The sequence below is a fragment of the Pseudomonas sp. H11T01 genome (assembly GCF_048515765.1).
In the GTDB taxonomy this organism is placed as follows: Bacteria; Pseudomonadota; Gammaproteobacteria; order Pseudomonadales; family Pseudomonadaceae; genus Aquipseudomonas.
In genome coordinates, this window is sequence record NZ_JBLYED010000011.1 from 173,015 (window position 1) to 229,196 (window position 56,182).

Sequence of the window (56,182 nt, forward strand, 5' to 3'; positions counted from 1 at the left end):
ATTGGCGGGTAGTGAATGGCTAATGAGCAGTAGCTTAAAGTCAGGAGAGCTTATTAGAGTTCTACCTGACTGGCGGCTCGATATCCAATCAGGGATATATTTTGTGAGGCCTTCAATTGAATTTCCGCCGACAAAGATTCGGCTGTTTAAAGAATGGATTGAGCAAGCATTCGAAAACAGGGTTCCTTGGCAATAAACCAACAAAGGGATTGAATACGTGATTCAATCCCTTTGATTTTTTAAGAGTTGCTTGGGAACGCCATGGATAGATTGTTAGCTTTTTGATCAGCTTCCGGCCAGCGTTGAGAAATCGTTTTCAAATCGGAATAAAAGCGTGCGGCGTCCGGGCCGAACATATGGGCATCACCGAACTTTGATCGACGCAATCCTCCGAAATTGTGATGACCAACCGGGACAGGCACCGCTACGTTAACGCCTAGCATCCCAGCCTTAACTTCGACCACGAACCGATGGGCTGACTCACCGTCTCGAGTGAAAATTACGGCACCATTACCGTATTCATGCGAGTTAGTAACTCGTATGGCATCGTCCAGAGAATCAACACGGACAATCCCCCGAACAGGCCCAAAGACCTCTACGTTATACATATCCATTTCTGTCGTCACGCCATCAAGCAGCGTCGCCCCAATGTAGAAACCGTCACCATCGAACTGTTGTTCACGCCCGTCAATGATTACGGACGCACCTTGATCAATGGCAGTTTCGATTGAGGAGATTACCTGCTGTTTGGAAGCTGAAGAGATGACTGCTCCAAAGTCGGCATTTTCGACGTTGTAGCCACCAACTTTCAAAGCCTTGATTTTTGGCACAATTAGCTCGATAAGCTTTTCAGCCGTTCCCTGCCCTACTGGCAGCAAGAGTGAAATGGCCATGCATCGCTGACTGGCTGCACCGTATCCTGCACTAACGAATGCATTGGCCGCCGCTTCAAGGTCTGCGTCCGGCATGACAACCATATGGTTTTTGCCGCCGGTGTAAGCCGCAACGCGCTTACTATGAGCGGATCCTTTCTGATAGATATACTCGCCAATTGCGGTTGAACCTACGAAGCTAATCGCGGGGACATCGGGATGTTCGAGAATGGCATCTACCACCTCCTTACCGCCATTGATCATATTCCAAAGTCCAGCTGGAAGGCCTGCTTCCTGCCAGAGCTGGCTAATCAAAAAGGTAGCGCCTGGCACCTTCTCTGACGGTTTTACAATCACCGCGTTACCGCAGGCTATGGCCATACTACCCATCATTAAGGGTACCATCACCGGAAAATTGAACGGCGCAATGCATCCGACGATACCGACAGGCTGCCGAATGGAATATACGTCAATCCCTCCGCCAACGTTGAGGGAGTACTCCCCCTTGGACACCTGGGCAGCATTAGTAGCAAATTCAAGCGCTTCGAGGGCACGACCAATTTCCCCTTTAGCATCGGCTAGTGTTTTTCCATTTTCAAGACCAGTGACTTCAGCGATGCGATCAATATTGGCAAGCATCAACTCTCGCATTTTAAAGATCACCTGGAGACGACGAGCCTGCGAAGCACTGGCCCATTCAGCAGCTGCAATTTTGGCATGTTTGACAGCGTCTGCCACGGTTGCAGCATCTGCGTAATCTAGGTCGTAGAGCTTATGTCCAGTAGATGGATTGATCACAGGCCCAGTTTGACGACCATTGCCTGCTTCAGGCTTACCGTTATAAAAGTGTGATACTTCCATAATTACCTCCAATTTACTAAGTACGTGGCCGACTGGCCTTGCTTATTTGGTTATGACCGAACAGGGAATGGTGTAAATAAAGTCTGAACGCAGGAAAAATCCTTGTATAAGGATTCAGGAGACTCGTGTGACCTTAGAAAGTAAAGATTTCTGCAAAGAGAACCTAATGGGGTAAAAGATTTTGTTACCTCAGCATTGCCCAGGGCCAGATTCAGATCTTTCAGCATCAGCTGTAGCTGAAATCCGCCGTCATAGTTGTTACTTGACGGTGCTTCTTCTTGTACGCCAGGCCATGGGTTCCATTTGTTGATAATGAAGCTGCCGCCAGAGCTGTTTTTAATAACATCCGACAACAGACTTGGATCTAGACCATTTCTGACACCCAGAGCAATCGCTTCAGCAGAGGCTGCCATGATTACCGCGGCGAGCATGTTGTTACAGAATTTCGCTACCTGGCCAGATCCAGCAGGGCCCATGTGAACAATCACGTTACCCATAGCTTTCAATATGGGGTAGGCCAAATCGAGTGATTCTGCATCTCCACCAACCATGAAGCTTAGTGTTCCACTAGCCGCACCCCATGGCCCGCCCGAAACAGGTGCATCGACAATGGGTAAGGACAAACCTGCTGCAACGGCGGCCACCTGCTTCGTCGTTTCAGCTGAGATCGTCGAGCAATCAATTATGAGCGGGCGATGCTTGAGCGAAGGGATGACTCCATCCGTGCCTATGTAGAAGTCGCGTACAGCAGCATCACTCGGTAGCATGCTGACGATCACATCCGATTCAGCCACAGCGCTATGCCGACAATCCGCGATTTTGGCGCCCCGTTCACGCATCGTCTGTAGTGCAGTGGGATTCAAGTCAAAAACAGTAACTTGATAACCGGCGGTGATTAGATTAGCCGCCATAGGGGCCCCCATCGCACCGAGTCCTATAAAACTGATCTGCATCATATTTAAACTCTGCCGTCGTTGGTTATTGTAATTGTCGTTCCTGCACGGGTTCACAGATCGTGCGAGGAATCCGTCCGCAAGCGCATCCTCAGAATAGGACGCGGGCCCCTTTTATTACCAATTTTTCCATTTGAGGCTAAAAATCGAGGAATGTCGCGCTCAGCAGATAGCGAGCACCTAGAAAATTAGTTTTCTAGCAATCAAACATTAGATTCAGATGAATACTCGCAATTCAAACGCAGAAATTCATTGATGCAGTTGATGCAGCACATTGATGCATACGTTTTGGCTGCTTAAACGGCAAAAATCAGCCAACAATGACTTCGTGCATCGTGCCGCGTATGCGCCTTGCTAGATATCTCGCCTGGCGTATCGGCTCTATGACGAACTAAAGATGCCTTCAAAAGAACTCCATACAAAAACAACAGGAGATCTACATGAATACTAACGTTGATGCTCTAAGGGCTGACGTAACCCCCAGGGCGACAACAACTACCCGGGCGGTGGTTGCGGCAGCCATGGGTACTGTTTTCGAATGGTATGAATTCACTCTGTACGGAGCACTGACGTCTGTTATTGCTTTGAATTTCTTCACCCAGCTTAGTCCTACGGTCGCTTTTGTATTCGCATTATTGACTTTTGCTGTTGGTTTCATAATGCGTCCTCTAGGCGCAATTATTTTCGGTCGTATCGGTGATAGAGTCGGTCGAAAGAAAACTTTTCTAATCACTGTAGTTTTGATGGGAGGCTCTACCGTTGCGGTAGGGTTCTTGCCCACATATGCCACGATTGGGGTTTGGGCGCCCGTGCTTCTCATCATCATGAGGATATTGCAGGGGCTGGCAATTGGGGGTGAATACGGTGGTGCAGCTACCTACGTCGCCGAGCATTCCGCTAAAGGCGTTCGAGGGCTAAACACCTCCTGGATTTCTGCTACAGGGGTCGGTGGACTGCTGGCTTCATTCGGTATGGTGATGCTATGCCGAGCGTGGGCTGGGGATGAATTCAATGACTGGGGCTGGAGAGTACCTTTCCTCTTCTCGGCAGTTCTACTAGCGATTTCATTAGCCATCCGCCTGAAGATGGATGAGTCTCCTGCTTTTGTGAAGATGAAGACGGAGGATCGACTTTCAGATAATCCCCTTCGGGAGGTCTTCACCGTATGGGCGAACATCAAGCAGGTTTTAATTGCTTTCTTTGGCGTGTGTGGAGGAATGGCGTGCTGCTATTACGTAGCCATGCTTTATCCTGCGTTCTTTATGACACAAGTCTTAAAAGTGGATCCACAGCAAGCTACATCAATGCTAACTCTAGCGATGGTTGTTGGCATTCCCGTATTCCTGGTTTCCGGGTGGATGTCTGACAAGATCGGTAGAAAGCCGGTACTGTTGGCTGGCTTTGTACTGACAGCAGTTTGTTTGTTTCCGATTTTCAAGTCCCTTGCACTTCACTCCAACCCTGATTTAGTGAACGCGCAAGAAAAATTTCCAATCGTGCTCGAAGTAAATAATGAACAATGCTCCTTCATGTTCAATCCAACCGGTACCCGCCGTTTCGTGACATTATGTGATGTGGCTCGGCAAGCTTTATCAGCAGCTGGCGTCAGCTATACTACTAATATGAACGTAGCGCCTGAAGACTCAGTGATCAAGGTAGGCAGCACCATAATCCGAGTTGCTGACGTTTGGAGTAATCCCGACGCCGATCCAGCTCTGAAGGTGAAAAAACTAGAAGCTGAGATTAAGCAAGCCATGATTAACGCTGGTTATCCAGCTAAAGCTGATCCTAACAAATTCTCTTATATTAAAGTATTTCTGCTCTTAACTGCGTTAGTTTGCTGTGGTGTTATTACATACGCACCGGTGAGCGTTATCCTTGTAGAAATGTTTCCGGCGCGCATTCGCTACACTGGGATGTCGTTTCCTTATCACTTGGCAAGTGGGTGGGTTGGCGGATTATTGCCAACTGTTGCTTTTGCACTTTCAGCACAGGCCGGAGATATTTACTTTGGGCTTTGGTACCCGCTTGCCTGGGCCGTTGTAGGATTGGTCATCTCTCTTGTTTTTCTCAAAGAAACAAAAGATGTCGACATTTCAAAATGACGCAAGGATGGCATGCTTGTGGTAAGGCATGCCAACTTTATATTTCGCAAATAACGGCTGAAGGTTTTGGCTAATATAATAGGAGAATTTTGATGGGCAACTATAACGCCCCCATTCGTGACGTACAATTCGTGTTGCACGAGGTATTCGATGCTCCGGCGGTTTGGTCAGCTTCCCCAGTTTTCGCAGATAAACTAGATCGCGAAGTCGCCGACGCCATACTCGTGGAAGCGGGCAAAATCGCATCACAGATACTGGCACCATTGAACCGCAGCGGAGATGAAGAAGGTGCAAAATGGGTAGCCGGTGATGTTTATACCCCCAAGGGCTTCAAGGAGGCCTATGCAACCTACATTGAAGGCGGTTGGGTGGGACTTTCAGGTAATACGGACTACGGCGGATTGGGCATGCCCAAAATGCTCTCCGTACACTTTGAAGAAATGCTATATGGTTCCAACTCAAGCTTCGCTCTTTATTCCGTGCTGTCCTCAGGCGCTTGCTTAGCAATAGACGCCCACGCAAGCGAAGACATTAAGAGGTTATTTCTGCCACCCATGTATGAGGGGCGCTGGGCTGGCACCATGTGTCTTACTGAGCCTCAAGCTGGCAGCGATCTAGCACAGATACGCACTCGAGCCGAGCCCCTTGAGGACGGAACCTATAGCATAACAGGGAGTAAGATATTTATTACCGGAGGAGATCACGACCTTACAGAAAATATCATCCACCTAGTGCTCGCACGAATCCCTGGCTCCCCAAGTGGATCTAGCGGATTATCGCTTTTCCTCGTACCAAAGCGCCTAGTGACTGAAAGAAGTGTTGTTGCAGGCGCCAACAGGGTGTCCTGCGGATCCATCGAACATAAGATGGGTATAAAAGCTTCTGCAACTTGCGTGATCAATTTTGATGGTGCGGAAGGCTACTTATTGGGTGACGTTAATAAAGGCCTTACCGCAATGTTTACCATGATGAATTATGAGCGGCTCTCCATCGGTATTCAGGGATTAGGCTGCGCCGACGCCTCTTATCAATCAGCAGTAGCGTATTCCCGTGAACGGCATCAGGGACGTACTCGCAAGGCTGATCCTGCCGGGCATACCGCCGCAGCACCCATTATCGAACATCCAGATGTTCGGCGAATGCTACTTACTATGAAGGCATTGACTGAAGGCGGCAGAGCCTTCGCGTGTTACCTGGGATCTCAACTGGATATCATGAAGCACGGAACAAGCGATGCGCAGCGCAAAGCTGAGTCATACGTTGCTCTTCTAACTCCGGTAGCTAAAGCTTTTTTCACTGATAATGGTCTCGAATGTACCATTCTAGGTCAACAAGTTTTCGGTGGACATGGCTACATCAGAGAATGGGGACAAGAGCAATTGGTGCGAGACGTCCGCATATCACAAATTTATGAAGGGACAAACGGCATTCAATCTCTAGATTTGCTTAGCAGGAAGGTAATCGCGGATAAAGCTGCCGCGCTTCGGTCTTTCTGCTCCGAACTCGACGATCAAGCTGAGCACCTAAACTACCGTGCGGAATTGCGCTCCGCTCTAACTAGATTCGAGGAGCTGAGCAATTGGTTACAGGATCGCGCACTAATTGAGCCTAACGTCGTAGGTTCATCATCAGTCGAATATCTACACTTCTTTGGCTACGTAATCTACGCATGGCTTTGGGCAAAAATGTCAACAGTCGCCACGTTGAATATTGAGTCGGATGAATCGTTTTACGCAGGAAAAATCGCTACAGCCGAATTTTACTTTCGGCGACTGATTTGCAGAATTAATGCCTTAGAGGCAAGCATATACGCAGGTTCGGATTCGTTGTTCGGTATTACTTCCGATCAGTTTTAAACTTGCATCCGCCGATTATGAGGGCAAAAAAATTGTCGATGATCGATAAAGTGAAAACTACTACTGCAAAGCAACCCACTTATAATGCCGACGACGTGCGAATCTCCTACCTTGACGGCAGAGCTGAAACCATCGGCTTGGACTCTGTCAACGCCGCACTGTCTGAAGTTGGTGTGCGTATTACACGTGTGGATATTCCCCCCGAGGCTCAACCGCTGCTGGCTAGATCACGGTATGAAGCGCTGGAGATCGAGGATCATAACGAGCTGATCTCGCTGTTCCCTTTGAATCGGGGGGAGCTTCTGGACGAGATTCGGCTAGCCGGCAGGCAACCAGAAATGCATCGTGGCGGATTTATGAACACAACGCTTCTGGGTGGCACGCCCTATCCGAAAGTTGTTGATGTAAAAAAAATCCCATCAGCTGAGCTTCCCGTCTTCCAAAGCAAAATGTCCAAGCTACATTCCAATAGCTCTGAAGACGGGGTGGGTATTGATGAGGTGACCACGATTCTATCTGGAGGTGAGTCTCTGTGGTTCTTCAGACTCTTGGATAACACTGTCGTTAAAGTAACAATTGGCCCTGTGGATCATCAGGATAAGGCATGGCGAATTAGCTATCCAGGATTAGGAATTCATGGAACCTATCTGGATTCGGGATGTGGAATCCTAATCGCCTATGCGCATGGTCCAAATTTTTTTCAGGTAAGATATTCTGATCCGAGCATTCAAGGTGCTGAGATGCTGGGAACAAACCCTTGGATTGATTATAGCGGCGAAACCCCCATACTAATCAAATAGCCTTTAGTTAATCTCCTTATAGCAGCGACATACGTTGCGCCTAATATCATGGATAGCTTCTACGAGGCTATATAAGCCGCCCAAGCCAAAATAGCCTCGCTCGTACGCAAACAAGGGGTAACTGCCATCCACGTCAGACATCATTAATTTTGATGATTGTTTTACCAAGCCCTTTCCCCGTTAACGCGTATTCAAGCGCTGGGATAAAGTCGTCAAATTCATATTGCCTACCAATGGGCGGGGAAAGACGGCCTTCTGCAACCCAGCTCAAGAGTTCCTGCAGATGTCCTTCAGCTTTTTCCACTTCGTAGAGAGTAAATTGGCGGACATCCACGCCGACGAGGGAGCCCCCCTTTAGCAGCGGTAAATTTGCACGAAGTGAAGGGATTGGCCCGCCGGTGAACCCTATCACCAGGTGTCTGCCTCCCCAGGTAAGTGATCGAAAAGCCGGCTCAAACAGGGGGCCGCAGACTGGGTCAAACACTACATTTGGCCCCTTTTGCCCACACAGATCTTTCACCAATTCACGAAATTCTACAGCGCCAGAATCGAGTACGTGATCTGCCCCCAGCTGCTGCGCAAATGCACGCTTTTCAGGCGAAGACGCTACTGCTATGACCTTCGCCCCAAGGCATTTCCCAACTTGGATTGCGGCTGAACCTACCCCACCTGCGGCTCCAATAACGAGAAGTATCTCACCCGGTTGCAAGTTTCCTCGATCGCGCAATGCGTGCAATGCCGTGACATAATTGACTTTGAATCCAGCAGCTTGAGCGTATTCCATCCCATCCGGAATTTTAACAACGGCGGTATCCACTACCACGGTTTGCTCCGCAAATCCGCCATGAATTTGGGTGATTACTCGATCACCAACTGCAAGGCCAACCACACCATCACCAACAGCTGCAATCTTGCCGCTGATTTCCTGGCCGGGGACGTGTGGCAATAGCGGCTTAACCTGGTAGCGCCCGAGTGACTCCAGTGCGTCTACATATCCTACTCCGCATGCAGCTATTTGGATTAAAACCTCACAATTGCCGGGGGTCGGATCAGTGACTTCCACCATCTTGCAGTTCGATAGGGAATCCAAACTGTTAGTCTCAACACGTTTCATGTGCGTCTCCTATAGCAGCAAACACGTCTGGGGGAGCGTTTGTTCATTTAAAAAAAACCTCTAAATTCGGTTATATTTCATAGCAGCTCGCACTCAATTCGCAAGGGCAGTAGCCATTTTCTACAGAATTGATCGACAGCCTGATCTGGGTGTTGCGACACAAAAGGCCATTCTTAGGCCTTTTGTGTGAACGTGTCAGCGAAGAGTCAAATTGACCTGCTTAAAACTCTCGAAATGAGTTCGATACGGTTATGCTGCGCTTTTAGAGAAGTGGGATGCTGTAGCTTACAAACACCCGGTTCTGATCTTGATCGCGCGCGGCTTCGCTATTGGATTTACCGTTACGCCAACCGAAGCCAACACCTTTGAGCGCTCCCGACTGAAGGACGTAGTCCAGAAAGATATCCCTTTCCCATTCCTTCTGATTGTCGCCGGACCTCGTCTTGATATTGTCGCCGGAGAGGTACATGACCGAGGCTTTCAGGCCCGGGACACCTAGGGCAGCAAAGTCATAGGCGTACTGACCGAATGAGGTACGCTCCCCTGCCCGGGTGAAGCTCTGGATCAGACGATCTGTATACAGGTACAAGCTGCTACCCCCGGCGCCTTTATCCACCAAGCTACCCTGATTGAGCTGGGTGAAGCTGCTATCGTCCGAAACGCTTTGGTAGCCCGCAGTTATCGCATGCCCGCCAAGGGTGTATATCAATGCAGCGCTCCAGAGACGGTTGTCGATCACTCCATCACCGTTTTTGGTGTAGCCACTGATTCTGTAACCGGATGTACCCGAGCTGTTTTCACCTGATGAGTCAGTTTTGAAGTAGCGCAGGTCGGTTTTCAGGGATTGGTTGTCAGTGAATGCGAGCGTGTGAATCAGTCCGAAAAATTGCTGGTTATAGTAATTCTCGAGATGGGCATAGTAGTACTGAGCCGTCAGATCCTTGGTGACTTTCCAGTCGCCCCCGACGAAGTCGAACTGGTTGCTTTCACGCGTTCCGCCCATAGCGGCCAGCCCCGTCTGATCAGTTGAACCGCGACCGGTTGCATGTTCAATTCGCCCGCCCGTCAGGGTCAGATCCTTGAACTCGCTTGAGGTGATTTGGCCGCCCTCGAAGGTTTGTGGAAGCACCCGTCCATCGTTGGCGACCAGAATCGGCAGTTTCGGAATCAAAGTGCCATAGCGCAGTTCGGTCTTCGACATTTTGACTTTTCCGGTCAGCCCCAGCCGGCTCCACTCGTCCACAGCGCGGTTGTCACTGTCCGAGGGAATCATAGAGCTGCCGACGTGACGTCCCTTGCCAGTGTCCAGGGTGATGCCCAGCAACCCCAGGGTATCAATACCAAAACCAACGGCACCATCGGTATAACCCGACTTGAAGTCCAACATGAAACCCTGCGCCCACTCTTCGGTTTTTGAAGGGGCAGCGGTACCATCCCGGTTGTCGTTATTGAAGTAGAAGTTCCTTATTCCCAAGGTAGCTTTGCTGTCACTTATAAAATCAGCAAACGCGTGGCCACTTATGGCAATACTGACAAACACCAGATTTGCAGATATTTTCTTCAGCCTCATTGTATAACGCTCCGATTTTTATTATTTGTTAGTAACAGAAGCAACAATAAAATCTTCCAACCAAAACCCACAAAGTCTGCCAATAATACTAAAACATTGACAATGTACGGTGGGAATGTCCTTATTTTAATCTAGAGATGCAAGCCAGCCTTAAGAATCCGATTCACTGGGTTCGTTTTATCCGAAAATTTCCCTTCACGCCATCTACAATCTTTGCAAATAACTCAGCTATTCCTAACGTGATGTAATCAAGCACTAGGAATTTGAAGCTAAACGGACAATTGCATCACGACTGCCTGCTTGCTCTCGAAGTAAAAATTTCTGAATTTTCCCAGTTGCGGTTTTTGGCAACTCCATAAAAACCACTCTGCGCGGACATTTAAACCGAGCAAGACGAGCTTGGCAGAACATCATTATTTCTGCCTCGGTCGGCGGCTCGATACCAAGTTTCAACTCGACGAACGCGCAGGGCACTTCCCCCCATTTGTCATCAGGCTGAGCGACAACAGCGGCATGTAAAACAGCTGGATGACAATGGATGGTTTCTTCGATCTCTACGGACGAGATATTTTCCCCTCCAGAGATAATGACGTCCTTGCAACGGTCGGTAATTTGTACATAACCGTTGGGGTGCACAACGGCTACATCACCAGTATGAAACCAGCCGCCTTCAAAGGCTTTTCGGGTTGCGCCTTCATTCTTCAGATAACCCATCATCACGGTGTTGCCCTTGAGCAATAGCTCTCCCGTTGTTTGGCCATCTTTCGGCACTGGCTGCATAGTTTCCGTGTCCGCGACCATTAAGCCTTCGAAGGCTGCTGCTCGAGCCCCTTGGCGTACACGGAAAGCGCCCTGCTCACTCGGTGTCAAATCGTCCCAGCCGTCTTGCCATACGCAGCTAATCGGGGTGCCGGAAACTTCAGTAATTCCATATACGTGATCAACGTCGAAGCCTTGTGAGACCACGGCGTTGAGTACGGTGGCCGGGGGTGGGGAACCAGCAGTCAGCACCCGAACCGGAGTTTTAAGCGCAGGACGATCTGCCGCGTTCGCAATCATGGCCATAACAATGGGCGCCGCACAGAAGTGATCGACACCATAGTTATCTATCGACTCATACACCGTCTCTGCGGACACTTTTCTCAGGCACACGTGCGTGCCGGCCGCTGCAGTGATAGCCCACGTAAAACACCATCCGTTAGCGTGGAACATAGGGAGTGTCCACAGGTAACGAGGAGCCCGAGAAAGCTGCCAGTTAGTCATCTGCAGCATACTCATGAGGTATGTGCCGCGATGACTCGCTACGACACCCTTCGGATCACCGGTTGTACCTGAGGTGTAGTTGAGCGCTATCGGCTGCCACTCGTCACTGGGCCATACACCCTCGAAATCAGGGTTACCACTGCCGATAAACGTTTCGTAATCGACCTCCCCAACGCTCGCGGAAAGTGGGGCCAGGTGATCATTGATGTCGATGACAATTGGACGATGCTCTAGGAGTTCAAGAGCGGCATTAGCCAGTGCGGCAAACTCTCGATCCACCAAGAGGAGCTTGCATTCCCCGTGACGAAGTATGAATGCCACGCCTTCAGCATCCAGGCGATAGTTAACGGTATTCAGAACCGCGCCGCAGAGGGGTATCCCAAAATGCGCTTCGAGCATGGCAGGGGTGTTGGGAGACAGAATTGAAACGGTGTCTCCGGCACCCATTCCCTTTTTGGAAAGAGCTGAGGCCAGTCGATAGCAACGTTCGCGGGTCTCACTCCAGGTTCTGCGAAGCTCACCATGTACAACAGCTACTCGATCCGGGTGTACAAGCGCTGCCCGATCTAGAAAACCAAGTGGAGTCAGGGGCAAATAGTTTGCCTTGCAGTGTTCAAGCCCATTCTCATAAGCACCAGGTTTCATGGTGTTGTCTCCTTATTATTGTGATGAAAAGTGGAAAACGCGCTAACCGGTTCCCGATCAGTGACCAAGGTGTTCTCGATACTGGACTCGTCGGCGTATCCAAGACTCATTCCGCAAACCAGCATTTGATCTGCCGGGATCATTAGGGCTTGCGAAATAACGTGGTGATATTTCAAAAAGGCTGCTTGTGGGCAGGTGTGCAAGTTCCTCCCCCGCGCCGCCACCATCACGGCCTGCAGGAACATTCCGTAGTCAAGGAGACTCCCTTCTTTTAGCACTCGATCTATGGTGAAGATCAAACCAACTGGCGCGTCAAAGAAACGGTAATTGCGGCCGTGTTGCGCATGCATTCGCTGCTTGTCGCCCTTCTCAATTCCCAGCAATCCGTAGAGTTCCCACCCTACCTTCCTTCTCCGATCCACGTAGGGTGAAGTCCATTCGCGTGGGTAATATTCGTATGCATCTTCAAGGTGGCTGCTGAGTGACGGATTGTTGTCGACCTCAGCGATGGCGCATGAAAGTTGAGTCTTTGCTTCTCCAGTAACAACATGAACGCGCCAAGGCTGCATGTTCACTCCAGTTGCGCAGAACCGAGCGATATCAAGGATCGATTCAATTTCTTCGCGTGGAACAGGAGTGGGCAAAAAAGCCCGAATGCTGCGTCGTGAAGCTATCGCCCAATCAACCGTTTGGCTAAGAAGTTCAGACGATATTGGCGGTTTGGATAAGCGATTCATTTTCATGCCTTAGAGTCCACGGATTCAGCTACAGGCGGATGCATCATGGTATTAGCTAGATAGGGCTGGGGCCTTTCTGACTTGAGTCGAGTCTGCGCGGGACTGATTGATCATGGTGACTGCGACAGCGCCAATAAGGCCAGCAAGGCTAATGGCCATGAAGTTTTTCTCAAGCGGAAGGTTTAATGACACCAACCAGCCAATGAGAACAGGTGCGACGATAGCGCCAATTCTTCCCACACCAGACGCGAAACCCACGCCGGTTGAACGAATCGATGACGGGTAGAAATCCCCAGCGTACGCATATGCCAACAGCTGGGTACCAAGGGTCGATGCACCAACAATGAACACTACCGGGAAAAGCAAAGTCGTTGAGCGCGTATAACCCAGAATGGTTAAAGCAATTGCTCCTACGATATAAAAGCAGACCAGTACATGTTTGATGTTTAGCTTGTCGCTTAACCATCCTCCACCAATTGCACCGACGATGGCCCCCACATTGAAAACAATCACAAAGTTCAACGCGGAGCCAAGACTGAACCCCGCCATCGCCATAAGCTTGGTCAACCAGGAGTTAAGGGCGTACACCATGAAGAGGCCGGTCATGAACGCAGCCCAGATCATGACGGTGCTAAAGCCTCGACCATCCTTGAACAAGTTACGAACTGGCGCTTCCTGCTTTTCCAATACTGTGGCATTTCCCGTCATCAAAGTGTTTTCGTCGATAATGAGAGTAGGGTCTATCTTGCGAGCAATAGCCCGCAGCTCATCCTGACGTCCGGTTTTAAGCAGGTAGGCTATGGACTCAGGCATGGTCTTCAGGATCATAGGAATCAGAACCACTGGCAGCAGCGCTACGTAAAACACCCACTGCCACCCATGACTCTCAATGAGTTGCTTGCCAGTTAGCGCAACCAAAATTCCGCCCACGGAGTATCCCGCGAAAACGAGGGTCACCAGGCGAGTACGGAGTTTGAGTGGAGAAAACTCTCCCATCTGAGCGGTGCAAATTGGCAGTACGCCGCCGATGCCAAGGCCCGCGATGAAGCGAGAAATGCTGAAGCTTATTGGGTCACTGGTGAGACCAGCCCCAGCAGTGAAAATACTGAACAAGGCCACACAAATTGCGATCATCTTGGGACGCCCGATACGGTCAGCTAACGTTCCAAGAAATATCGCTCCGAGCATCGTTCCGAAGAGCGCAGAACCAGCCATGATGCCGGCACTGGTTGGATCAATGTTCATGTCCTTCATGATCGCCGGAAGGGCTGCACCGACTACAGCGAGGTCATAGCCATCGATGATCAGAATGAGGACACACCAAAATAGAATGAGCCCATGGAAGCGGTTGAACTTCGATTCAACCGCGAGTGCATAAACGTTTACCGGCTGCATATCGCGTCTCCTTCGATCTTGTTTTTTTTGTGAAGTGCACTTGTATGTGCGTCGTCAGGCACCAGGTCCTTGACGCCATATCGAGATTGGGAACGCACCGATTGGAGGGCTCGGTGGTGTACTTGATATGCAACGCCAGGGTGACCTGCTTCGCATCGTAGGAGTTGACGTTGCTGCGGCCTATGCCCGACGACATCGTTCTGCTTGACCGTTTTGGACACCCATAGCCGGCCAGAAACGACCAGGATGATCTTGGGCGGAAGATGTTCATAGTATGCGTCCGGCCAACCACCCTTCCTGCCCCCGACGCCAAAGGCGATGGTGTCCCCCTACTGGCTCTTCGCGGGGTCGTTGGGTAGTGGAAAACGGGAGGCTGCCATCATGCGTCCCATCCAGTCGGCGCGACTGAATGGGCATGATCCGTATGTTTACTTGAAGGACGTCCTCACGCGGCTGCCGACGCAGCGGGCGCGTGTAATTGAGGAACTGCTGCCGCATAGGTGGCAAGCGGTTTAATTACGCAAAGCGTGATGCTCGGACGCATACCTTTTATCGGAGGAAGCCAGCGTTATTGCGACAGTACCTCCGTGACGGATTTTGAAATCGGAGTGGTGTTCCGGCCAATCAGGCGGCTTAACTCGTGGGAGTCGTCAAATAGTGCACCCTTTGCTGCTGCGGCATCCGAATCGGCGAGCAGCGAGGCAAGCCCTTCGGGAAGCCCCATACCGACTAAGGCTGCCTTGTATTGTTCCTCTGGAAGATCGGTGTAGGCAACCGTCTTACCAGATTGAAGGGAAACGTCAGCAGCCAACTCGGCCAGAGAGTAGCTGTCGTCGCCAGCAAGTTCGTACACCTTGCCTGCATGGCCCTCGGTAGTGAGGACAACCGCAGCGGCCTCGGCATAGTCGGAACGAGCAGCAGAGGAAATGCGACCTTCGCCTGCGCTACCCAAGATAGCGCCATGCTCTACAGCTGGCTTTACACCGGCTGTGTAGTTCTCGTTGTACCAACCATTGCGCAGCAGTACATAATTCAGCCCCGACTCAGATAGAGCTTGCTCAGTATCAAGATGCTCTGCTGCTAAACCCAATCTCGATTTTTCGCCATGAAGTACGCTGGTGTAAGCCAGCAGTTGAACCCCGGCAGCTTTGGCGCAGTCGATCACGGCACGATGCTGCGGCGCGCGCTGTCCGACCTCGCTGGATGAGATCAACAACAGCTGATCGACACCAACCAGCGCGCTTTTTAGTGTTTCGGGCAGACCATAATCGGCCTTCCTGATGTCGAGGCCTTTCGCCTTGAGGTCTTGCGCTTTAGAAGGATCCCTCACAAGCGCAATCACGTTTTCTGGATTGACGCGCTTGAGCAGCGCATCGATTACAAGTCGGCCAAGTTGGCCGTTAGCACCGGTGACGGCAATCATAAAAGTACCTTGAACAAGATGTGATGAGGATTCATCCTAGTCTCAAGGCTAACCAATAGTAAGTACGTACAAAAAGGTAAGTATGATAAACAAACATCAGCAGCGTCCTCATAACTTCGCGGCAAAACTGCGGCGTGGCGAGTTGATGGATGCCGATTGTCCGTCTCGGGAGGTGCTCAAACACATGACCAGTCGCTGGGGGGTACTGGTTTTGGTTGTACTCCTCAGCGGAACCCATCGGTTTAGTGAGCTACGTCGAAAAATAGGCGGGATCAGTGAAAAAATGCTTTCTCAGACCCTTCAGGGCTTGGAAGGCGATGGATTCGTTGACCGCATTTCTCACCCGGTTGTACCTCCTCATGTGGAGTACACCCTGACAAAAATGGGGGAACAGGCGGCATCAAAGGTAGAGGCAATGGTCGACTGGATCGAAGAAAACCTGCACGAGATAATGCGATTCAAGCGGGAGGGAGAGGTCTATAAGTGACAGCTCGGTGGCCTATTTCCAGGGCAGTACCAGGACATCTACGCCTGGGTTCAGTGTGCATTAGGTTCCCATCAAAATATGACCGACGCATACATTGAGCGTAACCCTTCGGCCAACTCACCAACCCAAAGTGAAACCTCTGACGTATCACAGGTGGCGTACGTGACACCAACACCGTAGCTGATAGGACAAGGTCAGAATAAATCTGGTAATTCCTGAACCCTCCTATATGGCAAAAGCTCCGCAATTCTGCTTGCTGGATCTCAACGCAGATATACGACGACATAGCGTGCGAACCGCTCCAGCTAGATGACCTGGCCGGACGCATACACCCATAGCTCGCTAGAAACGATCAGGATGATCTTGGGGGAGGATGTCCATCACCATTTTGGCGGGTGAAACGCGTTGCAGATTTCTGTACGTAACCTGCCGGGGAAGCAGTTCTCTTGTTCCGGAAGAAAGGCTTTTAAATTTCGCCCGGTTCGTCAGCATTGGAGCGGCGATAAGCGCCAGGGCTGACTCCCGTCCACTTTTTGAAGGCACGGTGAAATGCACTGCTTTCCTGAAAGCCTGTAAGAGCAGCTACTTCGGTTACGGTCATTTTCGGCTGGCACAGCAAATTGATTGCCATGTCACGGCGCAGATTGTCTTTCAAACGCTGATAGGTGACCCCTTCGGCTTGGAGCCTTCGCTGGAGCGTCGAATAGGACATGCGGAGCGTGTTTGCTACCTTATCCAGCTCTGGCCATTCCTCCGGATTCAGGCCTCTCAATTTCATCCGGATCTGGGCGCTAATGCTGTCCTCGTTACGATATTTCACCAGCAGACTGGCAGGCGACTCTTTCAAAAATACCGATAGGCTGGCTTTGTTTTGCGCGACCTTGAGGTTCAGAAAAGCGCGGTCAAAACGAATCATCGTTACTGGAGCACCAAACTGAATTTCTTCACAGAAGCGCATCCGATAGTCGCTGTCGTCCAGTGGTCGATTCGGCTTAAAGCAAAGTTCCTTTATCGGAATACGCCTGTTACCCAGCCAGCAAAGCAGTCCATGAACCAAAATCAGCCATGTTCCGTAGCTAAAAAGGCGACGCTCAACACCTTTGTCATGGATAACAATGACGGCGGAGTCGTCTTCAAGTTTCAGCTCACCGTGAATATCGTCCAATACGAGGCGTAAGAATTTTAGAATTCGGCGCAGCGCTTGCTCTAACGACTCGCAGTCAATTGAAGACTGGCACATCAATTGGAAGCTGCCTCGTCGCATTGGATGGCTATCGATTCCGAAAAATTCATCGTCGAGCAGATCTGAAAGTGCGACCCACAGGCGAGAGAATGCAGCAGCCGAAACCCTGGCTTGGGGAGAAGTCAGGAGTTCCGGGTCTATACGCGCTTGCTGCAGTGCGATGGATGTGTCCAATTGGCGTCGCGATGCGCCCTCGAGAGCTTCAAGCACCAAGCCAATTGAAGTCGTTCCCTTGTCCTGGATGAGCACACTTATTCCTCTGCGCAGATGATTTCTGACTTGATGCTGATCTTCAGGTCTCTTCGGTAATTCTACTTCGAACAACCTGACGAGCCTCAATTCTTTCTCTACGTTTCAGCTTCCCTGCATCGCCTGTCAAGCGCATGTGCCCCCCCTTCTAGATGCCTGGCCTCGATTGTCCAAAGCATTCAAATACGCTGAGGCATTTGAGCATTGGCAGGATCACTGACCACCGATCGGTTCAACAATCTTCGGCGTGGCTGCCACCTTTATTGAACCGATCCGGCCTTTGGGCCTTTTATCTGGTGGGCCGAGGTGCAAACGTGGTGCTGGTTGACGTGAACGAAACCGCTGGTGCAGCTCGCGCTGACGAGCTAGGAGAGCGTGCAATCTTCGTTCGAGCCGACATCACCAGTGAAAATGATTGCCGAACAGCAATCGCCTCTGCAGTTAGCACCTTCGGTGCGTTGCATGGGGTGATCAACTGCGCGGGTGTTGCACCAGCCGAGCGGGTTTTAGGTCGTAATGGCTCCATGGGCTTGAGAGTTTTCGTCGAACTGTTGAGATCAACTTGATCGGAAGCTTCAACATGATTCGCCTTGCCGCCGAGGCTATGGCAGGAGGAGAACCCAATATCGAAGGAGAGCGCGGCATAATCGTGAATACGGCCTCTGTCGCAGCGTTTGACGGTCAGACAGGCCAAGCCGCTTACGCCGCGTCCAAAGGTGGAGTCGCTGCCATGACACTGCCGTTGGCACGCGACCTGGCGCGTTCAGGCATCCGCGTTATGTGCATCGCACCCGGAATATTTGAGACCCCGATGGTGGCGGGTACCTGCCCATCGAGTTGGCCCACAGCTTGTTAGCCGCGGAGCACCGCCGCCAGTTGCTCAATCGCATCTGGCAGTACGCCGCCCTCTCCCACGCGCAGTTCAGCCAGCTCTATTTAAATCCGATCCATCGCTACGCCGAACAGGCCCAGCAACTCCCGGCCAGCGAGACGCACCACCATGCGTATCTCGGCGGCATGCTCGACCATGGACTGGAACTAGTCGCCTGTAGTTTGAAACTACGCCAATCCTATCTGCTGCCCTCCCGCACCGCGCCGGAAGACCAAGCCGCCCAGACTGACGCCTGGTCGGCCGGCATCGCCTATGGCGCGCTGCTGCATGATGTCGGCAAGATCGCCGTGGACCTGCTGGTCGAACGCCAGGATGGCCGTCTTTGGCATCCTTGCCAGGGCTTCCTGGATCAGCCCTACCGTTTTCGTTACGTCGGGATTACCACCTGCACGGCGCCGCTGCAGGCTTGCTCTACACCCAAATTCTCGACCGCCCGATCCTCGATTGGCTCAGTGGATTTCCGTCGCTGTGGGCCAGCTTGCTGTATATCCTGGCCGATCAGTACGAGCGTGCCGGCGTGCTCGGTGAGTTGGTGATTCAAGCCGGCCGCGTCTCCATCGCGCAGAACATAGGCGGCAATCCAAGCAAGGCGCTACAAGCACCGATTCATTCACTGCAACACCACTTGATCAACGGACTGCGTCACCTGGTTCAACACGAGCTGAAACTCAACCAGCCGGGTGCCGCGGGTTGGTTGACTCAAGACGCACTGTGGCTGGTCAGCAAAACGGTCACCGACAAACTGCGAGCCTATCTGCTGTCGCAATCGATTGAAGGCATTCCTTCCTCCAACATTGCGGTGTTCGATGAACTCCAATCGCATGGCCTGGTCGAGTCTAGCCCGGAAGGCAAAGCCATCAGGACCGCGCTCCGCTCGCTGAACGAACGGGCACAACGGATGACTGATGAGCGTAAGTTGAGCGTGCGGCATGATGGTCTCTCGATAGGACAGCAACGGGATGGAACGAATGCGGCTGTGGCTACAGCAACTGCCCGCCCGAGATGTCAAAAGTTGTCCCGTTAGCCCAGGCCATGTCATCGGACAGAATGGCGGCAACCGCACCGCCGATATCGTCCGGCAGACCGACACGGCCCAGCGCGATGCCCTGTGCCACATAGGCGTTCACATCCTTATTGTCGCGCACAGCACCACCACCAAAATCGGTTGCGATGGCGCCTGGGGCAATCGCATTCACCCGAATTTGGCGCGAACCCAGCTCTACGGCCAGGTAACGGGTCAGCACTTCGACTGCCGCTTTTACCGCCGCGTAAATGCTGTACCCCGACAGCGTAAAGCGTACGAAGCCGGACGAAACGTTCAGGATACGACCGCCGTCTTCCACGAGCGGCAACAGCTTCTGCGTCAGGAAAATCGGCCCGCGAAGGTGCGTGGCGACCAGTGAGGCAAACTGGTCTTCGGTCGCGTCAATAAAGTTCGCAAAGAGGCCATTGCCGGCATTGTTGACGAGGAAGTCGAAGCGCTCGCGGCCGAACTCGGTCTTCAGCGTTTCAGTCAATGCGCTTGAAAAAGCCTCATAGCTGGCGGTATCGGTAATGTCGAGCGGCAGCATCGCGGCCTTGCCGCCCTGCTCCTCGATTTCCTGCTTCAGCGATTCGGCTTCTGCCGCGCCGCTGCGATAAGTGCCGATGATGTGGACGCCGCGCTTGGCGAGGTGAAGAGCCATGTGGCGGCCAAGGCCGCGGCTGGCTCCAGTAATAAGAGCGATCTGATTGGTCATGGACTGTCTCTGCTAGGTTAGGCGCGCCTTTTGGCGCTTTCTTGACCTGCTCAAGATAGGCAATGACCGGTTTGTAACCCACGCCCAATAAGCTCAATTTATTGCCTGATTGTATCAATCATATTGCGTGGTGGCGGGACGTAGGCATAATCGGCTCATGAACAACGATCTTGCACCGCATCTTGATATAGCCCTGCGCCATGCGCCACCGGGTTTGACTACCACACAGATCCCGCGTGTGGACCTCTGTGTCGGACAAGGCTCTACAGACAAGGCGCCATGCCTGTATCGCTCGATGATCTGCTTCATCCTGCAAGGGTCGAAGTGCGTTGCGATTAACGACAATCTTCTGAGCTACGACAGTGAACAATATCTCATCAGCGCCCTGGATCTGCCTTTGATCGGACAGATTCTTGATGCTGAAGGGGGGCAGCCCTACGTTGCGGTATCGCTCGTGCTGGATCCGGCCATACTGGCGGAGTTGGCAGCGACCATGCCGCCGGTTCGCGAAAGCGAGCAAAAAGGGATTGGCATCACGATAAACCCGATGACCGCTCCGCTCCGCGACACGTTACTGCGCTTATTGTCATTGCTCGACACACCTGCCGATATTCCGATTCTCGGCCCCATGGTCGAACGGGAATTACTCTATCGTCTTCTACAGGGCCCCCAGGGGCGGCTGTTGCGTCAGATTGCCCAACCCGATGGCGCACTGGGCAGCATCCGGCGGGCCGTTGCCTGCATCAGGGACAATTACAACATTCGACTTCGCATCGAAGCCTTGTGCGATGCAAGCGGCATGAGTCGGGCGAGCCTGCATCGCCATTTTCTGTCGATGACAGGCCTCAGTCCCATCCAGTATCAGAAACAGCTTAGATTGCAGGAAGCTCGCCAGCTGTTGCTTGCCGGCGAGCATCGCGCGTCTGACGTGGCGTTCGTTGTCGGCTATGAAAGCGCATCACAGTTCACCCGCGAATACTCACGGCAATTCGGCGCATCGCCTGCACGCGACGTGCGTGAGATACGGCAGGCGATCGGCACTCCAACAAGGGCGTAAACCGCAGACTTGTCTACAGATTGTCTGAGAGTGTTGACGCCGACGCCGAATTGACCCACGTGCTGACGCAAGACTGACCCTCCTCCAAATAGGCACAAATCCAGCAAAGGTATGGTTCGCGGGGAATCAGACTGGGTCAGTGACATCTCGGCAACTGGGTCGATCCGGCGTCGGCGCCAGCACCCATTCATTTCAGGCGGTCGTCTCGCCGGTAGAAGAGGTCAAGGCAGGCGGGACAAAGTAGCAGAATGGAAAAACTCAAAAATGCTAATAAGCGCTTCAGTGAGAGTGAGCGATTCGCAAGGTCTCCAAAGTAGATCCTGCTTTCTATGAAAATTGGACGACGCATAGAGCGGCAGTAAGATCCCACACCGTCTGACTCGGGCATAACATTGATCAAAGATCAGTGAGGTAACAGTGCAACTGGCCCTCAAAACCGATGAACCCGCCCCTATCAATCGCGGCTGATGGATTGAACTCGTCCTAGAATCAGCTATCTTCATATTGGATCCAAAATAATAGACGGATATTTACATTGGGTAGTAGGTAAATGGAATGACCTCACCGAGTTAGAAATCCGAGTAAAGCAACAACTACCAGCAGGCTCATCAGGTGGGTGGTGCAGGGATGTGGCGCGGGAGGCCTATCCATCAGAAATGGAGGTCCATCCGCACATGCACGCCGACAATTTCAATCCGCTGGCTAAAACCTTCTATCGACCAATCGATGCCGTGTTGCGATGGTGCGATCTCATGCAATACGAGGCCGAAATAGTGCAAGCTGGCGACCACTGTCCGGAGAGGCTGGGGGCCTTATTCCCCCAATGGCCCTGCCTTCAGGCCAATCTTGAAAGACTTTACGATGCGATTCGGAACGGGGAATTGCCCTATGGCCACTTCGGTGTTTCAGTGCCGTTGGGAACGCCTTGGGACCCTGTTGCGTTAACGGTGCGCCACGCTGACTTGCGCCGCTGGATGCAACGGCACTATCCCGATCAGCGACCGGCGTTTCTGTTCGAGTCCGTCAATGACACCCATGAACACATCAGCCCAGCGGCTTACCTGTCCCTCCAGGCTGAGCGCGACGCCCTCGTGCAAGAACGCAATTCGCTGCAACGCCAGCTTCACGAAGTTGAGGCCGACCTCCAAGCACTGGGACTGGAACAGCAAAGCCTTAACGCCTTAGTGAAGTCACAGGGGCAACTCAGCGAGCGCAGCGAACACACCTACCTGCAAATCATTGGCGCCTTGATCCACACCGTCTTGGACGTGTCACCGGCCGGCAAGAAGCTGTCCGTGTTCGAAGATCAAGCCGCTATTGTCGATGCCGTGACCGCGCGTTTTGCAGACATATCTGGCCTCAAAAAGCGAACGTTGGACGGTAAATTCGCCGCGGCCAATCGCGTCCTCAAAAAAACCACGTGAGCCAAACAGCATTGCACTGCAATGCCCGCAATTGCAGTGCAATGACACCCTCGCCTTTCTGCTATTCAATTCAGGTCACGTCCCATCACGCGCCAACCGGCGCCAGGAGTGACCAGCATGTCCAGTTCATCTACCCCACTCGCTGACATCCCTCACCCACCGGCCGAACGCCACATCATGCGTCGCGATGAAGTAGAGCGCAAAACCGGGTTTAAACGGGCACACATCTACAACCTGATGAAGGAGGGTCGCTTTCCCCAAGCCAAACGCATTGGCCTGCGCGCCGTCGGCTGGGATTCGCTGGAGATCGAGCGCTGGATTACCGAACGCCTGGCACAGCAGGAGCACTGACCATGCGCGTGGTGTCGGTAATCTCCACCAAAGGGGGTGTGGGCAAGACCACGGTGACCGCCAATCTCGGTGGTCTCCTGGCCGATGCCGGCCTACGCGTGCTGTTACTGGATCTGGACAGCCAGCCCACGCTGTCCAGTTATTACCAGCTGGACCATGTCGCACCGGCGGGCGCCTATGAGCTGATCGCGCTCAACCTGACCGATGCCCCACAGATCATTTCCCGCACAAGCCTGGATAAACTCGACCTGATTCTCTCCAACGACCATCAGGGTCAACTCAACACGTTGTTGCTGCATGCTCCGGATGGACGCCTGCGTCTGCGCAACTTGCTGGAGGGGTTTCGCGATCATTACGACCTGCTGCTGATTGACACGCAGGGCGCGCGTAGCGTGCTGTTGGAAATGGCAGTCCTCGCCTCTGACTTAGCGCTTTCCCCGATCAACCCGGAAATGCTCGCGGCACGTGAACTGAGCCGCGGCACACTGAAACTCCTCGGCGACTTGGAGCCCTTCCGCCACCTCGGCATTGCCGTGCCGCCGTTGCGCCTGCTGCTGAACCAGGTGGACTCGGTCAGGCTGGACGCACGGATGATCGTACGCGGATTGCGGGAAAGCTTCCCTGCAACCCCCTCGATTTCAGTGTTGTACACCGTCATCCCCAATCGGGTGGCCTACGTGAATGCCGCCTCGCTGGGCCTGCCGGCTCACCGGGTGGAGGATCACCGTCCAAGCGGTCGACGTTCACCCTCAGCACTGGAAACCCTGCAAGCCCTGGCCTTCGAGTTATTCCCCGAATGGCAGGCCGCCATCTTGACGGTCGGCCCCAGTACGGAGAAACCGTTATGAGCATCGCCAATCTGACACCTCCCTACTCACTCGAAGCGGAGCAAGGGGTACTCGGCGGGCTGATGCTGGACAACAGCACCTGGGATTTATTGACCGATTTGCTGGTACCCGAGGATTTCTTCCGCTCCGAGCATCGGGCGATTTTCAAAGCCATCGTGGCCCTGGCGCAGCAAAACAAACCTTTCGACGTAGTGACCCTGGCCGAACAACTCACGGATCAGCCCGAACTGGGTGGGCTCGCCTACTTGGGCGAGCTGGCCAAGAACACGCCCTCAGTGGCCAATATCAAGACCTACGCCGAGATTGTTCGAGAACGGGCCCATCTGCGCCGACTGATCCAGCTCGGCTTTGCTTGCAGCCGCGAAGCCGCCGAACCGCAAGCGAGCAGCCAACAGGTTCAGGAACTGTTCGAGCAACGGCTGTTCGCGCTGGGTCAGGCGCAACAACGACAAGAATTCGTCGATCTGAATCACTGCCTACTGGAGGTGATCGAGGAGATCGACCAGCACTTTAACAGTGGTGAGATCACCACTGGCGTCCCCAGCGGACTGGTCGATCTGGACTTCAAGACCGCCGGCTTTCAGCCGGCCGACCTGGTGGTGGTCGCGGCACGACCGTCGATGGGTAAAACCAGTCTGGTGCTGAATTTTGTCGAAACTGCCCTCGCCGCTCGCCCCACCGCGTCGGTGCAGATCTACAGCCTTGAAATGCCGGCACGGGCACTGGTGTATCGGCTGCTGGCCATTCTGGGGCATCTCTCGCTGGCCAATCTCATGAAAGGCCAACTGAGCGACAACGATTGGCCACACCTGACAGCTGCCGCCGCCAAACTGCAGGGCTACGGAGAACGCTTGATCATCGACGACAGCCCGGCCCTGACCTGCATGGCGTTGCGCTCCCGTGCCCGGCGCGCGGCGCGCTGCTTCGGAGCACCCGCCTTGGTGATGGTCGATTACCTGCAACTGTTGCGAGCACCGGGCCGCGAGACCCGCAACCTGGAAATCGCCGAGATTTCTGCGGGTCTCAAGGCACTGGCCAAGGAGCTGAACTGTCCGGTCATTGCCCTCTCCCAACTCAACCGTTCCCTGGAGCAACGCAGCAACAAGCGCCCGGTACTGGCTGACCTGCGCGAATCGGGTGCCATCGAGCAGGATGCCGACCTGATCCTGTTTATCTACCGCGATGAGGTTTACCACCCTGAGAGCGCCGATCGCGGCACCGCCGAACTGATCATCGGCAAACACCGTAATGGTCCGACCGGTTTCCTGCGAGTCATGTTCATGGCCGAACAAACCCGCTTTACCTCCCTGCATGCCAACAGCGCTTGGCAAGGAGCCTCCTGATGTCTCAAGACCTTCCACAAACCTGCTTACCGACTCAGCATCCAATGCTCAATGTAGTGAACGAAGAATACTGCACCGTGGTGTTTCGTCTGCGACGCGGGCGCCCGGCAATGGGAGCATTTCTGCTCGAGCTGTCCCAGCACATTGAACGCGCGGGGACGGTCGAAATAGTCCGCTTCCAAGTCGGTGATGACTTGGGTCACCCACACGCATGAGGCTTGCAGTATGAAAACGCCGACTCAGGAGGACATCACCGGCAAGCTGCTGGCCGGCCACTTTGGGCACTGCCTTGAGGTGGATCACGTCGCTGACCCTATCGTCGATACGCCCATGCTGGTGACCCTGGAGCAGCTACGACCGTATGAGCACAACCCACGCTTCCTCCGTAATCCACTGTACGACGATCTCAAGGCCTCCATCCGCGAGCGTGGTTTGGATCAACCGCCCCAGATCACCCGTCGTCCCGGCGAGGCGTACTTCATCATCCGTAATGGCGGTAATACTCGCCTGGCGATCCTCGGCGAGCTGTGGCAAGAAAACCGTGATGAGCGTTTCTTTCGCATTCACTGCCTATTCAAACCTTGGACCAATGAAATCACCGCCCTGCTCGGCCACCTGGCCGAAAGTGATCTGCACGGTCAGCTCACCTTCATCGAGCGGGCGCTGGCGGTCGCCAAACTCAAGGCGATGTTTGAACAGGAGAGCGCCGCACTGCCACAACGCGAACTGGCCACCCGCCTGGCAGCAGGTGGTTATCCGATTTCACAGTCGCACCTCAGCCGGATGCTCGGCACCCTAGAGCACCTGCTGCCGGCCATTCCACAAGTGCTCTATGCCGGCTTGGGAAAACCCCAGGTCGAGCGCCTGATTGCTCTTCGTAGCCAGGCCGAACAGACCTGGAACCGCTACCCGTCGGCCGCCTATGCATTTAACGAGTTCTGGCTCGACACATTGGCCAACTTCGATGTCGAACCGGATGGCTTTGACGTGGAGCGCGTTCAGGATGAACTCCTTGAGCGGATGAGCCAATTACTTGGGCAGTCCTATCGCATGTTGGCGTTGGAGCTGACTGACAGCCAACGCCCCCAGTCGATACCTGGCATCGTGGTAAGCCCATTGCCCGAAATCAGCCAACCCTCGAACCCACTCGAAGCAGCCCCACACGCTCTCTCGGACTCTCAGCACCAAGACAACGACATCGCAGTGCAGTCCTCTGCGCAGATGGACGCCCCGATGGCGCCGTCGTCCAATCCCCTTTCACGGGTACAGCACATCCGCGAATTGATCGCACGCGAGACCATGAGCGAGCCATCGTCAGATATTGAGGATCACGCTGTCGCCCCAACGCTGCCCCTGGCTGACGGGTTTCACTCGGAGGATAGTCTCTGGCACATCGAACCCGCGCTCGACACCCCCGAGCAGCTGCGCTCCGCCATCGCCGACCTGGCACGGAACCTGGCGAGTTACGCCGGACAGGCCAACAGCGTAGTCGAGCAGCAGGACGGGCTCGGCTATGCCCTACGGATGGAGCCGCTCGAGCGGAGCTCACCCCGCTCCACTGGCGTTCAACTGCTACTGACCGCCCTGCTGCGGGCGCATGACGAGATTCATTGGGAGGATCGGCAACAACTGCCCGCGGCCCTGTTCGGCCAGCTGCTCATTGGTGCCTACGAGGTCCCGCTGAATGATCGTCCCGCCCTGAACGTGGGCTTGGAGCGTCTGCCTGACGCGCAGCTGAACCAGCTCTTTCGCCTTATCCGCCTGGCCCGACGGCTGATCGAGCAGACGCTTGAGCCTTCGCTCGCCCCTCCGGAGGCACTGTCATGAGCCTGTCCTTCAACCTGCTCAATCAGGCCATGCTGACCCAAGTGCTGCATGAACTGCGTCAGGGCAACTTGCAGCGCTGCAAGGCGTTAGGCTTGGGCGAAGACGACCTCACCCTGTTGCAATCCTTACCGCCCACCACCTTGTCGCGCCTGGCCCATGCCAGCGTGTCCTGGGTCGAAATCCGGATTGATTCACCGGTGCTACGGCGCCTGATTGAGCAAGCCGATCGCGACGAACAGAACGAGCGACTGATCAACCGGGCCCTCAAACTCGGCGCCAGCAGCACCATCATGTACCAGTGCTTCGGCTTGGCCCATTCGGAAACCGCCATGCGTCGCCGACTGCTGAAGATCGAAACCCGTAAGGGCCGTCCTCATCACCTGAGCGAAGCGCAAGAACATGCGCTCTGGCGGCGCTGGTGCCAGCTGCGTGAACAGGAAGGCAGCGAGGATCAACTCGACGCCATGATGATGCTGGCCGAAGAGCAACAGATCAGCCTGGTGGTGGTCTGGCAGCAAATCGCGCAGCACAGCTCTCAGCCGTGAGCGCTATGGCGACCTCCCGTTGGCAACGGGTGCTGCAACAGTGCGCCCGACAGTTAGAAGATCAGTGGCCTGCCCGTCCAGCGTCCCCCAAACCTTCCGTCTATGGCCTACAGGCCGGCTTTCTGTATAGCGGCCAATCCCTCGATAGCGTGCCACGTCGTTTGCTGCTGGACAGTCGCTTGACGCCGTTAGAACGCAACGCCTGGCAGGTGTTTCGCTTGTTGTTGGACGGTCGGGGCTTGGCCACACCCCGCTACCAAGATCTACAGCCTTATTTGTCGACCGTACCCTATGGCTCTGTGGCCTCTCGCGAGACCATCGCCCGCGTACTCACTGTGCTCAGGCTCACCCGCTGGCTCAGCCTGGTGGCGCGCGGACGTGACCCAACCACTGGGCGCCTGCAAGGTTCGCTGTATGTGCTACATGACGAGCCGCTGACCCCTGCCGAAGCCATGGAACTGGACCCTGATTATTTAGAGCTGGTCGGGCATTGCCTCGGTCACGCCGCCAAGAACGCCCGCATCGTTGCGCAGCACGTTCTGGAGGAGGCTCAGCGGGATACCGATATTGATCAGCGCCGACTGCCCACACGGCTGGATATCTTGGGTGAACGCTTGGTAGAGCAAGCATCGGTTACATCAGCCCCCGACGCTACCCTGCACGAATCCGAACTGGGCGAAATCGCCGCCGTTCGGATTCGTGCAACCCCCGGTTCGGAATCCGAACCCGGTCTAGAACCCAGCATTCACGGCAGCGTTCGGATTCCGAACGCTGCCTGTACTGTATTAAAAGAACGTATTAGTACTGTACTGCACGTGAGCTCTGGTATGGAAAAGCCGACCTTGCAGTGGCCCGCTGCGTTGCAGCTGAGCCCAGAGGAGCAACAGGCCGCGGTCATTGCGCTGAACAAACTGGAGCCCGGTGATCGCCAGGCGGTGTTGAACGAGGCGGGGGCCCGCTGCGCGGCCGGTGGCATCCGCAAACCCACCGCGTACCTGATGGGCCTGATCCAGCGTGCGCTACGCGGTGAATTCCATCCCTGGGCGGGTCAGGCAGAACCGTCAATTGCCGTCAGCTCAGGCCCAGCTGCAGCGCCACCACCACTACCACCACCACCACCACGATCCAGAAAGCCGGGAGAGCCGCTATCACCCCTGGTGCAAGCCTGCCTGGATGAGTTGCGCCAGCTCCCCACTAAACACCCTGGCGGTTAGTAGATTTGATGCCACTGGCATCAAGGCGGATTCCACCCTGAGCCCACAGATCATTGGGGAGCAGTTGTCCTCGCGACAATCATGTATCTCAATGGATTTGATGCCACTGGCATCAAGACGGATGCCGCTCTGAGACCTCAGATCGTTTGCGGGCAGCTGTCCTCGCGCCAATCATGGACCTCAGTGGATTTGATGCCACTGGCATCAAGGTGGATTCCGCCTTGAGCCCCCAGATCGATTGAGGGCAGTTGTCCCCGTGCCATTCATGGACCTCAATGGATTTGATGCCACTGGCATCACGCCAGGGAGCGATCAGCGACTCCTTCCAACCTCGGCAAACCGAACAGACCGCGTTCAGCTTTTGGGCTGCCCTTGCACATCATCCGCCGCAATGCTCTAGCCCAAGCACATGCGAGGACAACACCGTGGCCGATCACTACCAACTCAACCTGGGCTCATTGCGCAGCAGCATCACCCTGACCCTGCACACCCACCACGCCGCGCGCATTTGGCAAGGCCGGACAGCCCGCGAAGGCATTCACCCGATCATGGGCATGGCCGGCTATATCAGTGTCACCAACCTGATCAAACAAACCTCGGCCCACGACGATCCCTACGCCGACTGGGCCATGTTGCAACTTGAAGAAAAACTGCTGCAAGCCAAGGCCGGGATGCTGGAGCTGACTCAGCAACTGGATCGGGTCAAGCAGGACCTGCCGACCCAGATCGACATGGGTGACAACCTCAACATTCACCCAGTGACCTTGCCGTTGTACATCGGCAGCCAGTTGGGTTTCTTGGCGGTTTACCTGCTGACCGACTACGACACCTTGGTGCGTCGCACCTTACTGGCCCATCACACCGCGCTGATCGGGCGCGTCGACATGGAAGCCTGGATCGACGCCGGTGCCCATCTGCTGCGCAGCCTGTTCGGCCTGGCGCAACGCTTTCGGCATGCCGGGGTCACCCGTGATGACATGGCGGCGAACAACGCTCGTGCCTATGAGGCCATCGACAAGTTCGGCCTGCCTCCGCAGGACATTCTCGAAGGTCTTCGTCGCTCGCAGTTTGCACCGCCGATTATTCGCGGCGGTGCTGTGCCCATGGCGGACACCAAGGCACAAGTAGAGGGCGCGGAAGATCCGCCAGCGATCATGCCTGGGCCGGAGGGTGAAGCATGAACCCTATGAACCTGGCGCAGTCGATGCCCCTCGACGTGTTGACACCGGATGCCTATCGACAGCTCACACACGCTGCCTCCCTAAAAGGCCTTTTAAAACCTTTTAAGGGTAAGGGGGAGTTGGAACACCTGGCGCAGGTGGCGAGGGACATCGAGGTGCAGTTATGCCGGTTGATGGAGGCCGTCATGCAGCAGGCCGGACGACCACCTTACTCACTGCTGGACATGCGTCTGGTGCTGCAAAATACCGGCGCTGGTAGCACCTTTCTACGTTGGCGCACCCGCGACTTCGCCCGCATGGGCGTAGCGGTTTGGGAGCGGCACATGAGGAACCCAGCCCTGCCGCCCGCCGTGCGCGAGGGACTGCACCGATTCGAATGCGACCGCATTGCACTGAACCTGCAAATGAGCGTGGTGCATTCGCTCTTTCGCCAGGCCACCACCTGCGCGATCAAAATGACCAGTGCCGAGCAGGTGCTGCGCCAACTCACAACCGCAGTGGAGGTATCACGATGAGTACTTTTTTTGTCGGCGAAGGCAACATCGGCAGTGCGCCAGAATTCCAGGAATTTACCTCGGGCAATGACGAACCCCGCCGGTTGCTCCGGCTGAATGTGTATTTTGACAACCCCGTGCCACGCGATGGCAGCTATGAAGACCGTGGCGGGTACTGGGCACCGGTTGAGCTCTGGCACCGCGAGGCCGAACACTGGAGTACGCTGTACCAGAAAGGTATGCGCATCCTCGTGGAGGGTCGCACGGTCAAGGACGAGTGGGAGGACAGCGAGGACAACGCGCGGGTGACCTTCAAGATCGAAGCCCGCCGCGTCGGTATTCTGCCACACCGTGTGCACAGTGTGGCCATGCGGGAGCGCTCCAGTGAACAGGCTGCTCCTGGAAAACACGTCGAACAACGCCCTGAACCGACCAATGGCCAGAGTACTTTACCCGCCGCAAAGCCCAGGAAACGCAAGGCGTAATCGGCCAATAATCGATGGAGACCGGCATACCATTTGCGCCTCTGCGCGAATCCCCGCGACAGTGGTGGTTCATCTCTCGTGAGCCTGGAGGTCGCCGGTACGTGGCTTCCTTCATGGTTAATGTGGAGCTTCCGGTGTTCAGGTTTCTCGTTTCCCGCCCCAGCTGTTTCCCATGACGCTGCTCTGGATCCCCATCCGGAGCAGTGTTATGCGTCTATTCCTCTGCGAAAAACCCTCTCAAGGTCGAGACATTGCCAAAGTGCTGGGCGCTAGCCGGCGCAGTGAAGGCTGCCTGCTGGGCACCGACACCACCGTCACCTGGTGCATCGGCCACCTGCTCGAGGCTGCCCCACCCGAAGCCTATGGCGCGCAGTACAAGAACTGGTCGCTGGATCAGCTACCCATCATTCCCGCGCAATGGAAAGTAGTGGTCAAACCCAAGACTGCCGCACAGTTCAAAGTCATCAAGCGCCTGCTCAGCGAAGCCTCCAGCGTCGTCATCGCGACTGACGCCGACCGTGAAGGAGAGATGATTGCCCGCGAGTTATTGGAGCTCTGCCACTATCGAGGGCCCCTTCAGCGTCTCTGGTTGTCGGCGCTCAACGCGGCGTCGATTCGCAAGGCACTGTCCGCGCTGAAGTCTGGCGAGGAGACCTTTCCGCTCTACCACGCAGCCCTCGCCCGCAGCCGCGCCGACTGGCTGATCGGCATGAACCTGAGTCGGCTGTTCACCCTCCTCGGCCGGCGCACAGGCTACGACGGGGTGCTGTCGGTGGGGCGGGTGCAAACCCCCACCCTGCGCTTGGTGGTCGATCGGGATCGTGCGATTGCCAGTTTTGTCCCAGTGCCTTATTGGGACGTGGAGGTGCACCTGTCGGCGATGGCTCAGAGCTTCATCGCGTCGTGGCTACCGCCCAGCTCAGGGCGGGATGACGCGGGTCGTTGCCTAGAGCAGGCACTCGCTCGTCAGGCGGTCCGTGCGATCACTGACAGTAAGATCGCCACGGTGCTCTCGCTGCAGACCGAGCATTGCCGCGAAGCACCGCCCCTGCCCTTCGACCTGAGCACGCTGCAGGAAGTCTGCTCACGCAAGCTGGGGCTCGGTGTTCAGGAAGTCTTGAATATCGCCCAGGCCCTGTATGAAACCCATAAAGCCACCACCTATCCGCGCAGTGATTGCCGCTATTTGCCAGAGAGCATGTTCGATGAGGTGCCGGCGGTCCTCAATGCCCTGCTCACCACCGATCCCGGGTTACAGACCGCACTCGGAAGACACAATCGCTCGTTGCGCTCACGGGTATGGAACGATGCCAAGGTCACCGCGCACCACGCCATCATCCCCACCACCGAGCCGGCGAACCTGACGCGGATGTCCGAACCCGAACGCCAGGTCTACGAACTGATTCGTAGCCATTACCTGGCGCAATTTCTGCCGCATCATGAGCTTGAGCGCACCCAGGTCGAACTGGAGTGCGGCGGACAACGGTTAACCGCGGTGGGCAAACAGATTCTGCTCCACGGCTGGAAAGGCTTGCTCGACGACAGCGCCGAAGACGATGAGCCCCACCAGAAGTCCCAGGTACTACCGGCCTTACAACAGGGCACGCCGTGCACCATGAGCGACGTCGAACTCAAGACCCTGCGCACCACGGCGCCCAAACCACTGACCGAAGGCGAGCTGATCAAGGCCATGAAAAACGTGGCCAAGTTGGTCAACGATCCACGCCTGAAACAGAAACTGCGGGACACCACGGGCATCGGCACCGAAGCCACGCGCGCCAGCATCATCAAGGGTTTGATCGACCGTGGTTATTTGCTGAAAAATAAACGCGCCCTAATGGCCTCAGCGGCGGCCCATACCCTGATCGAGGCGGTACCGCCAGCGGTCGCCGATCCGGGGATGACCGCGATCTGGGAACAGGCCCTGGACGAAATCGAAGCGGGACGCCTACCCCTCGAGGCGTTCGTCGCCAAGCAGGCGAGCTGGATTGCGCAATTGATCGAAAACGGTAGGACCATCACCTTGGCGGTGCCTGTCGCAGCCGGTCCGGCGTGTCCGGTTTGCAATAACACGATGCATCAGCGTAAGGGAAAATCAGGACTGTTCTGGTCGTGTTGCCAGTACCCGGCTTGCAAGGGGACTTTACCCCTCAAAAAAGACAAGCATCGCCAATGATGCGCCGTCTAACAATAAGGATTGCTCTTGGGGAAAGGGTGGAGCGAATGACCGTACCGCTCGGCAGTACCTCGGTGTTGGCCTCAGACTTGACGCTGTCGCACCGTCTCTGCTGTAGTAACTCCGGTGCATCGCCAATGGCGACCCAAGACCGATTAGCTCCGGGCAGCTCGGTCGGACTCTCAGAGTTCGGGGCCTACTTCTCAGTGGAATAACTTTCCCACTTCGTGCTCGACCTGATCGTGGTGGCGGATGACCACTGTTGCCTCTGCCAGGCAATAGCGGTCATCCGCTTCGACGCTCGTATTCAGCCCCGGAGCCCACCGGGGAAACACTGGGCACCCTTTGTGCGCGGATGCGTGCCAGCAGGTTCCGACCCAGGCCACGACAAGGGTCGGTTGGCGAATCATGACGCAGTTTAACTAAGCTTTGCGAGGAGCTGTTCGTCTGCGCAAGACCGTCAAAGGTGGCTTTTCTGTTCAGCGCCTGGCGTCCCGTCAGGCCCCCTCTTCACTTTTTTCATTCCAGTGATTGCCACTGTATTCCAGGTATAAAAAATCGGCTTGCAGCGCCTTGACGCACGCCGTTGCCAGGTTTATAGAAAAGGTGTGGTTCGCTGTCGTTGACAGCCCAGCCCAGGTAGCCAGAACCTTCAAGGCTACGCCACGTTCGTGGTGGTTGACCCAAGTGCGATCAGCGTTCGGAAGCTCGCACGGTTATCGCTTCAGCGGTGATGAATGCCCACTCCCCCAGGTCCTCGGACTTTTCCGCGGACGCTCTTCTGCCGTACCGCTATTCACCCAGATTCAGCGTCCAGCTCGTCATCGGCTTGCCGGTGCTGAGTCGTTCATTGCTGACTTTTACCTTACCCACCCTGACGGGGGCTCACTTCCCCGCCCAGGGAATGTGTGTCGCCGTTTTTCCCTTGAAACAGGAGAACCATCATGGCCCACGCCAACCAACCCCAGGAAGCCACCACCTACTTCAACCTGCACACCGTCGGTATCGGCTACCTCAATCGTGTTCGTGAAATACAAGTCCGCCGCGGCCAGCCATTCATGGCCTGCGATATCGCAGCCCTGCACGGCGCCAGCGATGCGGTCGAGTACACCCGCTTCGACTGCAAAGTCGCTGGGGGCGAAGCTGAACGCTTGATTCGTCTCTATATGGACGCCGTCAACGCCGAGAAAAAGGTGTTGCTGTCGTTCCGTATCGGCGACCTGTGGATCGACCCGTTTCTCTACGAGAAAGGCGATAAACAAGGTCAACCGGGCGCCAGTCTGAAAGGTCGTTTGCTGTTCATCGACTGGATCAAGGTCGACGGCACATTCGAGTACAAAGCGCCCGCCAGGCAGGAAGCCACAGTCCCTGCGGAGCACGCGCCCACCAGTGAGTCCTCTCCAACGTCGGTGGATGCAGAAGCTGAGGAGAGCGAAATCCCAACAGAGGCTCAGCTCGAGCCTGAATCTCAACCCACTCCACGCACCGCTCGCCGTGACGCTACACACACCGTTCAGTCCGTCTGAACAGTCCACGATGTTCCTCACCCAGGCGCTCCGTCGAGCGCCTGTTCTTCACTCAGCACAGGAGAATCACCATGGAATCCTTCTGGCTTTGCGATGACTGCCTGTTCGCTGCCGCTTACGAGGACTACAGCGCGTTATCGCTCTACTACACAACGGATGAAGCCGAGAAACGCATCGCCGCTATCCAACGTGGACTAATGCACTTGATGCCCATCAGTGCCGACTTCGACGCCGAAGCCGGCTGGGGAATCAACACCTTTTCCTCGTTGCCCTGTGATGGTTGTGGTTCGCCCCAATCGGGTCAACGTCACCAATTCACTCGGTTGTAAACGACGCGACATCGGCTGACACCCGCGACTTCATACCCACCAGGGGAGACCACTCCCCTGGGATCCCTCCCCCTGATTACTCCATCGGAGGCACTATCATGGGCACACAACTCATGCTGATTGAAAACATGGATTTCGAGGCCGATCGTATCGCCCAAGAAAACCGGCTGATCGACGAAGCCCTGCATATTTTGGATCGTCGACTGTTCTCCCGCGGCCCCGACCTGGCCTCACCTGACGCCGTGGCGGATTATCTAAAACTGCATCTTGCACAACAAGAGCATGAAGTTTTCGGTGTAATTTTTCTCGATGCCAAACACCGGGTGCTGGCGTTCGAAATCCTGTTTTACGGCAGCATTGATGGCGCCAGCGTTTACCCGCGACAGGTCATCAAGAGATCCCTGGCGCATAACGCGGCGGCGGCCATTTTGGTTCATAACCACCCCTCAGGTTGTACGGAACCCAGCCAGGCAGATCGCCTGCTGACCGCGCGTCTAAAGGAAACCCTGGCCTTGGTCGAAGTGCGTGTACTGGACCACTTCATCGTGGGTGAAGGCCGTCCCCTCTCCCTCGCCGAATATGGCTGGCTTTAACCCTTACAGGCGCCTTCGGGCGCCTTGTTCATTTCATCCTGGAGAAACCTCATGAACCCCATACACCAAACCCGAACCCAAACCCAAACCCTGCTGGTAGGCTCAAACCCTTTTACTCGCGGCTACGACAATCTTTGCATTGAACGGCTGTTGCTGATCACATACGAAAACGACTGCCCTCCCTGCGTTCGCCCTTTACATCACTCGCAAGCCCATCTGCCAGACGATGAGCTGCAGCTGTTCCCCTGCCTGGTCAGTGACGATTTCGCCGTGATTAGCGAAGGCCAATCCTTCCCGGATGCATTGGAAGAACGCTGCCAGTCCGCCGGACTGGTGCGCCAAGTGCTCTACGCCGTGACCAGCGTAACGCTCAACGAACGACATCACATCGGTGATCTGTACTCCCTGAAAGCAGCCCAAGCAGTGATTCATCGTCTGAGCTTCGAAACAGGACACTACAGTCGAGCCTGGGAAATCAGTACCGCACATTTGCCCGAAGAGGCGATACGTTATCTGGAAAGGTGGATAGATAACTCCGCTCCCAAGTTGACCGGCCTCTTGTTCGAACTGTTCACCTTGCCGGATTGCAGCGGTATCGGTTGCAAGCTGATCGGCACGCCATGGACGGACGAAAACTTGTTGAACATTGAGGGCAAGCCTTATTCAGCCCTCAAACAAGAGCAACGCGATGCTGGCACACCGGAAGCCTTGGTCAAAGTGCTGCACCTCGCGGCGTTGGCCGATGTGCGATTACTGATCTTCGATCCCGACGCCGCTGTCCTCGCCGGACTCGCCGTTTTTGATGAGTAACGACATAAAGTGGCTGTATTAAAACGACCCGCTCTGAGTCGGCTTTCTCACTGAATCGTCCCGTTCCTCATGTCAGGTTCTGTACTGAATCTGACATGAGGATCCTTCCATGGGCCGTTTTTTCACGCCTGCCTGTCTGCTGGGTCTGCTGAGCGCCTGCACCGCACAAGCTCCCAACACATCACCGCCCCTGCCACTTCGGGCCCAGGCCACGATAGGCGTAGCCTCAGAACGTCAGCAGACAGAGCTTCGTTACGGCCGCTATACGCTGGTCAGCACCACGCCGACCACGGAGCAAAAAGATCTTCTCGCGCAAATCATCGAGGTAACCATCCCCTCCAACCTGAGCCCCTCAGTACAGGACGCCCTGCTCCACGTGCTACAGCGTTCGGGTTATTCGCTCTGCCCTGCCACTGCGTCGGTGCAGGTGCTCTTTACCCGGCCGCTGCCAGCAGCTCATTACCGGCTTGGCCCAATCACCCTGCGGAATGCGTTGCAGGTGCTGGCCGGTCCGGCCTGGCAACTCACGGTCGATGAAGTCAGTCGCTCGGTCTGCTTCATACAACAAAAAAACGATATCCCCACCCCGCCGCTGACACCTGTTCTGTCCAGCTCACCGGAGGTCCGTCCATGAAAGCCTCGACCTTTCAAACCCTCATCGTTGGAGGTCTTTGCCTGGCGATCGCCGGCCTGAGCGGTGGGTTATATAACCAATACCAGCGTCTGAACGAACTGCAAAGCACGAGCACCCAACGCCTACAAACCCTGGACACCCTGCAACGCGATTTAAGAACCCTACAGGACGCGCAGGAAAAGCTGCAGTACGCGGTAAAAGACTTGAAGCAAGCGGTTGATACCGGAGAGCAACAAGCTCATGCCCTCGATCCCCTGTTAGATCAGTGGGCGCAAGAGATCCAAGAACTGCGCGATGGGCTGGCAGCCCGAGCCACCGCGGCTGACATGACGGCACTGCGTGCACGCCTAGAACAGGTCGAACAGCAACACCAGGAGCTCAAGGCTCAGCCGTCAGTCCCGCCATTGACACCATCGGCGGCCAAACCGAAAAAGACCGCTCGCCCCCAGCCTGTCTCACTCTCGCCACCGTTCTCGGTGCTGGCTGTCGAGTCACGCGCGGGCGAGCGATTTCTGGCCACCGCACCGCATGGCAGTCACTCGCTCGCCGATATCCGGCTGCTGCATAGCGGCGAGCAGATCGGCGCCTGGCGCTTGAAAGCGCTGGAAGCGAGATCCGCCCTCTTCGCGGTGAATGATCAACCCGATCAGACCGTGCCACTGCCGTGAGAAGCGACCATGAACAGAGCGCCGCTACCCACCATCGTCTGCCTCATTTCGCTGCTTGCTATTGACCCTGCGCTGGCTGCACCCAACACGACCCAGTCACTGACTCAGACCACGCCGTCGATTCCTGTGGAACGCTCCCGCACCGCGCAAGCGGCAAACTGGGGACTGACCGAGCAGGAGTGGTCGCGCTTCGAGCACATCCAAGCTGGGCCACGCGGCTTCTGGAGCCCGCACCTCGATCCGTTGACCGCACTTGGGATCGAAGCTGAGACCGACCAGGCACGCCAGCACTATGCCGAATTACAAGTCACGCTGGAGGCCAAACGTGCCGAACGCGAGCTGGCCTACCAAAACGCTTACACCGCCGCCTGGGCCAGGCTGTTTCCCGGACTGCTGCCCATCCAAGGCATGGCTTCACCGTCTCCGACCAGCTCACCGGTCGCCCCCCGCCCAGCCTTGTTTGTGGAAGACCAATGCCCCGCGTGTACCGCCGAAGCGCAGCGCCTGCAAAGCGGTGACGTGGCATTCGATCTCTACTTAGTGGGCAGCCAAGGTGAGGATGAGCACGTGCGCACCTGGGCTCGGCAAGCCGGCATTGATCCGGCCCGGGTGCAACGCCGACAGATCACCCTGAACCATGACCGGGGTCACTGGTTCAGCTTGGGCGCACCGGGGCCATTGCCCATCACGTTCCAACAGGTGAATGGACAATGGCAACGCCTCGACTGAGTGGCCTGGCACTCATGCTGATGACGCTGGCGACTCAGGCCGCTGAACTGCCGCCACCCGCCTACCAACTGGCGGCACAGCGCGCCGACATCCCGTCGACGGTGCTGTTCGCCATTGCCTTGCAAGAGAGTGGACTCCGCGTCCGGGGTCGGCTGCTGCCCTGGCCCTGGACCCTGAATATCGCCGGGGCCCCCTACCGCTTCGCCACCCGCCCAGCGGCGTGCCAAGCCTTGCTCCAGGCACTCGCCCAGCATGACGCCAAACGGATTGATGTCGGACTCGGGCAAACCAATCTGGGCTATCAGGGACACCATTTTTCCAGCCCCTGCGAAGCCCTCGACCCCTACCGCAATCTCGCCGTGACCGCCGCCCTGCTGCGTGAGTATCACGCCGTCACCGGGGATTGGGTGTTGGCGGCCGGGCACTATCACCGCCCGGCGGGAGGTGCACCGGCTGCGCGCTACCGCGCGGGTTTTTCCCGGCAACTCGAACGACTGTTGATATCCCTCAACGAGGTCACACCACCATGAAGCGCATACCTCTCACCTGTTGTTGCATCCTACTTTGGACATCTTTCGCCCAGGCGGAATTGACCGTGGTCGGAGATTCGCCTGACAAGGTCACCCTGCCCTATTTTCACGTGACGGGGGCTCAGATGAGTGACCGAGCTCTGCCTGATCGGGCCATGCATGCCGATTTGTCCACGTTCACCGATGAGGCGTGGATACTGCCAGTCCGCAGTTCCCAATTGAGTCCTGGCCCGATCACGCCACGAACCCTGAACATGCCTGGCCTACAGCCCTTCTTTCTGGTGGGCGGCGATCCTCAGTCGCTGACCTGGTTACGTCAACGCTCAGCTGGACTTCGCGACATAGGCGCGGTCGGCCTGGCCGTCGAAGTCGCCGATACCCAAAGCTTGGCCCGGATTCGAGCCGCGGCACCGGGCCTCACCATCCTCCCGGTGAACGGAAACGAGATCGCCGTCCGCTTGCAGATCGAGCACTACCCCGTCTTGATCAGAGCCACGGCACTGGAACAGTGAGCCCAGACCATGACCGAGCATGCGATGGAGTCCAAGCTTCGGCCGGCGGTGGAGCTGTACACCGTAGCAATCTGCATTGCGGCGGCGGTGCTATGTCTGTATTCACCCTGGGCCGTGGCCCTATCCCCTGAAATCGGCCTGATCGCCGCGCTGGCCTATGCCTTGTTCGGCTTCATTCGGCTGCGCCAGGCGTGGGAGGTGCTGCGCTATCGGCGCAATATCCGGCGCTTGCCCCGCTACGAACTGACCAGCCGGCAGATTCCCATCAGCCGCCAGCGCTTGTTCATGGGCCGCGGGTTTCGCTGGACCCGCCTACACACCCAACGCTTGGTTGAGGCCCAGGACCCGGCCGTGGCCCGCTATGTCGATTCGCCAACCCGCTACCGCCTGGCGCGCAGGCTTGAACGGCAGCTGGAGCATGCGCCGTTTCCACTGTCGGCACTGGCACGGATCACCGCGTGGGACAGCGCCTTCAATCCGTTGCGCCCGTTGCCCCCCGTAGGCGGTTCGCCGCTGCTGCATGGGGTCGAGCCCGACGAAACGGAAGTTAGCTTGCCACTGGGCGAACGGGTCGGACATACCCTGGTGCTGGGCACCACCCGCGTGGGCAAGACCCGCCTGGCCGAGGTGTACATCACCCAGGACATCCACCGTGTCAAACCTGAGGTAGTGATTGTCTTCGACCCCAAGGGCGATGCCGACCTGCTCAAACGCATGTACGTCGAGGCCCGGCGGGCCGGCCGGGACAAGGAGTTCTATGTGTTTCATCTGGGTTGGCCGGAGATCTCGGCCCGCTACAACGCCGTGGGACGCTTCGGACGGATCTCGGAGGTGGCCTCGCGCATCGCCGGGCAACTCAGCGGTGAAGGCAACTCCGCCGCTTTTCGCGAGTTCGCCTGGCGCTTTGTCAATATCATCGCCCGGGCCCTGATCGAACTGGGCCGACGTCCAGACTACCTGCAGATCCAACGGCATGTGGTCAACATCGACGCGCTGTTTATCGAGTACGCCCAGCAGTTTTTCGCCAAGACTGACCCGCAGGCCTGGGAGGTCATCGTCCAGCTCGAAGGCAAGCTCAACGAGAAGAACATTCCGCGGCATATGGTCGGCCGCGAAAAACGCGTGGTGGCCATCGAGCAATACCTGGCGGCGAAACGGGTCTTTGACCCGGTGCTGGATGGATTGCGCTCGGCGGTGCGTTACGACCGCACCTACTTCGACAAAATCGTCGCCTCGCTGCTGCCGCTGTTGGAAAAGCTCACCACCGGCAAGACCGCTCAGCTGCTCGCCCCCAATTACACCGATTTGGACGACCCTCGACCGATCTTCGACTGGATGCAGATCATCCGCAAACGCGGCATCGTCTATGTCGGCTTGGATGCGCTGACTGACGCGGAAGTGGCCGCGGCGGTGGGCAACTCGATGTTCGCCGACCTGGTCTCGGTCGCCGGTCACATCTACAAGCATGGTATCGACCATGGCTTGCCCGCCGCCGGCAGCAGCGTCGACAAGCTCCCGATCAACCTGCACGCCGATGAGTTCAACGAGTTGATGGGCGATGAATTCATTCCGCTGATCAACAAGGGCGGCGGCGCGGGCATCCAGGTGACGGCATACACCCAAACCCTCAGCGATATAGAGGCGCGCATCGGCAACCGCGCTAAAGCCGGCCAGGTCATCGGTAACTTCAACACCCTGCAGATGCTCCGGGTGCGCGAAACCGCCACCGCGGAGCTGCTCACCCAACAGTTGCCCAAGATCAACGTGCTGACGAAAACCCTAGTTTCAGGGGCCACCGATACCTCCGACCCGGAGGCCAGCACGGACTTCACTTCGTCCTCCCAAGATCGGGTCAGCAGCACCAGCGTGCCGCTGATCGAGCCGGCTCACATCGTCAGCTTGCCCAAGGGGCAAATGTTCTCCTTCCAGGTGGGCGGGCAGCTCTGGAAAGTCCGCATGCCACTGCCCAAGCCTTCGCCAGACGATGCCATGCCCAAGGATCTGCAGGAGCTCACTCAGCGGATGCGCGCCAGCTACAACGAACAGGCGGGGCAATGGTGGAGTGCGAGCGGTGGTGGCCCGACGCTCGACTTTGATCCGGATCGCGTCACGGCATCCCGCACCTCCGCAGCGGTGGATTCGAGTGCTCCCGCTCAGGAGGCCCCGTGATGCCGTCGGCCCAGCAGCGCGCCTCGCGGAGTAAAGGGGGATGACCTCAGTTCAAACTCCTCCACCGCGACCGATCCAGCGCCCTGGGCTGATCGTTTCGGCAATTGTCCTGGTCCTGCGCCTCATCGGTTTGCTGATCGCCTCGTTGCTGTTCTCAATCCTGATCGAGTTCGCCGGTCTGCTGCTGTTCTGGGGTGATCAGGGCTGGCGACACAGTCAGGTGATGCTGACTAGCGAACTGGGCTGGCTCAGTGAGCACTTCAAATCCTCACTGATCCTCCAGCAGCCTGGGCAGACGGTTGTCCAGTGGCTGGACTTCCTCAACCAATGGTTGTTGGTCAAGACCGGTTTTGCAGACTTTGCCCAGCAGGCGCGGGTGTCGAGCCAGGGCAACGGTTTCTGGAGCGGGATCAATCAGCTGTATGTGAGCATTGAGGATTTTGTCCTCGCAGCGGTGTATGTCAGCTTCATCTTTGTGGTGCGCCTGACCATTCTGGGCCTGGCGACCCCCTTGTTTCTGCTGGCCATGTTCACCGGTTTCATCGACGGTCTGATGCGTCGCGACCTGCGTAAATTCGGGGCTGGGCGAGAAAGCAGCTTTGTCTATCACCGGGCCAAGCGAGCGGTCATCCCACTGCTGATCGTGCCCTGGATCCTTTACCTGTCGCTGCCCTTTTCGCTCAACCCATTGGCGGTATTTCTGCCTTGCGCCGTGATGCTCGGGGTGGCCATGGCAATCACAGCGGCGACGTTCAAAAAATATCTCTGAGTGCGACACGAATGCTTATCTGCGGAAGTGTTCAGGAGGCCAGCTCATGAGAGGCCCAAGCTTCCGGTCATAAGGAGCCGCCAGCCCCGCGTTAGTGGACAACCCTCACAGGTGGCAGGGGCCTTGCTCTCTGATAACACTCAACATCCATGACGGGATGACGTGGGGGAAATTTCAAGAGTTTGGCTTCGAGAGGAGTTTGATCATGCCATTGGTCGGTAGACGAGATGGGCACAATTTTGGCTATGGCCGACAACTGAGTTATGCCGGTCCGCAAGCATTGCGCGACTTTTTTGGCGGCGGGCATTACGCCACGGTCAAGGCGCACAGTGATCGCTGGCAGGCGTTTGTCCGCTGGTGTCGTTCGGAGGATGGGCCGGGATTTAATGATGCGCGACAGATAGATCGGCAGACCTTGCTGGACTACGCAGGGCATCTGCGCCAACAAGTTGAACAAGGCGCTATCGGCATCGCTACCGCGCAAAACCGGTTGTCTAGCGTGAACCGGACTATGGCGGCGCTTCGCGACGATCGGTCTGTGGAGGTGCCGAGTCCGAGTAAGGCATTGGGAATGCAGCGCACCAATGTTCGTCGCTCGGTGCCGCAAGGCCAAGACCACGAACACGTGAAGCGGATTGTCGACGTGCTCTGCGAACACCAAATGCCGCGCGCGGCGGCCATCGTTCTGTTGGCGCGAACCACCGGCATGCGCTTGCGCGAGGCCATTTTGGCCGACCTACCGCGCTTAAAACATGAGACCGAACAATACGGCAAGATCAACATCCAAGATGGCACCCAAGGTGGCCGCTCACGTGCGTGGGCGCATCGTTGGATTACGGTAAATGATCCCATTCGTGACGCGCTGAAATTTGCCGAACAGGTTTCGCCCAACGGTAGCCGCAATCTGCTTGCACCGAACGAAAGCTATGTCGATTTACAACGGCAAATCGTCCACCCCGCACGAGAGATCCTCCATTCGCACAACCTCAAAGGCTTCCACGAGCTTCGGGCCGCCTATGCGTGCGAACGCTATGAGCAGATCACTCATCATCTCGCGCCCATCAACGATGGCCGTTGCTACCAGCTCGACCGACGCCTAGATCAGGATGCTCGAGTGCAAATCAGCGACGAGTTGGGACTCGGCCGTATCGATCTGTTATCGACTTACATTGGTCGCCGAACATGAGCAAGCCATTCGATATGGAGCTGTTCCTAGCGGGCGTCCTGATCAGGCGAAGACCATCCAAACAGCAATTGCTGAACGCTGGCAACGGGATAATCCATGGACTTGGCAGCGGAAGCATCTCCTATGGTTCCCAGATCACAGGATGGTTAATCGAGCAGAATCGACGCGCTGCCGTGGGAAGACGTCCATACCATGTCTGAAAAAAACTTCCAGATTTGACTGTACGTAGTGCCGATCGTGCGCCAGGCACCCTCAATGTTCGCAGATACGCATCGCCGCGCTGGCTGATACCGAGCAGCCGCTGCTTACTTCCCCAGAAAAAGCGATCCACCGTCACTCGCTTTTCTTACTGAACAACCCCCACCATTAGCTCGATTCTGTGCCCATATCCACATGGGGGCAGGATCATGCCAACTACCGCCTTTCGCTGCTGGTTACTGCTCTCATTGGCCATCGTCCATGGCAGCAGCTACGCCGCCTCCGCCCAGGAACAAACTCAGCTCAGTTTGATGCTGCAGCAGCTCGACACAATCGAGCGCCTTACCACTCGAGCTGAAGTCGACAATGCTGCTGAGCCGAACGAACGCTATCGCTTCGACTACCCCCGCCTGGCTCAAGATCTCCAGCGAATCTGCCAAGGGATACAGGGCTACCTGTCCCCTTCCCGCGCCCAACCGCGCGATCCTGCGGAACTGGTCGGCGACTACCGCCTCGACACCCTGCCCGTGGAGCCCTCGCCATGAGCATGACGGCCGCTCAGACCGCCGCGTTCAAAACCGCCTCCGGCTTCTCAGCCCAGAGCAGTTCGACGCTCTGGCTCTCCCTGACGCTCGTCCTGGCGTTGCTCTGGTGCACCTGGGTGATGTGGACGGCGTATCGAGGATGGGCGGCTGGCAGTGTGCGCTTCGGCGCGTTTGGCGGCAGTGCCGCCCGGGTCGTGCTGGTGTTGCTGGTCTTGATGTTTTTCACCCTGTCCTAACCGAGGAGATCGCCGTCATGCTCAAGTGCTTTGCCCCCCTGAACAACCATCTGCGGGACCGTGCCAGCCAGCGCCTGATCGGCCTGTTGCTGGTACTCGGTCCAAGTCTGGCCTTGGCCGCATTACCGACCATGGAAGCCCCCTCCCGGGGTGAAGGTACCGGCTTGATCGAGACGATCAAAAACTACGCTTACGACGGCGGCATCCTACTCGGACTGCTGATCGCCCTGCTCGCGTTTTTGGGCGTGGCCTGGCATTCACTGACCGTGTATGCCGACGTGCAGAACCAGCGCAAGACCTGGAAGGACCTCGGCGCGGTGGTCGGCATCGGTGCCCTGCTGGTGGTGATCATCATCTGGTTCCTGACCAAGGCTGCCGCGATTCTGTGAGGTCGGTATGAACGACGCTATCGAATGTCTCGCCGACGGCACCTTGGTCTTTCTGCCGGAACGGCTCAACCGTGATCCGGCGGTATTGCGCGGTTTGACCAATGATGAGATGTGGCTCGCTTTAGGGACCGGCGCAGTCCTTGGCCTGATGCTGGGTATCCCCCTGGCGCTCGCCACGGCCTCGATTGCCGTGGCACCGACCGGCATGATCGCGGGCATGGCGCTGGTGCTCTTCGTCGGCGGCACGCTGCTGCGTCGGGCCAAACGGGCCCGCCCCGAGACCTGGTTGTACCGCAAGCTCGAGTGGGGCCTGGCCAGCCGCTGGCGCCTGGGACGCGGGAGCTTGATCCTTCACTCCGGCGCCTGGACGGTTCGCCGTTCACAGCGCCTGCGCCCGGCCCTGTTGCGGTGGCAGCCATGAGCCGCTTTCGGAACAAGGTCGATGCCCAACAGGCCCATATCGTCAGCCTGCGGCTGGCGCTAGGAGTTCTGGCCCTGATTTGTACCGGGCTCTGGTATGGCTGGCGCTCGGCACCGACCGAGCTGACCGTGCATGTCCCTCCCGACCTGCGCTCGGGCAGCACCCGCAAATGGTGGGATGTGCCCCCGGAGAATGTGTATGCCTTTGCCCTGTACATCTTCGGCCAACTCAATCGCTGGCCGTCGGATGGCGAGCAGGACTATCGCCACGCCATCTACAGCTTGCAGTCCTACCTGACCCCTTCCTGCAAGACTTTTCTCGATGGCGACTACGAGTACCGCAAGGCCGCCGGCGAACTGCGTCAGCGCGTACGCGGGGTCTACGAAGTGCTGGGCCGCGGCTACAGCGAGGATCCGACCTTACGGGTCAAGCAACTCGGCCGTGACAGCTGGCTGGTCAAGCTCGACCTCAATGCCGATGAGTATTACGCCGCCGAACCGGTGAAACGGGTGGTGGTGCGTTATCCCTTGCGCGTGGTGCGGTTTGACCTGGATCCCGAACGCAATAAGTGGGGACTGGCACTGGATTGTTATCAGGGCACTCCGCAAAAACTCTCCCTGCCTGGAGTTGAGCCATGAAGTGGATTTCTACCCTGGGACTCACCGTCGCACTGATGCTATGGGGCGCTGCAGCGCAGGCCGTCGAGCTGATGCACTGGGAACGCCTACCCCTCGCGGTCCCTCTGGTGATCAATCAGGAACGGGTGGTCTTTGTCGACGAGGACGTTCGCGTCGGCCTGCCCTCAACGCTGAGCGGCAAACTGCGCGTGCAATCCACCGGTGGCACGCTGTACCTGCGCGCGTCGGAGGCGATTGCCCCGACCCGATTACAACTGCAATCGGTGGCGACGGGCGAGATCATCCTGCTGGATATCGCGGCCACCCCGGGCGAGCAACCGCTGGAACCCGTGCGAATCCTCCAGAACGCTCAGCCACAGGCCACCGACGGCGAACCGAGCACCGCCCCCGTTGCAAAACGCACACCGATCCCCGTCGCCTTGACCCGCTATGCCGCACAGAGCCTGTACGCACCGCTGCGCACCGTCGAGTCCCTGCCCGGCGTGCGGCGGGTACCGCTCAAGCTGCGTACCGAGCTGCCAACCTTGCTGCCAAGCGAAAACGTGTCCAGCACGCCCCTCGCCGCCTGGCGACTCGGTGAGTACTGGGTGACCGCGGTGAAATTGCGCAACCGGGGTGCCGAGACGGTGCCACTCGATCCGCGCCGGCTGCAGGCCCAGCTATTTGCCGCGTCCTTCCAGCATGCCTTCCTCGGGCCGGTTGGCAGTGCGGAAGACACCACGGTCGCCTACCTCGTCACCCGCGGTGCCGGCCTCGAACAGGCCATTCTGGTGCCCCCACCCGCTGCGCGAGGTGCTGACAATGAAAGCTAATGCGCTGCTCAAGTGGCTGGTACCGGGGGCGCTGCTGGTCGTGGTGTTGATCATCCTGAAAACCTGGGTCGCGGGAGGGAGCACCTCCGCTCCGGAGAGTCCGCTTGATCAGCGCGACCTCCAACTGTCCGCCGAGCAGGCCAAGTCGCTGGGCATCGCGGGCGATACCCCACGCGACACCGTCGCCACCTTGGTCGGCCAGGTGAAGGCGATGCGCAGCGACATGCTCAGCCTGAAGCAAAACAATGACTCGCTGCAGACGGAAAACAAACGCCTGCGTGAACGGGAAAACAGCGTCGATTCGCGTATCCAGAGCGCCCTCGGCAGCGTGACCCAACAGGTCGACGAAGGCCGCCGACAAGCCAACGAAGCCCGACTCAAAGCGGAACAAGACAGCCATCAGGCTCATGGTCTGCTGACCCAACTGCAGGCGCAGTTGTCCGGCTTGACCAGCAAAGGCCAGGATCTACCGGTGGGGCTGGGGCTGCAGCCAGGCGATGGGGCGCAGTTCGACCGGCATCGTCCGGCCAGTGAGACAACCCAGTGGATTGAGCCCTCGGACACGCTGCCCGCCGACAGTCACAACAAAGCCAAAAGCTCCTCCGCGCTAAATTTGCCCAGCGCCTTCAACGCGCTGGACGGTCTGGGCGACAACGCCATTGATCGCAGCCAGAAACAGTTGCGCGCGGTCACTAAGGGTGAGCGCGACCTGGCCCGCTCCGTGGAGCGTAGCGAGGGCGCGAAGCCGATCTACACCATTCCTGAAAACGCGACCTTAATGGGTTCGGTGGCCATGACCGCATTGATCGGCCGGGTTCCGGTGGACGGCACGGTGAATGACCCCTACCCCTTCAAGGTGTTGGTCGGTCCCGAGAACCTCACCGCCAACGGCATCGACCTACCGGAGGTGGTCGGTGCCGTAATGAGTGGCACGGCGTCCGGTGACTGGACATTGTCCTGCGTGCGCGGGCAAGTCGAGTCGATCACCTTTGTCTTCACCGACGGCACCATCCGCACCGTGCCGCAGCCACAAGCGGTGGCCGGCCGCAATGCCTCCACCCCCCAGAGCACGAACACCGACAAAATCCGCGGAGGGCTCGGCTATCTGTCCGATCCGTATGGCATTCCGTGTATCGCCGGCGAGCGTCGCTCGAACGCCCAGCAGTACCTCGGCAGCCAGAGCCTGATCACCGCCGCCGGTGCTGGGGTCGCTGCCCTGCTCGGGAATGAGCGGAACGACAGCAGCGTGATCCATTCGGGCGGCAGTACGCTCGGGGTCACCAGCAGCACGGGGAATAGTGCACTGAGTTCGATCCTCAGTGGCGGGGTCAGTGATATCCGCGAATGGGTCAAAAAACTCTATGGCGAGGCCTTCGCTGTGGTTTACGTCCCTCCTGCCGCGCAGGTCGCCCTGCACCTCGACCATGAAATCACCCTCGACTATGAGCCCAACGGCCGGAGCGTTCGCCATGAACCATCGCATGCCACTCTGCCTGACCTGGATTAGCCTGCTCTGCGTGGCCCTGGTCGGCTGTTCCTCAGACAAGGAGACGCTCCTGCCCCATGGCGAGCACACCATGTTGGACATCTGGAATGGCGCCGGTTCACAAGGCACGCAGCAGCAACTGCTGGAGGCTCGGCAGCAATTACGCCGCCCGCTGACGCCCGTGGAGCCTTCTTCGACTGCGCGGGAGCCCTACACCCGTACGGCGGAGAACGAGATTCGTAGTCTGTTCCCGCGCCTGCCCAATCCCGATCTGCTGCTATACGTCTATCCGCACTTGAGTGGCACCGAGCAGGCCCCGGTGCCGGGGTACTCGACGGTATTTCCGTTCTACCAGCGCGTGCAGTACGCGCTGCCCGGTGAACGTCAGGAAGACCTGTAATGCGCAACGACAAAGCGGACAACCGCGCTCAGGGCTGGAAAGCCTGGCGTAATCCATTGCGCCCTCGCGCCACCGTGGCCGATGAAGCCGCGCTCTACGCGCACAACCCCAGCTTCACCGATCATTTGCCCTGGATCGAATACCTTGAGACCGAACAGTGCTTTTTGCTGGATGATAATCGCTCGGTGGGCGCGGTGTTCGAGCTATTGCCCCTCGGCACCGAAGGCCGTGAGCCCGATTGGCTGTTGGCGGCACGCGATGCCCTCGAGGACGCCCTGCAGGACAGTTTTGACGAACTGGATCAGGCGCCATGGGTGGCGCAGTTTTTTTGTCAGGACGACCATGACTTCACTCCCTACCTAAACCGGCTCACCGAATATATTCGGGACAGCGCACGCGGCACGGTGTTCACCGAGGCCTACCTGGAACTCAGCCGCCGCCATCTGCAGGCTATCGCCAAACCTGGGGGGCTGTTTGAGGACAAGGTGGTCACGCGCCTGCCCTGGCACGGCAATAACCGGCGGGTACGGCTGGTTATTCATCGCTGGCTCGAATCTGATGCTGAGGAGACGGGGCTCACGCCGGTGCAAGCCCTGCAACAGACCTGCGAGCGCATCAGCGCCGCGCTGCAGGCCTGCGGGGTACAAGCGGTGCGGGTCGACGGCCGGGGGCTGTATGCCTGGCTGTTGCCGTGGTTCAACCCGGCGCCCCGACTCACCGATGAAGCACCCGAGGCGTTCTACCAACGGGTGGCCTACCCGGAAGCGAGCGACGGCGCGTCGCTGGAGCTGCCCTTCGATCACGATTTCGCCGAGCGGTTGTTCTTCAATGAGCCGCGTTCGGATGTCCAGCGCGGGCTTTGGTATTTCGATGCTCAACCCCATCGGGTGATGGTGGTGGACAAACTGCGCCGCGCCCCGTTGATTGGTCAACTCACGGGCGAAACCCGCAAGGGCGATGCCGTGAATGCGCTGTTTGATCAGTTGCCGGAAGGCACGGTAATGAGCCTGACCCTGGTGGTCAAACCGCAGGATGTGCTGGAGGATCAGTTGAGCCGCCTGGCGCGCAAAGCCATCGGTGAAAACCTGGCCTCGACCCAAACCCGCCAAGATGTCGAAGAGGCCCGGACGATCATCGGCCGTAAACACAAGCTGTACCGCGGGACGTTGGCGTTCTACCTGTGCGGTCAGGATGAAGCGCAATTGCACCAACGCTCGGTCAGCCTGGCCAACGCGCTGTTGGGCGCGGGACTGCAGCCGGTGCGCGAAGGCGATGAGGTGGCGGCCTGCAACAGTTACCTGCGTTGGCTACCGATGGCCTACAACCCCGCGCGTGATAAACGCCACTGGTACACGCGCCTGATGTTTGCCCAACACCTGGCGAACCTGGCACCGGTTTGGGGCCGCAGCACGGGCACCGGCCATCCGGGCATCACCCTGTTCAATCGCGGCGGCTCGCCGCTGAGCTTCGACCCGCTGTCCCGCCTGGACCGGGCCATGAACGGCCACCTGCTGTTGTTCGGCCCCACTGGTGCCGGTAAGTCGGCCACCTTGGTCAGCCTGCTGATGCAGGTCATGGCCGTGTACCGCCCGCGCCTGTTTATCGTCGAGGCCGGCAACTCGTTTGGCTTGCAAGGCGACTACTTTGCGACGCAAGGCCTGTCGGTCAACAAGGTCCAATTGAAACCCGGTGCCGCGGTGAGTCTCGCGCCCTTTGCCGATGCCTGGCGTCTGGTCGAACAACCGGACCAGGTGGCGAGCCTGTCGGTCGATGAATTGGACGATGAGACCGCGAGCCATCGCGAAGACCAACGCGATATTTTGGGCGAATTGGAAATCACCGCCCGCCTGATGATCACCGGCGGCGAAGCCAAGGAAGACGCGCGCCTAAGTCGCGCCGATCGCAGCCTGATCCGCGAGTGCATTCTGGATGCCGCGCAAACCTGCGTCACTGCCGGTCGACAGGTCCTGACCCGCGATGTGCGCAATGCCTTGCTGGGCGTTGCCGCCGACCCGCATCTGCCGGAGAAACGTCGTGAACGCGCCCAGGAAATGGGCGAGTCCCTCGACCTGTTCTGCCAGGGTTTCGAGGGCGAATTGTTCGATCGCGCGGGGACGTCCTGGTCCGAGAGCGATGTGACCATAGTCGATCTCGCCACCTACGCCCGCGAAGGTTACGAAGCGCAACTGTCCATCAGCTACATCAGCTTGATGAACACCGTAAACAACCTCGCCGAGCGCGACCAGTACCTGGGCCGGCCGATCATCATGGTCACCGACGAAGGCCATATCATCACCAAGAACCCATTGCTGGCACCGTTCGTGGTCAAGGGTACCAAGATGTGGCGCAAGCTCGGCGCCTGGTTCTGGTTGGCCACGCAAAACCTGGCCGACTTCCCCAACGCCGCGCAGACCATGCTCAACATGATCGAGTGGTGGATTTGCTTGAACATGCCGCCAGCGGAGATCGAGGAGATCGCTCGGTTCAAAAAACTCACGCCGGCGCAGAAAGCTTTGTTGCTCTCTGCCAGCAAAGAGCCGGGGAAATACACCGAAGGCGTGGTGCTGTCGAAGAAGCTCGAGACCCTGTTTCGGGTGGTTCCGCCTAGCCTCTACCTGGCCTTGGCCATGACCGAGCCCGAGGAAAAGGCTGAGCGCTGGAGTCTGATGCAGGAGCACCGTTGCTCGGAGTTAGACGCGGCCTACCGGGTCGCGGAGCGGATCGATAGGGCCCGAGGCATCGATCCAGATCCAGATCCAGATCCAGATCCAACATAGGAAAGTCTATTCATGCCTCTCGCGACTGAACCTGGACAGCGGGTTATTGCGCTACGCCGCGCAGTCGTTGCTGAATCCTCAATAAAAAACCAGCTTCAAAGGCATCCTGGCAGTCACCGACAGGAAAGGTCTTACGCGCTTGCGCCAGCGTCCACCACAGCGGAGTCTCGCCGGTACTCTCGAGCCAAGCCTGAGCAGCTTGCACGCCCTGCTCGATCATCGACGCAAATTCACTGCCCCACGGGGTCAGCACACTCGGGCAACCATCCGCTGCAGGAATTGAAATCAAGTTTTCGTCCATACGCACCTTAGAGTTCTAGTGGGAATCCAGAGGCTGGATTCGATTGAGACGATCATCACGCCGGAAAATACACGCTCATTACCAAGAATGAGCACCCAACAGCTTAGACCATTGCAAATGTAGACTATATCCCGTGGATTGAGAGTCTCTCAAAGCGCAATTTGCGCGCATGGCTCAAGACTACGAACAACTTCGCGTGCAACTGGCGGAGAACATCCGCTGGATGCGGCGCGTGAAGAACCTCACCCAAGAGCAGTTAGCGCTCATGGCTGAGGTGGATCGTACCTACGTCAGTCAAATCGAACGCAGCACGGGCAATCCGTCGCTGATGGTCCTGTGCAAGCTCGCCAATATTTTGGGCATCACCACCGATCAACTGCTGATCGATCCCAGCGCCCTGCAGCAGATGTTGCACGTCGAATAACTTTCGTCGCTCCCGCCCCCGTGTAAACCGATCTTGCGGTTCTCGCATTTTGCACTGACAGCCCGCATGGGGTCGTCGAACCTGACCAGGCTTTTCACCTCAAGAGCCTGAATCATGCCTGCGCCCTCCGCACTGTATGCCTATCCGAAACTGCGCTCGTTGGCACTGAGCCTGCTGCTGGTGTCTGGACCGAGCGGGGCGCTGGATACCGCCAGCATCATGGCTTCCGCGCTGTCGCCCAACTGCCTCGAATACCGGGTCGTCGGCCTCTGTTTCTGGCTGTTCTGCACGCCCTTTGGCTGCAAAATCAAAACTTCGACCAAGGTTCGGCATTTCATTCCGGAACTGGTGGTCTCCAGCTACGCCACCACCGGCAACAACCCGTGGACCGAGATGGCCGCCCTCTCCAGCCCGATCAGTGGCGCAGAGGGCGGCGGTAACCTGATCACCCCGAACACCCGGCGCGACAACCTACCGCGCTACAAGAATGTCGATGGCATCGGTCATCCCGGTGGCTGGACCGCAACGCAACTGGCTTCGCAATCCGGCTACGCCTGCGCCAGCGGCGCTTCTGCGTTCATGCCCTACTACCTGAGCACCCTGGATTCACTGGCCTGGCGCCAGGGCATCCCAGAAAGTTTCTACCCCGAGTCGCTCGTACCGGGAATCCGTGAAATTGGTCGTCAGGCTTCGGGAAACATGTGGGGCAACGTGTATCCCCGGCAGGGCTTTCTGGTACAGCCCGACGATTTCAAGGCGGCCGCAGTCATGGCGCAACGGGCCGGCGATGTCATCACCCGTAACGGACAACCGCATGTGTACGTACCACTGACGCCCGCCAAACGCGACGGCTACTGGCCACCGGGCCCGATCGCTGAAAACGACGCTTCGACCCACAAATGGCAATTGCTCTACCCCCAGGTTCAGCCGATGTGCGCCACCTTCCCCAGCGATCCGGTACAGAGCTCGGATGGCAGCTACGCCTGGTCGCTGTGGCGTCCCTATAGCTGCTGCAAACGTGAGGGGCAGACCTTTCTGTTCAGTATTGACTTCGAAGGCGGTGCATCATGAGTCGGCTTTGCGCGCGATCATGGTTGGGTGTGATGAGCCTATTGCTCTGTGGACTGCTCGCCATGGCCACTCATGCCCACGCCGCCGAGGGCGATTACCGCCTGGGTACTCAAGGCGAAGTACTCGACGACCGAGTGATGTACACCATTGGTGGCGGCTCGGCAGTCGGCTCACCGAGTTCGCTCTACCGACCCAGTGGTCTCGGTGTCGGCGGGTCCTGGCAAGCAAACATGATGTGCGGAAACATGAGCCTCACCAATACCCTGCAAAACCAGCTGAACGGTGCCACCGAAGGTTTCCAGCAGATCATGGGCAGCGTTGTGCAGAACGCGACCCAGGCGGTGATGTCGCTACCAGCGTTGATCATCCAGCGCGCCAACCCCGGCCTCTATGAGTTGTTGAGCAACGGGGTGATGCAGGGCCGTATCGACTTCGATCGCTCCAAACTGACCTGCCAAGCCATGGCCGAGAAAATGGCGGACAAGGTCGGCCAAGCCGGCTGGGGTGCGCTGGCCAAGAACCAGGAGATGCAGGGCAATCTGGAGCACACCGGCGGTGATGCGGTGGCCGCGGTGAAAAACACCGAGGCCCACAACGGCGACAATGGGGTGTCCTGGATCGGAGGCCAGAAGGCTGGAGGTAGCGGACAGACGCCCATCCGGGTGACCTCCGACGTAGTGCGTGCAGGCTACAACTTGCTGCATAACCGGACGGTGGATGACAGTGCGTCGATCAGTAGCAGCGACTGTTTGGGTGGGGCCATTTGCCAAACCTGGGCCTCGCCCCAGGAGGAATCCGAATGGGCTATTCGCGTGTTGGGCGAGAGCGAAGTCGCGACCTGCGACAGCTGCGAAACCCTGCGTGCGACCGCTGGCAGCGGATTGACGCCGCTGATCCAGGAGGCCTACAGCGAACGCCTCAAGGCCCTGCAAGGGTTGCTGTCCGGTTCACTGTCGCCTACCCCTGACAATCTGGCTAAAGCCTCGAGCCCAATACTGCCAGTGACCCGTGGCGTGATCGAAGCCTTGCGCGACGATCCCGACCAGGATCTGCTGGCGCGACGCCTGGCCAGCGAGACGGCCCTATCCAGCGTACTCGATAAGGCGCTCCTGCTACTGCGCACCCTGCTGGCAGGCAGTCACGAACCGAACATCGCTTCCACCGAGCCGGCCCAGACAGCCTTGACGAAAAATATCGACGCCCTGGAGCGCGAAATACGTCTGCTACAAACCGAGCTGCAGGTCCGGCAGATGCTCGCCACCAATACCGCCAGCCTGGTGCTCGATCGACATGCGGGTGGTGCCGATGCTTCGCGTACCGTCGAGCAAGGCGACCCTGAGCCGGGCCGACTCAATGATGCTGACGCTAGGCGCAAGTGAGCCATGAAACGCTCACCGCTATTCACTCTGCTTTCAGGTCTGGGGATTGCCGCGGTGATGATCCTGACCGCCGCACTGGTCGCCTGGATCGGCCGCACTGCGCTGGGTAGTTTCGAGGTCTGGCAGCAGGCATTCGAATCCGCACGACCTTATCTGCGGTGGTGGCGTGTCCTGCTCTACGGCGCCCTGTTTGTGCTCTGGTGGAATCTGCTTCGGCGCTACCGACATCGAGCACAGGATCGACTGCGCGTGCAGCGCATCGGAACATTTGGGTTCGTGCTCTTGACCGTCGTCGAACTCACCCGACTGTGAGGTCACCACCATGCTTATGAGCACCAACAGCTACCTGGAGTTTTACCTCTCTCTGCTGGCCTGGATCATCAACAACGGCCTCTGGAGTGTCCTGTCCGACACCGGGCTATTCGCCGCGCCCTTTGGTGCAATCATCTTGCAGGAATGGTTGTCGGCCCGTCAGCAAGGCGCGGATGAAGGCAACAAGGGACTGCTCTCGGTGCCGCGGATCGAGAACCGGTTGTGGCTGGCCTACATCGTCGTGTTGTTCGGTTGCGCGCCGGTCTTTCCGTTGAGCCTTGCCTCAATGACGTTCGATGATGCGGCGAGTCAGCGCTGCGGCGTGAGTGTCGCCAAACCGACGGAAACCGCCTGGGGGACGACCTTCAATACTATCGGCGAACGCTCCGCCAACGTACCGATCTGGTGGTTTCTGGTGCATGCTTTGAGCAAAGGGGTAACCGCGGCGGCCACCGCCTCCATCCCCTGCGCACCGGATATCCGACAAATGCGCATGGAGATCGACAGCTCGCGCATCGACAGTCAGGTACTGCTGCAGGAAGTTGCCGACTTCACCCGCGACTGCTATGGCTATTCGCGTTCTCGGCTATTCACCAACCGCTCGCAGTTGGACAAGGCACAAAGTCACGACGCGTCCTGGATCGGCTCAAGCTATTTTCTCGACACGCCCGGCTACTACGACACCGATCGCTCGCGTACACCGCGAGCCAGTTGGCCGTATGACGACAGCCGCGATGTTTCCTTGCCGCGGCTGGAGAATGGCGCGGGCTACCCCACCTGCAAGCAATGGTGGAGTGATAGCGGTGTCGGATTGCGCGAGCGCTTGATCGAGCAAGTCGATCCTTCGCTGCTGACTCAGTTGAAAGGTTGGTTGGCTGGCCGTTCGAACAACGAGATCGAGGATGCCACCCTGCGCGAGCTGGTCAGCCCGCGCCAGCAATCGATGTCCATGTCGCCCGGACAGGTGTACCAGGACTATGGCTCCAGCGCTCGTGGCGGCTCGATCAATCAGGGGCTCAATAACCTGGCCACCAATACCGGGTTGGCCCTCGGTTCCTTCAGCAATTTCCCAGCGATGAATGCACTACGTGCAGCTCTGCCTATGGTGCAGGCCTTCCTAATCATGGGAGTCATCATCAGCCTGCCGCTGATTCTGTTGGTCAGTACCTACCAGTTGAAGACCGTCATG

Annotated in this window: 56 protein-coding genes and 3 pseudogenes (2 of these 59 cut by a window edge); 48 read left to right on the plus strand and 11 right to left on the minus strand. The window is 57.1% G+C overall.

Features of this window, described 5'->3' with window-relative positions:
- Positions 1 to 196: the final stretch of a LysR family transcriptional regulator gene (locus ACN1C3_RS16830; protein WP_419116893.1), read on the plus strand. It extends 722 nt beyond the left edge of the window; only the last 196 of its 918 coding nucleotides appear in the window; the start codon falls outside the window, past its left edge; its stop codon occupies positions 194 to 196.
- Between the two features lie 43 nt (positions 197 to 239).
- On the opposite strand, the gene ACN1C3_RS16835 is transcribed toward ACN1C3_RS16830, so the two are convergent.
- Together ACN1C3_RS16835 and mmsB are read right to left on the minus strand one after the other, a co-directional pair.
- Positions 240 to 1,733, minus strand: coding sequence for a CoA-acylating methylmalonate-semialdehyde dehydrogenase (locus ACN1C3_RS16835; RefSeq protein WP_419116894.1), 1,494 nt, complete (start codon positions 1,731 to 1,733; stop codon positions 240 to 242).
- 50 nt (positions 1,734 to 1,783) lie between these two features.
- Positions 1,784 to 2,743, minus strand: a complete 960-nt coding sequence (gene mmsB, locus ACN1C3_RS16840) for a 3-hydroxyisobutyrate dehydrogenase (protein WP_419116895.1) — start codon at positions 2,741 to 2,743, stop codon at positions 1,784 to 1,786.
- A 383-nt stretch (positions 2,744 to 3,126) separates the two neighbouring features.
- On the opposite strand from mmsB, the gene ACN1C3_RS16845 reads away from it, so the two are divergent.
- The 3 genes from ACN1C3_RS16845 (at position 3,127) to ACN1C3_RS16855 (ending at position 7,447) form a co-directional block, all read left to right on the plus strand.
- Positions 3,127 to 4,791 carry an MFS transporter gene (locus ACN1C3_RS16845; protein WP_419116896.1) on the plus strand — a complete coding sequence of 555 codons (1,665 nt, stop codon included), beginning with the start codon at positions 3,127 to 3,129 and terminating at the stop codon, positions 4,789 to 4,791.
- A gap of 92 nt (positions 4,792 to 4,883) precedes the next feature.
- A complete protein-coding gene (locus tag ACN1C3_RS16850) occupies positions 4,884 to 6,647 on the plus strand; it encodes an acyl-CoA dehydrogenase C-terminal domain-containing protein (RefSeq protein ID WP_419116897.1) in 1,764 nt (587 codons plus the stop codon).
- Positions 6,648 to 6,685: 38 nt separating this feature from the next.
- Complete coding sequence (locus ACN1C3_RS16855; RefSeq protein WP_419116898.1) at positions 6,686 to 7,447, plus strand: hypothetical protein; 762 nt, start codon at positions 6,686 to 6,688, stop codon at positions 7,445 to 7,447.
- A 133-nt stretch (positions 7,448 to 7,580) separates the two neighbouring features.
- On the opposite strand, the gene ACN1C3_RS16860 is transcribed toward ACN1C3_RS16855, so the two are convergent.
- From ACN1C3_RS16860 to ACN1C3_RS16880, 5 genes are all read right to left on the minus strand, one after another.
- Entirely contained in the window at positions 7,581 to 8,561 is a 981-nt protein-coding gene (locus tag ACN1C3_RS16860; protein ID WP_419116899.1) for an NADPH:quinone oxidoreductase family protein, read from the minus strand.
- Between the two features lie 262 nt (positions 8,562 to 8,823).
- On the minus strand, positions 8,824 to 10,131 hold the full coding sequence (locus tag ACN1C3_RS16865; protein ID WP_419116900.1) for an OprD family porin: 1,308 nt from the start codon (positions 10,129 to 10,131) through the stop codon (positions 8,824 to 8,826).
- 255 nt (positions 10,132 to 10,386) lie between these two features.
- Positions 10,387 to 12,039, minus strand: coding sequence for an AMP-binding protein (locus tag ACN1C3_RS16870; protein WP_419116901.1), 1,653 nt, complete (start codon positions 12,037 to 12,039; stop codon positions 10,387 to 10,389).
- On the minus strand, positions 12,036 to 12,782 hold the full coding sequence (locus ACN1C3_RS16875; protein ID WP_419116902.1) for a nitroreductase: 747 nt from the start codon (positions 12,780 to 12,782) through the stop codon (positions 12,036 to 12,038). The genes ACN1C3_RS16870 and ACN1C3_RS16875 overlap by 4 nt, the downstream gene beginning before the upstream one ends.
- Positions 12,783 to 12,827: 45 nt before the next feature.
- Positions 12,828 to 14,171: an MFS transporter gene (locus ACN1C3_RS16880; protein WP_419116903.1), complete on the minus strand. Its 1,344-nt coding sequence runs from the start codon at positions 14,169 to 14,171 to the stop codon at positions 12,828 to 12,830.
- Positions 14,172 to 14,501: 330 nt separating this feature from the next.
- On the opposite strand from ACN1C3_RS16880, the pseudogene ACN1C3_RS16885 reads away from it, so the two are divergent.
- Positions 14,502 to 14,687 (plus strand): annotated as a pseudogene (locus ACN1C3_RS16885) (transposase domain-containing protein); the annotation flags it as partial.
- 52 nt (positions 14,688 to 14,739) lie between these two features.
- Here the strand turns inward: ACN1C3_RS16885 and ACN1C3_RS16890 are convergent.
- Positions 14,740 to 15,594, minus strand: a complete 855-nt coding sequence (locus ACN1C3_RS16890) for an SDR family oxidoreductase (RefSeq protein ID WP_419116904.1) — start codon at positions 15,592 to 15,594, stop codon at positions 14,740 to 14,742.
- Between the two features lie 145 nt (positions 15,595 to 15,739).
- Here ACN1C3_RS16890 and ACN1C3_RS16895 point away from each other — a divergent pair, with 145 nt between their 5' ends.
- Positions 15,740 to 16,081: a winged helix-turn-helix transcriptional regulator gene (locus ACN1C3_RS16895; protein ID WP_419116960.1), complete on the plus strand. Its 342-nt coding sequence runs from the start codon at positions 15,740 to 15,742 to the stop codon at positions 16,079 to 16,081.
- A gap of 466 nt (positions 16,082 to 16,547) precedes the next feature.
- Here ACN1C3_RS16895 and ACN1C3_RS16900 read toward each other — a convergent pair whose 3' ends face one another.
- Complete coding sequence (locus ACN1C3_RS16900) at positions 16,548 to 17,573, minus strand: AraC family transcriptional regulator (RefSeq protein WP_419116905.1); 1,026 nt, start codon at positions 17,571 to 17,573, stop codon at positions 16,548 to 16,550.
- 293 nt (positions 17,574 to 17,866) lie between these two features.
- Between ACN1C3_RS16900 and ACN1C3_RS16905 the strand changes: the two are divergent.
- Together ACN1C3_RS16905 and ACN1C3_RS16910 are read left to right on the plus strand one after the other, a co-directional pair.
- Positions 17,867 to 18,779, plus strand: a pseudogene (locus ACN1C3_RS16905) (SDR family NAD(P)-dependent oxidoreductase); the annotation flags it as partial.
- A 92-nt stretch (positions 18,780 to 18,871) separates the two neighbouring features.
- Positions 18,872 to 19,489, plus strand: coding sequence for a TraI domain-containing protein (locus ACN1C3_RS16910; RefSeq protein WP_419116906.1), 618 nt, complete (start codon positions 18,872 to 18,874; stop codon positions 19,487 to 19,489).
- Here the strand turns inward: ACN1C3_RS16910 and ACN1C3_RS16915 are convergent.
- Entirely contained in the window at positions 19,446 to 20,204 is a 759-nt protein-coding gene (locus tag ACN1C3_RS16915; protein ID WP_419116907.1) for an SDR family NAD(P)-dependent oxidoreductase, read from the minus strand. The two genes, ACN1C3_RS16910 and ACN1C3_RS16915, sit on opposite strands and share 44 nt — an antisense overlap.
- A 157-nt stretch (positions 20,205 to 20,361) precedes the next feature.
- On the opposite strand from ACN1C3_RS16915, the gene ACN1C3_RS16920 reads away from it, so the two are divergent.
- The 35 genes and pseudogenes from ACN1C3_RS16920 (at position 20,362) to ACN1C3_RS17090 (ending at position 51,506) form a co-directional block, all read left to right on the plus strand.
- The gene (locus ACN1C3_RS16920) at positions 20,362 to 21,261 is read left to right on the plus strand and encodes an AraC family transcriptional regulator (protein ID WP_419116908.1); all 900 of its coding nucleotides are present in this window, start codon (positions 20,362 to 20,364) and stop codon (positions 21,259 to 21,261) included.
- A gap of 674 nt (positions 21,262 to 21,935) precedes the next feature.
- A complete protein-coding gene (locus tag ACN1C3_RS16925) occupies positions 21,936 to 22,685 on the plus strand; it encodes a hypothetical protein (RefSeq protein ID WP_419116909.1) in 750 nt (249 codons plus the stop codon).
- 117 nt (positions 22,686 to 22,802) lie between these two features.
- Positions 22,803 to 23,036 carry an AlpA family transcriptional regulator gene (locus ACN1C3_RS16930; RefSeq protein WP_419116910.1) on the plus strand — a complete coding sequence of 78 codons (234 nt, stop codon included), beginning with the start codon at positions 22,803 to 22,805 and terminating at the stop codon, positions 23,034 to 23,036.
- A 2-nt stretch (positions 23,037 to 23,038) separates the two neighbouring features.
- On the plus strand, positions 23,039 to 23,884 hold the full coding sequence (locus tag ACN1C3_RS16935; RefSeq protein ID WP_419116911.1) for a ParA family protein: 846 nt from the start codon (positions 23,039 to 23,041) through the stop codon (positions 23,882 to 23,884).
- Positions 23,881 to 25,227 (plus strand): replicative DNA helicase, encoded by a 1,347-nt coding sequence (gene dnaB / locus ACN1C3_RS16940; protein WP_419116912.1) that lies wholly within the window; start codon positions 23,881 to 23,883, stop codon positions 25,225 to 25,227. Before ACN1C3_RS16935 ends, dnaB begins: the two co-directional genes overlap by 4 nt.
- A complete protein-coding gene (locus ACN1C3_RS16945; protein WP_419116913.1) occupies positions 25,227 to 25,442 on the plus strand; it encodes a hypothetical protein in 216 nt (71 codons plus the stop codon). The genes dnaB and ACN1C3_RS16945 overlap by 1 nt, the downstream gene beginning before the upstream one ends.
- A gap of 10 nt (positions 25,443 to 25,452) precedes the next feature.
- Positions 25,453 to 27,054, plus strand: a complete 1,602-nt coding sequence (locus ACN1C3_RS16950) for a ParB family protein (protein WP_419116914.1) — start codon at positions 25,453 to 25,455, stop codon at positions 27,052 to 27,054.
- Positions 27,051 to 27,599 (plus strand): DUF2857 domain-containing protein, encoded by a 549-nt coding sequence (locus ACN1C3_RS16955; RefSeq protein WP_419116915.1) that lies wholly within the window; start codon positions 27,051 to 27,053, stop codon positions 27,597 to 27,599. Before ACN1C3_RS16950 ends, ACN1C3_RS16955 begins: the two co-directional genes overlap by 4 nt.
- Positions 27,596 to 28,813: an STY4528 family pathogenicity island replication protein gene (locus tag ACN1C3_RS16960; RefSeq protein ID WP_419116916.1), complete on the plus strand. Its 1,218-nt coding sequence runs from the start codon at positions 27,596 to 27,598 to the stop codon at positions 28,811 to 28,813. Before ACN1C3_RS16955 ends, ACN1C3_RS16960 begins: the two co-directional genes overlap by 4 nt.
- 425 nt (positions 28,814 to 29,238) lie before the next feature.
- Positions 29,239 to 29,994, plus strand: coding sequence for a PFL_4669 family integrating conjugative element protein (locus tag ACN1C3_RS16965; RefSeq protein WP_419116917.1), 756 nt, complete (start codon positions 29,239 to 29,241; stop codon positions 29,992 to 29,994).
- Positions 29,991 to 30,509: a DUF3158 family protein gene (locus ACN1C3_RS16970; protein WP_419116918.1), complete on the plus strand. Its 519-nt coding sequence runs from the start codon at positions 29,991 to 29,993 to the stop codon at positions 30,507 to 30,509. Before ACN1C3_RS16965 ends, ACN1C3_RS16970 begins: the two co-directional genes overlap by 4 nt.
- Complete coding sequence (locus ACN1C3_RS16975; protein WP_419116919.1) at positions 30,506 to 30,973, plus strand: single-stranded DNA-binding protein; 468 nt, start codon at positions 30,506 to 30,508, stop codon at positions 30,971 to 30,973. Before ACN1C3_RS16970 ends, ACN1C3_RS16975 begins: the two co-directional genes overlap by 4 nt.
- 208 nt (positions 30,974 to 31,181) lie before the next feature.
- The gene (locus ACN1C3_RS16980) at positions 31,182 to 33,149 is read left to right on the plus strand and encodes a DNA topoisomerase III (protein WP_419116920.1); all 1,968 of its coding nucleotides are present in this window, start codon (positions 31,182 to 31,184) and stop codon (positions 33,147 to 33,149) included.
- Between the two features lie 944 nt (positions 33,150 to 34,093).
- On the plus strand, positions 34,094 to 34,675 hold the full coding sequence (locus tag ACN1C3_RS16985) for an STY4534 family ICE replication protein (RefSeq protein WP_419116921.1): 582 nt from the start codon (positions 34,094 to 34,096) through the stop codon (positions 34,673 to 34,675).
- Between the two features lie 71 nt (positions 34,676 to 34,746).
- Positions 34,747 to 35,004 (plus strand): hypothetical protein, encoded by a 258-nt coding sequence (locus ACN1C3_RS16990; RefSeq protein WP_419116922.1) that lies wholly within the window; start codon positions 34,747 to 34,749, stop codon positions 35,002 to 35,004.
- 98 nt (positions 35,005 to 35,102) lie between these two features.
- A complete protein-coding gene (gene radC, locus ACN1C3_RS16995) occupies positions 35,103 to 35,597 on the plus strand; it encodes a RadC family protein (RefSeq protein ID WP_419116923.1) in 495 nt (164 codons plus the stop codon).
- A 51-nt stretch (positions 35,598 to 35,648) separates the two neighbouring features.
- On the plus strand, positions 35,649 to 36,407 hold the full coding sequence (locus ACN1C3_RS17000) for an ABC transporter substrate-binding protein (protein WP_419116924.1): 759 nt from the start codon (positions 35,649 to 35,651) through the stop codon (positions 36,405 to 36,407).
- Positions 36,408 to 36,516: 109 nt separating this feature from the next.
- Complete coding sequence (locus ACN1C3_RS17005) at positions 36,517 to 37,041, plus strand: PilL N-terminal domain-containing protein (RefSeq protein WP_419116925.1); 525 nt, start codon at positions 36,517 to 36,519, stop codon at positions 37,039 to 37,041.
- A complete protein-coding gene (locus tag ACN1C3_RS17010) occupies positions 37,038 to 37,709 on the plus strand; it encodes a chemotaxis protein (protein ID WP_419116926.1) in 672 nt (223 codons plus the stop codon). The genes ACN1C3_RS17005 and ACN1C3_RS17010 overlap by 4 nt, the downstream gene beginning before the upstream one ends.
- 9 nt (positions 37,710 to 37,718) lie before the next feature.
- Positions 37,719 to 38,438, plus strand: a complete 720-nt coding sequence (locus ACN1C3_RS17015) for a TIGR03759 family integrating conjugative element protein (RefSeq protein WP_419116927.1) — start codon at positions 37,719 to 37,721, stop codon at positions 38,436 to 38,438.
- Positions 38,420 to 38,968 carry a lytic transglycosylase gene (locus tag ACN1C3_RS17020; RefSeq protein WP_419116928.1) on the plus strand — a complete coding sequence of 183 codons (549 nt, stop codon included), beginning with the start codon at positions 38,420 to 38,422 and terminating at the stop codon, positions 38,966 to 38,968. Before ACN1C3_RS17015 ends, ACN1C3_RS17020 begins: the two co-directional genes overlap by 19 nt.
- Positions 38,965 to 39,480 carry an integrating conjugative element protein gene (locus ACN1C3_RS17025; RefSeq protein ID WP_419116929.1) on the plus strand — a complete coding sequence of 172 codons (516 nt, stop codon included), beginning with the start codon at positions 38,965 to 38,967 and terminating at the stop codon, positions 39,478 to 39,480. Before ACN1C3_RS17020 ends, ACN1C3_RS17025 begins: the two co-directional genes overlap by 4 nt.
- Positions 39,481 to 39,489: 9 nt before the next feature.
- A complete protein-coding gene (gene traD, locus ACN1C3_RS17030; protein ID WP_419116930.1) occupies positions 39,490 to 41,649 on the plus strand; it encodes a type IV conjugative transfer system coupling protein TraD in 2,160 nt (719 codons plus the stop codon).
- Between the two features lie 40 nt (positions 41,650 to 41,689).
- Positions 41,690 to 42,418, plus strand: coding sequence for a TIGR03747 family integrating conjugative element membrane protein (locus ACN1C3_RS17035; protein ID WP_419116931.1), 729 nt, complete (start codon positions 41,690 to 41,692; stop codon positions 42,416 to 42,418).
- A gap of 205 nt (positions 42,419 to 42,623) precedes the next feature.
- The gene (locus ACN1C3_RS17040; protein WP_419116932.1) at positions 42,624 to 43,604 is read left to right on the plus strand and encodes an integrase domain-containing protein; all 981 of its coding nucleotides are present in this window, start codon (positions 42,624 to 42,626) and stop codon (positions 43,602 to 43,604) included.
- Positions 43,601 to 43,833, plus strand: a pseudogene (locus ACN1C3_RS17045) (hypothetical protein). Before ACN1C3_RS17040 ends, ACN1C3_RS17045 begins: the two are co-directional and overlap by 4 nt.
- Positions 43,834 to 44,011: 178 nt before the next feature.
- On the plus strand, positions 44,012 to 44,347 hold the full coding sequence (locus tag ACN1C3_RS17050) for an RAQPRD family integrative conjugative element protein (protein WP_419116933.1): 336 nt from the start codon (positions 44,012 to 44,014) through the stop codon (positions 44,345 to 44,347).
- Positions 44,344 to 44,583 carry a TIGR03758 family integrating conjugative element protein gene (locus ACN1C3_RS17055; RefSeq protein WP_419116934.1) on the plus strand — a complete coding sequence of 80 codons (240 nt, stop codon included), beginning with the start codon at positions 44,344 to 44,346 and terminating at the stop codon, positions 44,581 to 44,583. The genes ACN1C3_RS17050 and ACN1C3_RS17055 overlap by 4 nt, the downstream gene beginning before the upstream one ends.
- Positions 44,584 to 44,600: 17 nt before the next feature.
- Positions 44,601 to 44,972 carry a TIGR03745 family integrating conjugative element membrane protein gene (locus tag ACN1C3_RS17060; RefSeq protein WP_419116935.1) on the plus strand — a complete coding sequence of 124 codons (372 nt, stop codon included), beginning with the start codon at positions 44,601 to 44,603 and terminating at the stop codon, positions 44,970 to 44,972.
- A 7-nt stretch (positions 44,973 to 44,979) separates the two neighbouring features.
- Positions 44,980 to 45,393, plus strand: coding sequence for a TIGR03750 family conjugal transfer protein (locus ACN1C3_RS17065; RefSeq protein ID WP_419116936.1), 414 nt, complete (start codon positions 44,980 to 44,982; stop codon positions 45,391 to 45,393).
- Positions 45,390 to 46,031: a PFL_4703 family integrating conjugative element protein gene (locus tag ACN1C3_RS17070; RefSeq protein WP_419116937.1), complete on the plus strand. Its 642-nt coding sequence runs from the start codon at positions 45,390 to 45,392 to the stop codon at positions 46,029 to 46,031. The genes ACN1C3_RS17065 and ACN1C3_RS17070 overlap by 4 nt, the downstream gene beginning before the upstream one ends.
- On the plus strand, positions 46,028 to 46,843 hold the full coding sequence (locus ACN1C3_RS17075; RefSeq protein ID WP_419116938.1) for a TIGR03749 family integrating conjugative element protein: 816 nt from the start codon (positions 46,028 to 46,030) through the stop codon (positions 46,841 to 46,843). Before ACN1C3_RS17070 ends, ACN1C3_RS17075 begins: the two co-directional genes overlap by 4 nt.
- Complete coding sequence (locus ACN1C3_RS17080) at positions 46,833 to 48,350, plus strand: TIGR03752 family integrating conjugative element protein (protein ID WP_419116939.1); 1,518 nt, start codon at positions 46,833 to 46,835, stop codon at positions 48,348 to 48,350. Before ACN1C3_RS17075 ends, ACN1C3_RS17080 begins: the two co-directional genes overlap by 11 nt.
- Positions 48,313 to 48,729, plus strand: a complete 417-nt coding sequence (locus ACN1C3_RS17085) for a TIGR03751 family conjugal transfer lipoprotein (protein WP_419116940.1) — start codon at positions 48,313 to 48,315, stop codon at positions 48,727 to 48,729. The genes ACN1C3_RS17080 and ACN1C3_RS17085 overlap by 38 nt, the downstream gene beginning before the upstream one ends.
- On the plus strand, positions 48,729 to 51,506 hold the full coding sequence (locus tag ACN1C3_RS17090) for a conjugative transfer ATPase (protein WP_419116941.1): 2,778 nt from the start codon (positions 48,729 to 48,731) through the stop codon (positions 51,504 to 51,506). The genes ACN1C3_RS17085 and ACN1C3_RS17090 overlap by 1 nt, the downstream gene beginning before the upstream one ends.
- A gap of 43 nt (positions 51,507 to 51,549) precedes the next feature.
- Here the strand turns inward: ACN1C3_RS17090 and ACN1C3_RS17095 are convergent, their stop codons facing one another.
- On the minus strand, positions 51,550 to 51,795 hold the full coding sequence (locus tag ACN1C3_RS17095; protein WP_419116942.1) for a LasR-specific antiactivator QslA: 246 nt from the start codon (positions 51,793 to 51,795) through the stop codon (positions 51,550 to 51,552).
- Between the two features lie 181 nt (positions 51,796 to 51,976).
- Here ACN1C3_RS17095 and ACN1C3_RS17100 point away from each other — a divergent pair, with 181 nt between their 5' ends.
- The 5 genes from ACN1C3_RS17100 to ACN1C3_RS17120 form a co-directional block, all read left to right on the plus strand.
- Positions 51,977 to 52,231 carry a helix-turn-helix domain-containing protein gene (locus ACN1C3_RS17100; protein ID WP_419116943.1) on the plus strand — a complete coding sequence of 85 codons (255 nt, stop codon included), beginning with the start codon at positions 51,977 to 51,979 and terminating at the stop codon, positions 52,229 to 52,231.
- 114 nt (positions 52,232 to 52,345) lie between these two features.
- Positions 52,346 to 53,302, plus strand: a complete 957-nt coding sequence (locus ACN1C3_RS17105) for a TIGR03756 family integrating conjugative element protein (protein WP_419116944.1) — start codon at positions 52,346 to 52,348, stop codon at positions 53,300 to 53,302.
- A complete protein-coding gene (locus tag ACN1C3_RS17110) occupies positions 53,299 to 54,681 on the plus strand; it encodes an integrating conjugative element protein (RefSeq protein ID WP_419116945.1) in 1,383 nt (460 codons plus the stop codon). Before ACN1C3_RS17105 ends, ACN1C3_RS17110 begins: the two co-directional genes overlap by 4 nt.
- A gap of 3 nt (positions 54,682 to 54,684) precedes the next feature.
- The gene (locus ACN1C3_RS17115; RefSeq protein WP_419116946.1) at positions 54,685 to 54,993 is read left to right on the plus strand and encodes a hypothetical protein; all 309 of its coding nucleotides are present in this window, start codon (positions 54,685 to 54,687) and stop codon (positions 54,991 to 54,993) included.
- Positions 54,994 to 55,003: 10 nt separating this feature from the next.
- On the plus strand, positions 55,004 to 56,182 hold the 5' portion of the coding sequence (locus ACN1C3_RS17120) for a conjugal transfer protein TraG N-terminal domain-containing protein (protein WP_419116947.1). The gene runs 363 nt beyond the window's last position; 1,179 of the gene's 1,542 nt are visible here — the first part of the coding sequence; the start codon lies at positions 55,004 to 55,006; the stop codon falls past the right edge of the window.

Bases quoted from the DNA above. Each gene is read 5' to 3' on its own strand.
- ACN1C3_RS17050 (WP_419116933.1), top strand. From the start codon at position 44,012: ATGCCAACTACCGCCTTTCGCTGCTGGTTACTGCTCTCATTGGCCATC.
- ACN1C3_RS16875 (WP_419116902.1), bottom strand. From the start codon at position 12,782: ATGAAAATGAATCGCTTATCCAAACCGCCAATATCGTCTGAACTTCTT.
- ACN1C3_RS16990 (WP_419116922.1), top strand. From the start codon at position 34,747: ATGGAATCCTTCTGGCTTTGCGATGACTGCCTGTTCGCTGCCGCTTAC.
- ACN1C3_RS16945 (WP_419116913.1), top strand. From the start codon at position 25,227: ATGTCTCAAGACCTTCCACAAACCTGCTTACCGACTCAGCATCCAATG.
- ACN1C3_RS16950 (WP_419116914.1), top strand. From the start codon at position 25,453: ATGAAAACGCCGACTCAGGAGGACATCACCGGCAAGCTGCTGGCCGGC.
- ACN1C3_RS17070 (WP_419116937.1), top strand. From the start codon at position 45,390: ATGAGCCGCTTTCGGAACAAGGTCGATGCCCAACAGGCCCATATCGTC.
- ACN1C3_RS17100 (WP_419116943.1), top strand. From the start codon at position 51,977: ATGGCTCAAGACTACGAACAACTTCGCGTGCAACTGGCGGAGAACATC.
- ACN1C3_RS16890 (WP_419116904.1), bottom strand. From the start codon at position 15,594: ATGATTGCCGTCACCGGTGCTAACGGCCAACTTGGCCGACTTGTAATC.
- ACN1C3_RS17025 (WP_419116929.1), top strand. From the start codon at position 38,965: ATGAAGCGCATACCTCTCACCTGTTGTTGCATCCTACTTTGGACATCT.
- ACN1C3_RS16970 (WP_419116918.1), top strand. From the start codon at position 29,991: ATGAACCCTATGAACCTGGCGCAGTCGATGCCCCTCGACGTGTTGACA.
- ACN1C3_RS16985 (WP_419116921.1), top strand. From the start codon at position 34,094: ATGGCCCACGCCAACCAACCCCAGGAAGCCACCACCTACTTCAACCTG.
- ACN1C3_RS17035 (WP_419116931.1), top strand. From the start codon at position 41,690: ATGACCTCAGTTCAAACTCCTCCACCGCGACCGATCCAGCGCCCTGGG.
- ACN1C3_RS16880 (WP_419116903.1), bottom strand. From the start codon at position 14,171: ATGCAGCCGGTAAACGTTTATGCACTCGCGGTTGAATCGAAGTTCAAC.
- ACN1C3_RS17080 (WP_419116939.1), top strand. From the start codon at position 46,833: ATGAAAGCTAATGCGCTGCTCAAGTGGCTGGTACCGGGGGCGCTGCTG.
- ACN1C3_RS17020 (WP_419116928.1), top strand. From the start codon at position 38,420: ATGGCAACGCCTCGACTGAGTGGCCTGGCACTCATGCTGATGACGCTG.
- ACN1C3_RS17075 (WP_419116938.1), top strand. From the start codon at position 46,028: ATGAAGTGGATTTCTACCCTGGGACTCACCGTCGCACTGATGCTATGG.
- ACN1C3_RS16935 (WP_419116911.1), top strand. From the start codon at position 23,039: ATGCGCGTGGTGTCGGTAATCTCCACCAAAGGGGGTGTGGGCAAGACC.
- ACN1C3_RS17110 (WP_419116945.1), top strand. From the start codon at position 53,299: ATGAGTCGGCTTTGCGCGCGATCATGGTTGGGTGTGATGAGCCTATTG.
- traD (WP_419116930.1), top strand. From the start codon at position 39,490: ATGACCGAGCATGCGATGGAGTCCAAGCTTCGGCCGGCGGTGGAGCTG.
- ACN1C3_RS17105 (WP_419116944.1), top strand. From the start codon at position 52,346: ATGCCTGCGCCCTCCGCACTGTATGCCTATCCGAAACTGCGCTCGTTG.
- ACN1C3_RS17115 (WP_419116946.1), top strand. From the start codon at position 54,685: ATGAAACGCTCACCGCTATTCACTCTGCTTTCAGGTCTGGGGATTGCC.
- ACN1C3_RS16930 (WP_419116910.1), top strand. From the start codon at position 22,803: ATGTCCAGTTCATCTACCCCACTCGCTGACATCCCTCACCCACCGGCC.
- ACN1C3_RS16835 (WP_419116894.1), bottom strand. From the start codon at position 1,733: ATGGAAGTATCACACTTTTATAACGGTAAGCCTGAAGCAGGCAATGGT.
- ACN1C3_RS16850 (WP_419116897.1), top strand. From the start codon at position 4,884: ATGGGCAACTATAACGCCCCCATTCGTGACGTACAATTCGTGTTGCAC.
- ACN1C3_RS17085 (WP_419116940.1), top strand. From the start codon at position 48,313: ATGAACCATCGCATGCCACTCTGCCTGACCTGGATTAGCCTGCTCTGC.
- ACN1C3_RS16855 (WP_419116898.1), top strand. From the start codon at position 6,686: ATGATCGATAAAGTGAAAACTACTACTGCAAAGCAACCCACTTATAAT.
- ACN1C3_RS17090 (WP_419116941.1), top strand. From the start codon at position 48,729: ATGCGCAACGACAAAGCGGACAACCGCGCTCAGGGCTGGAAAGCCTGG.
- ACN1C3_RS16920 (WP_419116908.1), top strand. From the start codon at position 20,362: ATGAACAACGATCTTGCACCGCATCTTGATATAGCCCTGCGCCATGCG.
- ACN1C3_RS17055 (WP_419116934.1), top strand. From the start codon at position 44,344: ATGAGCATGACGGCCGCTCAGACCGCCGCGTTCAAAACCGCCTCCGGC.
- ACN1C3_RS16895 (WP_419116960.1), top strand. From the start codon at position 15,740: ATGGATGCCGATTGTCCGTCTCGGGAGGTGCTCAAACACATGACCAGT.
- ACN1C3_RS17065 (WP_419116936.1), top strand. From the start codon at position 44,980: ATGAACGACGCTATCGAATGTCTCGCCGACGGCACCTTGGTCTTTCTG.
- radC (WP_419116923.1), top strand. From the start codon at position 35,103: ATGGGCACACAACTCATGCTGATTGAAAACATGGATTTCGAGGCCGAT.
- ACN1C3_RS16865 (WP_419116900.1), bottom strand. From the start codon at position 10,131: ATGAGGCTGAAGAAAATATCTGCAAATCTGGTGTTTGTCAGTATTGCC.
- ACN1C3_RS16955 (WP_419116915.1), top strand. From the start codon at position 27,051: ATGAGCCTGTCCTTCAACCTGCTCAATCAGGCCATGCTGACCCAAGTG.
- ACN1C3_RS17040 (WP_419116932.1), top strand. From the start codon at position 42,624: ATGCCATTGGTCGGTAGACGAGATGGGCACAATTTTGGCTATGGCCGA.
- ACN1C3_RS16860 (WP_419116899.1), bottom strand. From the start codon at position 8,561: ATGAAACGTGTTGAGACTAACAGTTTGGATTCCCTATCGAACTGCAAG.
- ACN1C3_RS16870 (WP_419116901.1), bottom strand. From the start codon at position 12,039: ATGAAACCTGGTGCTTATGAGAATGGGCTTGAACACTGCAAGGCAAAC.
- ACN1C3_RS17000 (WP_419116924.1), top strand. From the start codon at position 35,649: ATGAACCCCATACACCAAACCCGAACCCAAACCCAAACCCTGCTGGTA.
- ACN1C3_RS16915 (WP_419116907.1), bottom strand. From the start codon at position 20,204: ATGACCAATCAGATCGCTCTTATTACTGGAGCCAGCCGCGGCCTTGGC.
- ACN1C3_RS17060 (WP_419116935.1), top strand. From the start codon at position 44,601: ATGCTCAAGTGCTTTGCCCCCCTGAACAACCATCTGCGGGACCGTGCC.
- ACN1C3_RS17005 (WP_419116925.1), top strand. From the start codon at position 36,517: ATGGGCCGTTTTTTCACGCCTGCCTGTCTGCTGGGTCTGCTGAGCGCC.
- dnaB (WP_419116912.1), top strand. From the start codon at position 23,881: ATGAGCATCGCCAATCTGACACCTCCCTACTCACTCGAAGCGGAGCAA.
- ACN1C3_RS17010 (WP_419116926.1), top strand. From the start codon at position 37,038: ATGAAAGCCTCGACCTTTCAAACCCTCATCGTTGGAGGTCTTTGCCTG.
- ACN1C3_RS16980 (WP_419116920.1), top strand. From the start codon at position 31,182: ATGCGTCTATTCCTCTGCGAAAAACCCTCTCAAGGTCGAGACATTGCC.
- ACN1C3_RS17015 (WP_419116927.1), top strand. From the start codon at position 37,719: ATGAACAGAGCGCCGCTACCCACCATCGTCTGCCTCATTTCGCTGCTT.
- ACN1C3_RS16975 (WP_419116919.1), top strand. From the start codon at position 30,506: ATGAGTACTTTTTTTGTCGGCGAAGGCAACATCGGCAGTGCGCCAGAA.
- ACN1C3_RS16845 (WP_419116896.1), top strand. From the start codon at position 3,127: ATGAATACTAACGTTGATGCTCTAAGGGCTGACGTAACCCCCAGGGCG.
- ACN1C3_RS16925 (WP_419116909.1), top strand. From the start codon at position 21,936: ATGCACGCCGACAATTTCAATCCGCTGGCTAAAACCTTCTATCGACCA.